General features: G+C 69.1%; 43 protein-coding genes and 1 pseudogene (2 of these 44 cut by a window edge). 28 read left to right on the top strand and 16 right to left on the bottom strand.

Annotation, left to right across the window (positions count from 1 at the left end):
- A protein-coding gene (locus tag BA895_RS02770) for an MDR family MFS transporter (protein ID WP_070190367.1) crosses the window boundary here: on the bottom strand, positions 1-1,010 show its 5' end (the start). 1,144 nt of this gene lie to the left of the window's left edge; the window shows 1,010 of its 2,154 coding nt (coding positions 1-1,010); it begins with the start codon at positions 1,008-1,010; the stop codon falls past the left edge of the window.
- 73 nt (positions 1,011-1,083) lie between these two features.
- Here BA895_RS02770 and BA895_RS02765 point away from each other — a divergent pair, with 73 nt between their 5' ends.
- Both BA895_RS02765 and pgi read left to right on the top strand, forming a co-directional pair.
- On the top strand, positions 1,084-1,692 hold the full coding sequence (locus BA895_RS02765) for a TetR/AcrR family transcriptional regulator (RefSeq protein WP_070190366.1): 609 nt from the start codon (positions 1,084-1,086) through the stop codon (positions 1,690-1,692).
- Between the two features lie 224 nt (positions 1,693-1,916).
- Entirely contained in the window at positions 1,917-3,590 is a 1,674-nt protein-coding gene (gene pgi, locus BA895_RS02760) for a glucose-6-phosphate isomerase (RefSeq protein WP_070190419.1), read from the top strand.
- A 77-nt stretch (positions 3,591-3,667) separates the two neighbouring features.
- On the opposite strand, the gene BA895_RS02755 is transcribed toward pgi, so the two are convergent.
- The 3 genes from BA895_RS02755 to BA895_RS02745 all read right to left on the bottom strand — a co-directional run bounded on the left by BA895_RS02755 (position 3,668) and on the right by BA895_RS02745 (position 5,960).
- Positions 3,668-3,991, bottom strand: a complete 324-nt coding sequence (locus BA895_RS02755; protein ID WP_070190365.1) for a hypothetical protein — start codon at positions 3,989-3,991, stop codon at positions 3,668-3,670.
- Positions 3,992-4,116: 125 nt separating this feature from the next.
- Entirely contained in the window at positions 4,117-5,208 is a 1,092-nt protein-coding gene (locus tag BA895_RS02750; RefSeq protein ID WP_070190364.1) for an inositol-3-phosphate synthase, read from the bottom strand.
- A complete protein-coding gene (locus tag BA895_RS02745; RefSeq protein WP_070190363.1) occupies positions 5,208-5,960 on the bottom strand; it encodes a PadR family transcriptional regulator in 753 nt (250 codons plus the stop codon). Before BA895_RS02745 ends, BA895_RS02750 begins: the two co-directional genes overlap by 1 nt.
- A 382-nt stretch (positions 5,961-6,342) precedes the next feature.
- On the opposite strand from BA895_RS02745, the gene BA895_RS02740 reads away from it, so the two are divergent.
- The 9 genes from BA895_RS02740 (at position 6,343) to BA895_RS02700 (ending at position 17,658) form a co-directional block, all read left to right on the top strand.
- Positions 6,343-8,577, top strand: coding sequence for a transglycosylase domain-containing protein (locus BA895_RS02740; RefSeq protein ID WP_083282911.1), 2,235 nt, complete (start codon positions 6,343-6,345; stop codon positions 8,575-8,577).
- Positions 8,577-9,983 carry a glycosyltransferase 87 family protein gene (locus BA895_RS02735; RefSeq protein ID WP_070190362.1) on the top strand — a complete coding sequence of 469 codons (1,407 nt, stop codon included), beginning with the start codon at positions 8,577-8,579 and terminating at the stop codon, positions 9,981-9,983. The genes BA895_RS02740 and BA895_RS02735 overlap by 1 nt, the downstream gene beginning before the upstream one ends.
- Positions 9,984-10,181: 198 nt before the next feature.
- Positions 10,182-13,658, top strand: a complete 3,477-nt coding sequence (locus BA895_RS02730) for an ExeM/NucH family extracellular endonuclease (RefSeq protein ID WP_070190361.1) — start codon at positions 10,182-10,184, stop codon at positions 13,656-13,658.
- 297 nt (positions 13,659-13,955) lie between these two features.
- On the top strand, positions 13,956-14,243 hold the full coding sequence (gene rpsF / locus BA895_RS02725) for a 30S ribosomal protein S6 (protein WP_070190360.1): 288 nt from the start codon (positions 13,956-13,958) through the stop codon (positions 14,241-14,243).
- A 58-nt stretch (positions 14,244-14,301) separates the two neighbouring features.
- Positions 14,302-14,982, top strand: coding sequence for a single-stranded DNA-binding protein (locus BA895_RS02720; RefSeq protein ID WP_070190359.1), 681 nt, complete (start codon positions 14,302-14,304; stop codon positions 14,980-14,982).
- 123 nt (positions 14,983-15,105) lie between these two features.
- Positions 15,106-15,342, top strand: a complete 237-nt coding sequence (gene rpsR, locus BA895_RS02715) for a 30S ribosomal protein S18 (protein ID WP_056779614.1) — start codon at positions 15,106-15,108, stop codon at positions 15,340-15,342.
- A gap of 26 nt (positions 15,343-15,368) precedes the next feature.
- Positions 15,369-15,815, top strand: a complete 447-nt coding sequence (rplI, locus tag BA895_RS02710) for a 50S ribosomal protein L9 (protein ID WP_070190358.1) — start codon at positions 15,369-15,371, stop codon at positions 15,813-15,815.
- Between the two features lie 293 nt (positions 15,816-16,108).
- Positions 16,109-16,645 (top strand): DUF4262 domain-containing protein, encoded by a 537-nt coding sequence (locus BA895_RS02705; RefSeq protein ID WP_070190357.1) that lies wholly within the window; start codon positions 16,109-16,111, stop codon positions 16,643-16,645.
- Positions 16,618-17,658: a hypothetical protein gene (locus tag BA895_RS02700; RefSeq protein WP_254666289.1), complete on the top strand. Its 1,041-nt coding sequence runs from the start codon at positions 16,618-16,620 to the stop codon at positions 17,656-17,658. Before BA895_RS02705 ends, BA895_RS02700 begins: the two co-directional genes overlap by 28 nt.
- A gap of 74 nt (positions 17,659-17,732) precedes the next feature.
- Here the strand turns inward: BA895_RS02700 and BA895_RS02695 are convergent, their stop codons facing one another.
- The 11 genes from BA895_RS02695 to BA895_RS02645 form a co-directional block, all read right to left on the bottom strand.
- A complete protein-coding gene (locus BA895_RS02695) occupies positions 17,733-18,773 on the bottom strand; it encodes a LacI family DNA-binding transcriptional regulator (protein WP_254666288.1) in 1,041 nt (346 codons plus the stop codon).
- 16 nt (positions 18,774-18,789) lie between these two features.
- Positions 18,790-20,283, bottom strand: a complete 1,494-nt coding sequence (locus BA895_RS02690) for a GH1 family beta-glucosidase (protein WP_070190356.1) — start codon at positions 20,281-20,283, stop codon at positions 18,790-18,792.
- Complete coding sequence (locus BA895_RS02685; RefSeq protein WP_070190355.1) at positions 20,280-21,176, bottom strand: carbohydrate ABC transporter permease; 897 nt, start codon at positions 21,174-21,176, stop codon at positions 20,280-20,282. The genes BA895_RS02690 and BA895_RS02685 overlap by 4 nt, the downstream gene beginning before the upstream one ends.
- A complete protein-coding gene (locus BA895_RS02680; RefSeq protein WP_371327684.1) occupies positions 21,173-22,180 on the bottom strand; it encodes a carbohydrate ABC transporter permease in 1,008 nt (335 codons plus the stop codon). Before BA895_RS02680 ends, BA895_RS02685 begins: the two co-directional genes overlap by 4 nt.
- A gap of 107 nt (positions 22,181-22,287) precedes the next feature.
- Entirely contained in the window at positions 22,288-23,610 is a 1,323-nt protein-coding gene (locus tag BA895_RS02675) for an ABC transporter substrate-binding protein (RefSeq protein WP_070190354.1), read from the bottom strand.
- 523 nt (positions 23,611-24,133) lie between these two features.
- Positions 24,134-25,549 carry an MATE family efflux transporter gene (locus BA895_RS02670; protein ID WP_083282909.1) on the bottom strand — a complete coding sequence of 472 codons (1,416 nt, stop codon included), beginning with the start codon at positions 25,547-25,549 and terminating at the stop codon, positions 24,134-24,136.
- A gap of 99 nt (positions 25,550-25,648) precedes the next feature.
- Entirely contained in the window at positions 25,649-26,272 is a 624-nt protein-coding gene (locus tag BA895_RS02665) for a class I SAM-dependent methyltransferase (protein WP_070190353.1), read from the bottom strand.
- A gap of 17 nt (positions 26,273-26,289) precedes the next feature.
- Positions 26,290-27,420 carry a metallophosphoesterase gene (locus BA895_RS02660; RefSeq protein ID WP_070190352.1) on the bottom strand — a complete coding sequence of 377 codons (1,131 nt, stop codon included), beginning with the start codon at positions 27,418-27,420 and terminating at the stop codon, positions 26,290-26,292.
- Positions 27,421-27,427: 7 nt separating this feature from the next.
- Entirely contained in the window at positions 27,428-27,703 is a 276-nt protein-coding gene (locus BA895_RS02655; RefSeq protein WP_070190351.1) for a DUF2277 domain-containing protein, read from the bottom strand.
- A gap of 96 nt (positions 27,704-27,799) precedes the next feature.
- On the bottom strand, positions 27,800-28,702 hold the full coding sequence (locus BA895_RS02650; RefSeq protein WP_175442240.1) for an MBL fold metallo-hydrolase: 903 nt from the start codon (positions 28,700-28,702) through the stop codon (positions 27,800-27,802).
- A complete protein-coding gene (locus tag BA895_RS02645; RefSeq protein ID WP_070190350.1) occupies positions 28,699-30,897 on the bottom strand; it encodes an alkaline phosphatase family protein in 2,199 nt (732 codons plus the stop codon). The genes BA895_RS02650 and BA895_RS02645 overlap by 4 nt, the downstream gene beginning before the upstream one ends.
- Before the next feature lie 128 nt (positions 30,898-31,025).
- Here BA895_RS02645 and BA895_RS02640 point away from each other — a divergent pair, with 128 nt between their 5' ends.
- On the top strand, positions 31,026-32,504 hold the full coding sequence (locus BA895_RS02640) for an MFS transporter (protein WP_083282908.1): 1,479 nt from the start codon (positions 31,026-31,028) through the stop codon (positions 32,502-32,504).
- A 194-nt stretch (positions 32,505-32,698) separates the two neighbouring features.
- On the top strand, positions 32,699-34,744 hold the full coding sequence (locus tag BA895_RS02635) for an alpha/beta hydrolase-fold protein (RefSeq protein WP_070190348.1): 2,046 nt from the start codon (positions 32,699-32,701) through the stop codon (positions 34,742-34,744).
- Positions 34,745-34,819: 75 nt separating this feature from the next.
- Here BA895_RS02635 and arsM read toward each other — a convergent pair whose 3' ends face one another.
- Positions 34,820-35,677 carry an arsenite methyltransferase gene (gene arsM / locus BA895_RS02630; RefSeq protein ID WP_070190347.1) on the bottom strand — a complete coding sequence of 286 codons (858 nt, stop codon included), beginning with the start codon at positions 35,675-35,677 and terminating at the stop codon, positions 34,820-34,822.
- 239 nt (positions 35,678-35,916) lie between these two features.
- Between arsM and BA895_RS02625 the strand changes: the two genes are divergently transcribed.
- The 15 genes and pseudogenes from BA895_RS02625 to BA895_RS02555 form a co-directional block, all read left to right on the top strand.
- On the top strand, positions 35,917-37,374 hold the full coding sequence (locus BA895_RS02625; RefSeq protein WP_070190346.1) for a glycoside hydrolase family 3 protein: 1,458 nt from the start codon (positions 35,917-35,919) through the stop codon (positions 37,372-37,374).
- Between the two features lie 192 nt (positions 37,375-37,566).
- Positions 37,567-38,487, top strand: coding sequence for a cellulase N-terminal Ig-like domain-containing protein (locus BA895_RS24285; RefSeq protein ID WP_254666287.1), 921 nt, complete (start codon positions 37,567-37,569; stop codon positions 38,485-38,487).
- A 15-nt stretch (positions 38,488-38,502) separates the two neighbouring features.
- A pseudogene (locus BA895_RS24280) lies at positions 38,503-39,939 on the top strand (glycoside hydrolase family 9 protein); the annotation flags it as partial.
- A gap of 53 nt (positions 39,940-39,992) precedes the next feature.
- Positions 39,993-41,018 (top strand): LacI family DNA-binding transcriptional regulator, encoded by a 1,026-nt coding sequence (locus BA895_RS02615; protein ID WP_070190413.1) that lies wholly within the window; start codon positions 39,993-39,995, stop codon positions 41,016-41,018.
- Positions 41,019-41,069: 51 nt separating this feature from the next.
- Positions 41,070-41,870: a glucosamine-6-phosphate deaminase gene (locus BA895_RS02610; RefSeq protein ID WP_070190345.1), complete on the top strand. Its 801-nt coding sequence runs from the start codon at positions 41,070-41,072 to the stop codon at positions 41,868-41,870.
- 507 nt (positions 41,871-42,377) lie between these two features.
- On the top strand, positions 42,378-44,207 hold the full coding sequence (gene dnaB / locus BA895_RS02605; RefSeq protein ID WP_070190344.1) for a replicative DNA helicase: 1,830 nt from the start codon (positions 42,378-42,380) through the stop codon (positions 44,205-44,207).
- Between the two features lie 234 nt (positions 44,208-44,441).
- Positions 44,442-45,188, top strand: coding sequence for a TnsA-like heteromeric transposase endonuclease subunit (locus tag BA895_RS02600; RefSeq protein WP_070190412.1), 747 nt, complete (start codon positions 44,442-44,444; stop codon positions 45,186-45,188).
- Between the two features lie 77 nt (positions 45,189-45,265).
- Positions 45,266-47,476, top strand: coding sequence for a DDE-type integrase/transposase/recombinase (locus BA895_RS02595; protein ID WP_175442239.1), 2,211 nt, complete (start codon positions 45,266-45,268; stop codon positions 47,474-47,476).
- A gap of 74 nt (positions 47,477-47,550) precedes the next feature.
- Complete coding sequence (locus BA895_RS02590; protein WP_070190342.1) at positions 47,551-48,576, top strand: TniB family NTP-binding protein; 1,026 nt, start codon at positions 47,551-47,553, stop codon at positions 48,574-48,576.
- On the top strand, positions 48,573-50,015 hold the full coding sequence (locus BA895_RS02585; protein WP_070190341.1) for a TniQ family protein: 1,443 nt from the start codon (positions 48,573-48,575) through the stop codon (positions 50,013-50,015). The genes BA895_RS02590 and BA895_RS02585 overlap by 4 nt, the downstream gene beginning before the upstream one ends.
- Entirely contained in the window at positions 50,005-51,090 is a 1,086-nt protein-coding gene (locus BA895_RS02580) for a TniQ family protein (protein WP_070190340.1), read from the top strand. The genes BA895_RS02585 and BA895_RS02580 overlap by 11 nt, the downstream gene beginning before the upstream one ends.
- Positions 51,087-51,695, top strand: coding sequence for a hypothetical protein (locus tag BA895_RS02575; RefSeq protein ID WP_070190339.1), 609 nt, complete (start codon positions 51,087-51,089; stop codon positions 51,693-51,695). Before BA895_RS02580 ends, BA895_RS02575 begins: the two co-directional genes overlap by 4 nt.
- Before the next feature lie 2,135 nt (positions 51,696-53,830).
- Positions 53,831-54,679 carry a slipin family protein gene (locus BA895_RS02565; protein WP_070190337.1) on the top strand — a complete coding sequence of 283 codons (849 nt, stop codon included), beginning with the start codon at positions 53,831-53,833 and terminating at the stop codon, positions 54,677-54,679.
- Positions 54,680-54,752: 73 nt separating this feature from the next.
- A complete protein-coding gene (locus tag BA895_RS02560; RefSeq protein WP_070190336.1) occupies positions 54,753-57,164 on the top strand; it encodes a phosphoketolase in 2,412 nt (803 codons plus the stop codon).
- On the top strand, positions 57,161-57,671 hold the beginning of the coding sequence (locus BA895_RS02555) for a class I fructose-bisphosphate aldolase (RefSeq protein WP_070190335.1). It continues 638 nt past the right edge of the window; only the first 511 of its 1,149 coding nucleotides appear in the window; the start codon lies at positions 57,161-57,163; the stop codon falls past the right edge of the window. The genes BA895_RS02560 and BA895_RS02555 overlap by 4 nt, the downstream gene beginning before the upstream one ends.

The following is a 57,671-nucleotide window of genomic DNA, read 5'->3' as shown; positions in this document are numbered from 1 at the left end:
AGGATGAGGCCGGAGTTCGTCGCTGACACTCCGAGCACCCCCTGGGCGTAGATCGGCAGGTAGATCATCGCGCCGAACATCATGACCGAGACCATGAAGGCGGCGATGTTGCTCAGGGTGAACAGGCGGCTGCGGAAGAGGCGCAGCGGCAGCACCGGCTCGACGGCTCGGCGTTCGACCATGATGAAGGCGACCAACCCGATGATGCCGGCGGCGAACATGCTGATGATCACGGGGGAGCCCCAGGCCAGCGTGGTGCCACCGAGGGAGGTGGGCACGAGCAGCAGGATCAAGGTCAGCGACAGCAGGGTGATGCCGGCCTTGTCGATGACGGCTTCGCGCCGGGTGTGTTCGAGATGGAGGAACTTGCTGATCAAGAAGAAGGCAGCCACGCCGACGGGCAGGGGGATGAAGAACAGGTAGCGCCAGCCCCAGTTGTCGGTGACGAAGCCTCCGGCCAGCGGGCCCAGGATCGCCGAGATGCCGAACACGCCGCCCATCAGGCCCTGGTACTTGCCGCGCTGACGCGGGGAGATGATGTCGCCGATGATGGTCTGCGACAGCGGCATCAGGGTGCCCATGCCGATTCCCTGCACAGCGCGGGCGGCGATGAGCCACCAGAAGTTCTGGGCCGTGCCCGACAGGATCGAGCCGATCATGAACACCACGAGGCCACCGAGGTAGAAGCTGCGGCGGCCGTAGAGGTCGCTCATCTTGCCGACGATCGGCACGGTGATGGCGCTGGCGAGCATGGCGGCGGTGGCAAGCCACGAGTAGTGGTCGATGCCTCCTAGCTCGGCAACGATGCGTGGCATCGCCGGCCCGACGATGGTCTGGCTGACCGAGGCGACCAGCATGCCGAGCATCAGGGCGATGAAGATGTTGCGGCTGGCGCGGCTCAACCCTGCCGTCGGCGCACTGCTGTCGTTCGTGGCCGCCTCGAGCGGCGCGGTAGGGGTCGGCACTGCGGTCGCGGTGGCGACGGCGCTCCCCTTCATCGTTTCTGGCATGGAGTTCACCCTACAACCATTGTGCAGTCACTGCAAAATTGCAGAGCATGCACCAACGTGTCACCATGGAGGCATGCCGACGCAGCCAGCTTCTGACGACACCTGCGGTCTGCGCGAACGCAAGAAGCGTGAGACCCGCCGTGCCCTGCACCACGCGGCGCTCGACCTCGTCGATGCCTTGGGGTACGCCGCCGTCACCACCGAGGCGATCGCCGAGCGGGCGGGCGTCAGCGCCCGCACGTTCTTCAACTACTTCGGCTCGAAGGAGTCGGCGGTGCTGGGCGTCACCGGCGACCAGCTCGCCGAGACGACGGCCGCCATCGAGGCCCGACCCGAGGGGGAGCCGCCCCTGGCGTCGCTGCGCCTCGTGCTGGGTGAGCTGCTCGCCCCGGCCTCCGCCGACCGCGACCTGCGGGCCAAGCGACGCCGCATCCTGCTGGCGGAACCAGCGCTGGCCCCCGCGCTGGTCGGCAACAACATCCGCTTCGAGAACGCCGTGACCGAGGCGCTGGAGCGACGCCTCGGCGTTCGCCCGGGATCGTCGGTCGAGGCCAGGGTCACCGTGGCCGCAGCCATCGGCGCCGTGCGGGCCTGCATCGAGCACCAGCAGAACGGCGGATCGGGCCGGCTGGAGCGCAACATCGAGCTGGCCTTCGAGCAGCTGGCTGCCGGCCTGCGCTGAGCCTCTCGCCTGCTCAACCGCGTGACTGCGGTTCGGTCCCCTGAAATTTCACGAGAACGAACCGTTCTTGCGGTGCTGAGCACCTTTCCTGGGCCGCTGCCTCGTTCCGATCGGCACCGAGCCCCCTGCGCGGCGCCCCCGGCCGTCGTTAGGCTGCACCGGGGGTGGGTATGGCCCCCGGCGCGGCTGCGGTCGCGCGGGAGACGGACACGACGGAGGAACTCATGAGCACACCGACCGACCCGACGAGCACCGCAGCCTGGGCGCGCCTGAGCGAGCTGAAAGAGCGCGCCATCGACCTGCGCCAAGCCTTCGCCGACGACCCCGGCCGCGTCGAGCGGATGACGCACAGCGCGGCCGACCTGTACGTCGACCTATCGAAGAACCTCGTCGACGACGACGTGCTGGCCGCTCTCGTCGACCTGGCCGGTGAGGTCGGTCTGACCGAGCGGCGTGACGCCATGTTCGCGGGCGAGCGGATCAACGTCACCGAGAACCGGGCGGTGCTGCACACCGCGCTGCGGGCGCCGGAGGGGTCTCACGTCGAGGTCGACGGCGAGGACGTCGTCCCCCTCGTGCACGAAGAGCTGGCCAAGGTCTACGCGTTCGCCGAGAAGGTGCGCAGTGGCGAATGGCGCGGCGTGACCGGCAAACCCATCGAGACCATCGTCAACATCGGCATCGGCGGCTCCGACCTGGGGCCGGTCATGGTCTACGAGGCGCTCAAGGCCTACGTCAAGCCGGGTCTGAGTGCCCGGTTCATCTCCAACATCGACCCGACCGACGTGGCGCAGAAGACCGCCGGCCTCGACCCCGAGACGACCCTGTTCATCGTCGCCTCCAAGACCTTCACCACCCTCGAGACGCTCACCAATGCGCGGCTCTGCCGGGCCTGGCTGCTCGAGAACCTCGAGCGCAACGGTGCGGTCGACGGCGGCGACGAAGCGGCATCCGACGCGATCGCCAAGCACTTCGTGGCCGTCTCGACCGCCCTCGACAAGGTGGCCGACTTCGGCATCGACCCCGAGAACGCCTTCGGGTTCTGGGACTGGGTCGGCGGGCGCTACTCCGTCGGTTCGGCGATCGGCGCGGCCGTGGTGGTGACGGTGGGGCCCGAGAACTTCGCCGACTTCCTGGCCGGCATGCACGCGGTCGACCGCCACTTCGTCGAGACGGACCTCGCCGAGAACGTCCCGGCGCTGATGGGCCTGCTCAACGTCTGGTACGACAACTTCCACGGCTCCGCCAGTCACGCCGTGCTGCCCTACGCGCAGTACCTGCATCGCTTCCCGGCCTACCTCCAGCAGCTCACGATGGAGAGCAACGGCAAGAGCGTGCGCTACGACGGGTCGCCGGTCACGACCGACACCGGCGAGGTGTTCTGGGGCGAGCCGGGCACCAACGGGCAGCACGCGTTCTACCAGCTGATCCACCAGGGCACCCGGCTCATCCCGGCCGACTTCATCGCCGTCGCCACGCCGCACAACGCGCTGGTCGACGGCGACAGCGACGTGCACGAGCTGTTCCTGGCGAACTTCTTCGCCCAGACCGCGGCGCTCGCGTTCGGCAAGACGGCCGACGAGGTGCGGGCGGAAGGAACCGACGAGTCCGTCGTGCCGGCCAGGGTGTTCAGCGGCAACCGGCCCACCACCTCGATCATGGCGCCGGCTCTCACCCCGTCGGTGCTGGGGCAGCTCATCGCCCTCTACGAGCACATCACCTTCACCCAGGGTGTGGTGTGGGGCATCGACAGCTTCGACCAGTGGGGTGTCGAGCTCGGCAAGCAGCTGGCCAAGCAGGTCACCCCGGCCGTGGGCGGCGACGAGAGTGCGCTCGCCGAGCAGGACGCCTCGACCCAGTCGCTCGTGCGCTACTACCTGTCCCACCGAGAGCGGTAAGTCCGGGCAGGCCAGCGGGAGAACGCAGCACGCCGCTGGGGTGAACCACCCCAGCGGCGTGCTTTGCTCCCTCTGGCCTACGGGAGTGAGCCCTGGGGCCCGGTGTCCTTCTGGTGCTGCACGCGCTCGGCGATCCGGTCGTTGTCGTCGTCGGCGGAGTCGGACCACTCAGACGAGGTCACCTTGTCGGTCGCGGCCCGAGCGGCATCCGAGAGCTTTTCGGCGACCACGGGTGCCTGCGCCTTCGCGAACTCGGCTCCCTGCTGCGCCTTCTCCCGCACGCGAGGATCGTTCTTGACCTTCCCGAGCACCTGCATGACCTGTTCGTACGGCTCGCGTCCGGCCCGTGAGCCGAGAACGAAGCCGACCGCGCAGACCGTCAGGATGAGCAGCTTCTTCATGGGTTGAGCCTCCGAGATGGTAGGGGTGCAGGCTGAGTGACGCCAGGGTCGTACCCGGTCGGCCGTTCGAGGTATTCCGCGGTCACCGATGATCGCGGAACACCTCGAACCAGAGGATGGAGGTCTCAGCGAGCCTCGGTGCCGGCGATGAAGGCCTCGAGCTTGATGCGGCCCTCGGTGTCTTCACGCTGCTCGGGCGGGCTCTTCATCAGGTATGACGAGGCCGACAGCAGGGCGCCGCCGATGCCGCGGTCCTTGGCGATCTTCGCGGCGCGGATGGCGTCGATGATGATGCCGGCCGAGTTGGGCGAGTCCCACACCTCGAGCTTGTACTCGAGGTTCAGCGGAACGTCACCGAAGGCGCGTCCCTCGAGCCGCACGTAGGCCCACTTGCGGTCGTCGAGCCACTGCACGTAGTCGGACGGGCCGATGTGCACGTTCTTGTCGGCGATCTTGCCGCCGAGGGGGCCGGTGAGGTTCGAGGTGACGGCCTGGGTCTTGCTGACCTTCTTGCTCTCGAGGCGGTCGCGCTCGAGCATGTTCTTGAAGTCCATGTTGCCGCCGACGTTGAGCTGGAACGTGCGGTCGAGCACGACCCCGCGGTCTTCGAAGAGCTTGGCCATGACGCGGTGGGTGATGGTGGCCCCGACCTGGCTCTTGATGTCGTCACCGATCACGGGCACGCCGGCCTCGGCGAACTTCGCGGCCCACTCGGGGTCACTGGCGATGAACACCGGCAGGGCGTTGACGAAGGCGACCTTTGCGTCGATGGCGCACTGGGCGTAGAACTTGTCGGCCGCCTCGGAGCCCACCGGGAGGTAGGAGACGAGCACGTCGACCTGGCGCTCCTTGAGCACCTTGACGATGTCGACGGGCTCGGCGCCGGACTCCTCGATGGTGAGGCGGTAGTACTTGCCGAGGCCGTCGAGGGTGTGGCCACGCTGCACCTCGACGCCCGAGGTGGGCACGTCGGCGATCTTGATGGTGTTGTTCTCGGAGGCGTTGATGGCCTCGGCGAGGTCCTTGCCGACCTTCTTGTCGTCGACGTCGAACGCGGCGACGAACTCCACGTCGTTGACGTGGTACTCCCCGAACTTGACGTGCATCAGGCCGGGCACGGTGGCGGTGGCGTCGGCGTCCTTGTAGAACTCGACCCCCTGCACGAGCGAGCTGGCGCAGTTGCCGACGCCGACGATGGCGACGCGAATGGATCCCATTAGTTCTCCTGGTTGTCTGGGGTGATGGCGGGCTGGGTGGTGCTGGGCTGGGTGGTGCTGGTCGTGCTGGTCTCTGGGCCGACGGCATCGAGGTGCTCGGATGCCGCTGGGCTGGGGCGGTCGCCCGGGCCTGGCGGCGGCGGGCCAGGGTCTTGAGCCGCGCGCCGTTCGAGGGTGATCAGCTCCTCGAGCCAGCGCACCTCCCGCTCGGCGCCCTCTTCACCGTGCGCCTGCAGGGCGAGGGTGTAGCCGTCCATCCGCTCCCGGTTGCGGGCCGAGGCCTCTCGCACGTTGGCCAGACGCTCCTCGAGACGCGAGCGGCGACCCTCGAGGATGCGCAGACGCACCTGGGCCTCCGTGCGCGAGAAGAAGGCGAAGCGCACGTCGAAGTCGTCGTCGTCCCACGCGTCGGGGCCGGCCGCGGCGACCAGCGACTGGAAGCGCTCCTTGCCCTCCGCGGTCAGCTCGTAGGTGATGCGGGGCCGCCGGCTGACCGGCGCGCTTGTGGCCTGGGGAGCGCCGTCGGTGCTCTCGTGGATGAGCCCGGCGTCGAGCAGCGCACGCAGGCACGGGTAGAGCGAGCCGTACGACAGGGCCCGGAAGATGCCCAGCGCCGACCCGAGACGCTTGCGCAGCTCGTACCCGTGCAGCGGGGTGTCGTGCAGCAGGCCGAGCACGGCGAACTCGAGCAGGGCGGCCCGCCGAGTGGGTGGACGGCCGGCGCTGCGTGCACTCAGAGCACGGTGCGGCATGGAGCCATCCTTCCGGTGGGGCGGGTCGGGCTGCGGCCCTGCTGAACAACTGAACTGAACAGTGAACAACGAGCGGCTGACGGGCGGGCCGAACCGATTCGTTCGGTTCGGCCTGATGCGATTACTCTACCTCTAGATATATCGCACCGATACATCGCGGTCATCGGAACGCCTCTGCCGCGCCGTTCGTTTCGGTGTGCACAGGCACAGCGGTCCATACTTGGGCGCACCTGTTGCAGGCCCACCGCAGCTCGGGCCGCACCCCACGCGGCAGCGTGAACCCGCCGTGAGCGGCATCCTGACCTGGCCCGATGGGCCCCTCGAACCGGCATACGGAAGTAGCAGACGCACATGGTGGAGAAGTGAGCAGGGTGGAGCAGTAGTGAGCCAGAGCAAGCCCGAGAGTCGTGCTGCCTCGAACGCCGGCAAGGCCAGGAAGGTCAAGCCGAAGCGCACCGGCGCCAAGCGCTGGGTGGTGGGCGTGCTCAAGTGGGGTTCGATCACTGCAGCGGTGCTGTTCGTGGTGGCCGCGGTGGGGGTCTTCGTGGCCTACCAGCGCACCGAGATCCCCGCCGCGAACCAGCTGGCCAACGCCCAGGTCTCGATCGTCTACTACGCCGACGGAAAGACCGAGCTCGACCGCATCGTCGCGGCGAACGCGAACCGCGAGTCGGTGCCGCTTTCGAAGGTGCCGAAGTCGGTGCAGCAGGCTCACCTCGCGGCCGAGGACCGCGGCTTCTACGAGAACAACGGCATCTCGCTGAGCGGCATCCTGCGGGCGGTCAAGACGAGCGTCACGGGCGAGCCCCAGGTGGGTGGGTCGACGATCACCCAGCAGTACGTCAAGAACTACTTCCTGAGCCAGGACCGCACCCTCTCGCGCAAGGCCCGCGAGATCCTGATCTCGGTCAAGATCGACAGCCAGCGCAGCAAGGACCAGATTCTCGAGGACTACCTCAACACGATCTACTACGGTCGCGGTGCCTACGGCATCCAGAGCGCGGCCAAGACCTTCTTCAACAAGGACGTCTCGGCGCTCACCGTGCCCGAGGGCGCCGTGCTGGCCTCGATCATCAACGCGCCCAGCCTCTACGACCCGGCGAACGGGGCTGACGCCAAGCAGCGGCTCGAGAACCGGTTCGCCTACGTGCTCGACGGCATGGTCGACGAAGGCTGGCTGACGGCCGCCGAGCGGGCCACCTACACGGCGCTGCCCACGATCGCGCCCGTTCGTGCCAACCGGTTCTCGGCCGGGCCGAAGGGCTACATCACCGCCATGGTCAAGAAGGAGCTGACCAAGACGGGCCTCACCGATGCCGAGATCGACCAGGGGGGCCTGCGCATCGTCACCACCATCGACAAGACGTCCCAGGATGCCGCAGTGGCCGCGATGAAGGGCAACCTGCCCGACCAGGTCACCGGCGGGCTCGTGGCGATGAAGCCGGGCGACGGCGCGGTCGTGGCGATGTACGGCGGCGCCGACTACGCGAAGAACCAGCTCAACACCTCGACCCAGGCGATCCTGCAGGGGGCCTCCAACTTCAAGCCGTTCGCGGTGCTTGCCGCGGTGCGCGACGGCATCTCGATCAAGACCCGCTTCGACGGCAACCAGCCGCAGACGATCGACGGCACCCGCATCGTCAACTACGGCGGTCGCTCGTACGGCTACGTCGACATGACGCGGATGATCGGCCGCTCGATCAACACTGCCTTCGTCAACCTCAACAAGGAGGTCGGCCCGGCCAAGACCCGCCAGGCCGCCATCGACGCCGGCATCCCGGCCAAGACGCCCGGGCTCGACGACTCGCTCACCAACGTGCTGGGCAGCGCCTCACCGCACGTCATCGACATGGCGACGGCCTACTCGACGATCGCCGGCCAGGGCATCAAGGTCACCCCGTACCTGGTCAAGAAGGTCACCTCGACCACCGACGCCGGTTTCGGCTACGCGTCGAAGCCCCAGGCGGTGCGGGCCTTCGACAAGAACGTGACAGCTGACGTGACCAACGCCATGACCTACACCGTCAAACCCGGCGGGTCGGCCACCAAGCTGCAGGCGCTGGGTCGTCCGATCGCCGGCAAGACCGGCACGTCGTCGGCCTCGAAGTCGATCTGGTTCACCGGGTTCGTACCGCAGCTGACCGTGTCGATCGGGATGTACAAGCCCGACGCCAACGGCAACGCGCTGACGCTCACCGACTCGGAGGACACGAACCTCACGGGGGGTACCATCCCGGCCGACGTCTTCTACGACTTCATGGAGGTCGCCCTGAAGAACCTGCCGGTCGAGCAGTTCCCCGACGCCGTCGGCGTGGGCGACGAAAAGGTGGCGCCCACCGCCACCTACGTCCCGCCTCCGCAGACGTCGTCGCAGGCCCCGACCAGCACGCCGCCGACCACCACGGAGCCGCCGACCCCGACCACCACGGCGCCGCCGTCGACGACTCAGGCCCCGACGACCACGAGGCCGCCTGAGCCGACGACGACACGCCCGACGGCCACCGGCCGGCCCACCAAGACGCGACGTCCGCCGATCCAGACCGGTGGTGGGGCGCCGCAGCCGTCGGCGACCAACCAGGGCCAGCCGCAGGTGACGGCCACGGCAGGCGGCGGCTGATGGTCGACCCCGTCGTGCAGGCGGCCTCCGAGGTCATCGGAGGCCCCCGGGGTCGCTACGCGAGCACGCGTGAGCTGCCGTGGGTGAAGGTGGCCGCCGTGCTGTCGCTGCTGACAGCAGTGCCGGTCGGGCTCGGCATCCTGCTGCGGGTGCCCTGCCTGCGTACCGGCTTCGCGGGCGACGGGCAGTTCTGGAGCGCCTGCTACTCCGATCTGCCCAACACCTTCCGTGACTCCACGGTCAAGCGCGGGTTGTCCGCGTTCCTGCAGGGCGGCGACGGTGCGCCCACCACGGGGCAGCCACCGCTCACCGGGCTGTTGCAGACGGCTGTGGCCAGCCTCGTGCCCGGCGATGGTCTGGCCAACGGGCTCAGCACGCAGGTGGCCTGGTACTTCGCCATCTGGTCGGTGGTGCTCACTCTGCTGCTGCTGGGGGTGGTGTGGCTGGTGGCCTCGAGCGCCCGGATGCCGTTCTCGGCAGCGCACGTCGCGCTCTCTCCGGTCGTGGCGCTGGCCGGGTTTCTCTCGGCCGATCTGCTCGGGGTGCTGCTGGCCAGCGCCGGTATGTGGGCCTGGGGTCGACGCCGGCCGGCCCTCGCGGGAGTGCTGTTCGGCCTGGCCATCAGCGCCCGCTCGTACCCGGTGCTGATCCTGCTCGCGATCGGCCTGCTCGCCCTGCGGTCGGGGCACCTGCGAACGTTCGCGCACACCGCCGTTCGAGCCCTGGCCACCTTCGGGGTCGTCGTGGCCGGCCTGTGGGTGCTCAACCCGGAGGCCGCTGTCTCGTCGTACCAGGCGTGGGCCTCGACCGGAGCGGGCTACGGCTCGCCCTGGTTGCTGCCGCAGCTCGCCGGCCACCCCCTGCCGACCGGGGCGGTCACCGCGCTCGCCGTCGCGGGATGGCTGATCGCCGTGCTCGTCGGGGCGGTGCTGGCGTTGTCGTCGGCCCGCCGACCGACCGTGGCCGAGGTGTCGCTGGTCATGGTGGCGCTGGTGCTCGTCACCGGTAAGGCGTTCACCGTTCAGAGCTCGCTGTGGCTCGTGCCGCTCGTCGCCTGGTGTGCGCTGCAGTGGCGCGACCATCTCATCTGGGCCGGTGCCGAGGCGCTCAACTTCGTGGCCGTGTGGCTGAACATCGCCGGCATCAACACCCCTGACCGAGGTCTCCCGGCCGCCTGGTACGCCTTCTTCTCCATGCTGCGCGTGGTGGCGGTGCTCTGGCTGGTCGTCGTGGTGTGGCTGAGGGCCCGCGACCGGTGGAGCAGCAGAGACGTGACCGACGTGGATGAGAAGTCAGGAGCGGGCGACGAGGTGGGAGCGCGCGACCCGCTCGAGCTCGAGGATGCCGACGATCTCGCGGGCCCCATGACCGGCGCCGCCGACCGAGTCATCGTCCGCTTCAGCTGACCCGGCCGGCCCCCACCCACCTCCCAGTCGAGTGGCCACTTCCGTACAGGTCGAGTGGCCACTTCCGTACAGGTCGAGTGGCCACTGTCGTGCACCCGACGTTCAGGCGGCGTCGACGTTCTCGCCGCGCGCCCGTCGGTGGTCCGGTCTAGCCTGACGGCAGGTTGCGCGGAAAGCGCGCCAAACGGGAGGAAACCGATGCTTGCTGCTCGCCGTGTTCGCCGTCGTGTCGCGGGTTTCACCGCTGCCGTGTTGGCAATGGGGGTGGTGCCCCTCGTGGCTGCTCCCGCCGCCTCCGCCGCGCCCACCGACCTGTTCTTCAGCGAGTACGTCGAGGGGTCGAGCAACAACAAGGCCCTCGAGATCTACAACGGCACCGGGGCCCCGGTCGACCTGGCCGCTGCCGGGTACGCGGTCCGCCTCTACTTCAACGGTGCATCGACCTCCACCAGCACGATCGCCCTCACCGGCACGGTCGCGAACGGCGACGTGTTCGTGCTGGCGGCCACGGCGGCCGGCCCGGCAGTGCTCGCTGCCGCCGACCAGACGACGGGGGCGAGTCTCTGGAACGGCGACGACGCCATCGCCCTCGTCAAGACCGGCGCGACCGCGCCCCTCGACGTCATCGGGCAGATCGGTGTCGACCCCGGCACGGAATGGGGCACCGGCCTCACGTCGACCGCCGACAACACGTTGCGCCGCAAGCCCTCCGTGCAGGCCGGAGACACTGACGGCAGTGACGCCTTCGACCCGTCGGCGCAGTGGCTCGGCTACCCGGTCGACACCTTCGACGGGCTCGGCTCGCACACCATCGACAACGTCCCCACGCCGGATGCCGCTCCCACCGTGACGGGGTCTGTGCCCGCCGACGGCGCTAACGGCGTCGCGCTGACCGCCGACCTCTCGGTCACCTTCAGTGAGCCGGTCGTGGCCGCGGCCGGAGCCTTCAGCCTGACCTGCACCGTGAGCGGGGCGCATCCCGTCGCGGTCACCGGCGGTCCCACGACGTTCGCGCTCGACCCGGCATCCGACCTCGCCCCCGACGACACCTGCACCCTCACCGTCGCTGCCGCCTCGGTCACTGACGTCGACGCCGACGACCCGCCAGACGCGATGGCGACCGACGTCGTGGTGCGCTTCAACACCCTGGCGGCTGATGTCTGCACTGCGGCAGTCACGCCGATCCCGGCCATCCAGGGCAGCGGCGACACGGTAGCGGTCTCTGGTTCCGTCACCACGCGGGGCGTCGTCGTGGGCGACTACGAGGGCCCCTCGCCCGCCCTGCGCGGGTTCTACCTGCAAGACGCCGCCGGCGACGGCGACCCGGCGACCTCCGACGGCATCTTCGTCTTCGAGGGCAGCAACGCGGATGCCGTCACGCTCGGTGACGTCGTCACCGTCACGGGCACGTCCGGTGAGAACCAGGGCCAGTCGCAGATCAGCCTGACGAGTGCGCCGACGGTGTGCGGCACCGGTACTGTCGCGCCGACCGACGTGAGCTTCCCGGTGGCCTCGTCGACCGCGCTGGAGCCCTATGAGGGGATGCTCGTGCGGCTGCCGCAGGCGATGTCGGTCACCGAGCACTTCCAGCTCGGCCGGTTCGGGCAGGTCACGCTGAGCCAGGGCGGTCGCCTCGAGCAGCCCACCAATGTGGTGGCGCCCGGCGCCCCCGCCGCGGCGCTGCAGGCCGAGAACGACCTGCGCAAGATCATCCTCGACGACGCGACCCAGGCGCAGAACCCCGACCCCATCCCGTTCGCCCGGGGCGGGCAGCCGCTCTCAGCGAGCAACACCCTCCGAGGCGGCGACACGGCATCCGGCATCGTCGGGGTGCTGGGCTACACGTGGGGCGGCAACGCGGCCAGCCCGAACGCCTACCGCATCCGTCCGGTCGGCGCGCTCGACGGGCAGGTCGACTTCGTGGCCGCGAACCCGCGGCCGGTCGACCCGCCGAACGTCGGCGGCGACCTGCGGGTGACGGGCATGAACCTGCTCAACTTCTTCACCACGCTCGACACGTCGGGCAACAACTGCCGTGGTGGGGTGAGCGGTGCTGTGCTCGACTGCCGGGGCGCTAACACGGCAACCGAGTTCGAGCGGCAGGTGGCCAAGACGGTCGCCGCCGTGAGCGGCACCGACGCCGACGTCGTGGCCTTCATGGAGATGGAGAACAACGGCTACGGGCCTGACAGCGCCGAACAGGTGCTCGTCGACCGGCTCAACACGGTCGACGGAGCAGGAACCTGGTCGTTCATCGACGCCGACGCGCGCACCGGCCAGGTCGACGCCCTCGGCAACGACGCGATCAAGGTGGGCATGCTCTACCGCTCGGCAGCCGTGACCCCGGTCGGGGTGACCGCCGCGCTCAACACGCAGGCCTTCGTCGGGGGCGGCGACGCCGACCCGCGCAACCGGCCCTCGCTGGCCCAGGCCTTCCGTGACAACGCCACCGGCGGCACGTTCGTCGCGGTGGCGAACCACCTGAAGAGCAAAGGCAGCGCCTGCACCGTGCCCGACGCCGGTGACGGCCAGGCCAACTGCAACGCGGTTCGGGTGAGGGCGGCCCAGCTGCTGGCGAGCTGGCTCGCGACCGACCCGACCACGACCGGCGACCCCGACGTGCTCATCCTCGGCGACCTCAACTCCTACGCGAAGGAAGACCCGATCACCACGCTCGAGGGGGCGGGCTTCACCAACCTCATCGCCGCCCGCAACGGGCGTGAGGCGTACTCCTACGTGTTCGACGGGCAGTGGGGCTACCTCGACCACGCCCTCGGATCGGCCTCGATCAGCTCACAGGTGACCGGGGTCGCCGACTGGCACATCAACTCCGACGAGCCCGCGGTGCTCGACTACAACACCGAGTTCAAGTCGCCCGCGCAGGTGGCGAGCCTCTACGCACCCGATGAGTTCCGCATCTCCGACCACGATCCCGTGGTCGTCGGGTTGTCGCTGACCAACGCGGCTCCGGTCGTCGGAGCGGTCATGGTGCCCAGCAGACCGGTATCGGTCGGCGTGCCCGTCACGGTCAGCGCGCCCTTCACGGACGCTGACCGGCTCGACACGCACACCGCGGTGGTCGACTGGGGCGACGGCACCACCTCGGCGGGCAGCGTCACCGAGGCGTCTGCTGGGGTGGCCGGCTCGGTCAGTGGGTCGCACACGTACCGGGCGGCAGGGTTCTACGTCGTCACGGTCACGGTGACCGACGGGTTCGGCCACTCCGGCTCGAACACGTCGAGCACCACCGGCCCGGTGGTGGTCTACGACCGAAGCGCCGGGCAGGCCACCGGGGCGGGATCGATCGCCTCGCCGAAGGGGGCCTGGGTATTCAAGCCTGCAGTCTCGGGCAAGGGGCACCTCGCCTTCGCGGTCGGCTACCGGTCGACCGGCGAGACGCCTTTCGGGGTGTTCGGCTACGTGCTGGGCGGGTCGCCCCGCAACCGGCTCGCCGTCTCAGCGAGCTCCTACGACTATTTGGTGGTCGAAGGCACCACGGCCCGGTTCGCCGGGACTGCACAGGTCAACGGAGAGGCGGGGTTCCGCTACGAGGTGACGGTCGCTGACGTGCGTCGGGCCGACACGTTCCGGCTCGTCGTTCGCAGCGCGAGCGGCGCCCTGGTCTACGACACTGCCACCCAGAAGGTGAAGGGCGAGGTCGCGATCGTCCCCTGACCGCCGGCCCATGGCCACTCGACCCGCTGGCCCGGTCGAGTGGCCAGCGAGCCTGTCGAAAGGCCGACCGGGTCGCGCGAGGGGCCCGTGCAGCATCCCGCTGCCTCGCTCGATTTCTGTTGAGATCGCGAGGGCCGGTAGTCTGACCGCAGCACCGCGTGCCGCTACGGCCCTGTGGATGACCCGAGACCCGTGTCGGAGGTGTCTGCCAGGCTGGTGCGCAGTGGAAACGAATGCAACCCTCCTGTCACGGGAGAGACTCGTGACCGTCAAGACCAGAGGAGGTGGGTTAGAAGCATGCGTCAGTACGAACTTATGGTCATCCTCGACCCGGAGACCGAAGAGCGAACCGTCGACAAGACGATGGACAAGTTCCTCACCGTCGTGAAGAACGATGGCGGCACCGTCGACAACGTCGACATCTGGGGCCGTCGTCGCTTGGCCTACGACATCCAGAAGAAGTCCGAGGGCATCTACGTCGTCGTCACGATGACGGCAGAGCCCGCCACGGCTCAAGAGCTCGACCGCCAGTTGGGTCTCAGCGAGTCGGTCATGCGCACGAAGCTGTTGCGTCCCGGCGCCTGAGGCGTCCGTCAGATCCGATCACCCCTGATCACCCCCCTGGACCCAAGGAAGCGATCCAATGGCAGGCGACACCGTCATCACGATCATCGGCAACCTGACCGCCGACCCCGAACTCCGGTTCACCCCCTCGGGGGCCGCGGTCGCGAACTTCACCGTGGCCTCAACCCCGCGGATGTTCGATCGCCAGAGCAACGAGTGGAAAGACGGCGAAACGCTGTTCATGCGCTGCTCGGTGTGGCGTGACGCGGCCGAGAACGTGGCCGAGTCGCTCCAGCGGGGCATGCGGGTGATCGCTTCCGGCCGACTGAAGTCTCGATCGTACGAGACGAAGGAAGGCGAGAAGCGCACCGTCACCGAGATGGACGTCGACGAGATCGGCCCATCGCTGCGCAGCGCCACCGCCAAGGTCAACAAGACCCAGCGTGGCACTGGCGGCGGCGGCGGTTTCGGCGGGTCCTCCGGCGGCGGCCAAGGCGGCGGCTGGAGCGGCGGCGGACAGGGTGGCCAAGGCGGTCAGGGTGGCCAGCAAGGTGGCCAGCAGGGCGGCGAGGACCCCTGGGCGACCGGCGGTGGCTCAGGTGGCTCCGGCGGTTCAGGTGGCTCCGGTGGTCAGCAGGGCGGAGGCTGGGGAGCCCCGGCCCAGGCTCCCGCTGGCGGCCAGGCCGCGCCGTCGGGTGGTCAGGGCGGCCAAGGCGGTGGCTGGGGCGCAGCCCCGAGCTACGACGAGCCTCCGTTCTGACCGAGCACGGCCGGGTCAGAACGCGGCATCCGCCGCTCAGCGAGCTGAGCGGCATCCAATCACAGTTGAAGAACCCCATCCCGGGGCGAGAAACCCCGGGCTTTCCCGAAGGAGAGCACCACGATGGCAAAGCCCGTTGTGCGCAAGCCCAAGAAGAAGGCCAACCCGCTGAAGGCGGCGAAGGTCGAGAACATCGACTACAAGGACACTGCGCTGCTGCGCAAGTTCATCTCCGACCGCGGCAAGATCCGCGCGCGTCGTGTGACCGGTGTGTCCACCCAGGAGCAGCGCCTCATCGCCACGGCCGTCAAGAACGCCCGTGAGATGGCCCTGCTGCCCTACTCGAGCTCGGCTCGCTGAGCCCGTTCGGGAACTAGGAGAACACCATGAAGCTCATTCTCACGCACGAGGTCACCGGCCTCGGAGCAGCCGGTGACATCGTCGAGGTCAAAGACGGCTACGGCCGCAACTACCTGATGCCGCGCGGCCTGGCGACCCCGTGGACCAAAGGTGGCCAGAAGCAGGTCGACGCCCTGACCAAGGGCCGTGAGGTCCGCGAGATCAAGGACCTCGACTCCGCCAAGGGTGTCAAGGGACGGCTCGAGGCCACCTCGGTCAAGGTTGCGGCCAAGACCGGTAAGTCCGGTCGGCTGTTCGGCGCGGTCAGCAACGCCGACATCGCTGCCGCGGTGAAGGCTGCCGGCGGTCCCGAGATCGACAAGCGCAAGATCGAGGTCAAGACGCACATCAAGAGCGTGGGTGCCTACGAGGCAACCGTGCGTCTGCACGCCGACGTCTCGGCAAACCTGAAGTTCGAGGTCGTGTCCTCCTGACCGAGGAGTGACCTCCGCGAAGGGGTCGGGTTCCGCTTCAGGCGGAGCCCGGCCCCTTTCGGCGTCCCCGCCCACTCACCACCTGGTCGAGTGGCCACTTTCGTACGGCCCGCCCTGAATCCACCCGTACAAAACTGGCCACTCGACCGGCAGACCCAGTCGAGTGGCCACTTTCGTACGACGTTGTCCACACCCCCACGCGCTTGCCTGCCCCGTCCACAGGCGTCGACCGGCCTGCTTCCCGGATGTCGGCCTCCCTCCTACCGTCGTGCCAACGACAGCAGGAGGAACCCGTGGACGAGATCGTGAAGAACCAGTGGCTGGACCAGGACGACCGCAGGGTCAGCGAGTCCATCCGTCGTCACGGCTGTTGCCTGGAGTACGTCGTGCCGTGCGACGGCGACCAGTTCCGCACGCCGTTCTGCTACACGATCGGCCTGTTCGGCCTCGGCCATCCAGAGCTGCTCGTCTACGGGCTCGACCAGGGGAGCGCTGCCGGTCTGCTGAACCATCTCTATGGAACTGTTCGAGATGGGCGCGACCTGGTGCCGGGCGAACTGCTCGAGTTCGCCGGCCATGACGAGGGCTATCTCGTGGAGCAGGTGCCCAACCCCGGCGAGATTCTCTTCCGGGCGAACCGGCACTACGAGCGCCCGATGGAGGCCTCGGTCGACGCCTTCCAGCTGACGTGGTCGGTGAGCGGCTTCTTTCCCTGGGATGCCGGCTACCCGTACGGGCCGTCGTCGCAACCGCGGCCGGGCATGTTCTCTGCGCTGCTCGATGACGAGGGTGACACCGGTCCGTGTTCGTGCCCGCGCTGCCTGATGTGAGCGACCGGCCCGATGAGGGGGTGGTCGAACCCGAGGGGCCCTTCAGTGTGAGGGTGGGGCTGGCGTCGGGTTTGACGGTTCGCGTGCTGAACTCCGACCGGTATGTGCGACCGACGCGAGGTGTTCGCAGTGCTGCGCCGCCGGCCTCACTCGTCGGAAGAGCCGAGGCCTTCATGCGGGTGTTCCCGACGATGGCCTCCTTCTCCCACCTCACGGCCGCCCGGTTGCACGGGCTTCCACTCTCGTACGCCATGGAGGCCGACGAACGCCTGCACGTCGTCCGTCCGATCACTCAGAGCCGCATCAGGCGCGCCGACGTTGTGGGCCACCGAGCGTTCCACCCCAGGTGCATCACCTCGGTCGAGGGCTTGGCGGTGGTCGACCTCGCCGACACGTGGGTCGACCTGGGTGAGCTCGTCGCGCGCGGAAAACCCGTGGGGCTCGACGATCTCATCGTGGTCGGTGACGCCGTTGGCACCCGGCTGCACGGCATCCAGCCACTGCACGACGCGCTCGCCAGGCGGGTCAGGCCTCGCGGCAAGGTGACCCTGCTGGAAGCCCTTGAGGAGATCAGGGTCGGTTCGGCTTCGCCGCGCGAGACACTGGCGCGGTTGATGCTGGTGCGTTGCGGGCTACCCGAGCCGGCTCTGAACATGCCGATCCACGGCCCGGACGGATCACTCCTAGGGATCGGAGACCTCGTCTGGAAGAAGCCGAAGGTGATCGGCGAGTACCAGGGGTCGGAGTTTCACGACGGCGAGAACGATCGTGCGCGCGACGGGGTACGACGGCGCGGCCTCGAAGCTGACGGCTGGATCGTGGAGGAGATCTGGAACGCGGACATGATCACAACGACCGCCCGGCACGACTGCGTGCGCCGGTTCGCCAGTGCGGTGGGCGTGGAGGAGTCCGGCTTGACCCTCGCCAGCTGCGAGCCCCAGTTCTTCTCGCGGCACGCGATGGAGCTGGCCCTCGTGCGGGAGGACCGCCGGCCGAGCAGGTGGAACCGGTGAGGCGACTGTGTACGGAACTGGCCACTCGACTGGGTGGGGTGTACGGAAGTGGCCACTCGACTGGGTGGGGTGGGTCAGGCCGACTCACGGATGACGAGATGGGTCTCCATCATGGTGACCCGGGGGGCGGTCTCGCCGGCCAGCAGCCGCAGCAGGGTGTCGGCCATGACGCGGCCCATCTCCTGCGCGGGCTGGGCCACCGTGGTCAGACCCACCCGGCCTCGGGTGGCGTAACGACTGTTGTCGAACCCGACGATCGCGACGTCGGTCGGTACGCGCAGGCCGCGTTCGGCCAGGGCCAGCATCACCCCGCTCGCCATCAGGTCGCTGGCCACGAAGATGGCGTCGAGGTCGGGGTGCTCGTCGATCAGCCGGAGAGCGGCCCGGATGCCGCCGGCCTCGGTGAAGTCGCCTCGCGCCAGGCGTGCATCGCTGAGGCCCGCGGCCAGCACCGTCTCGCGCCAGCCGGCTTCACGGTCGACCGATGCCGGCATGTCGGACGGCCCGGTGATGGTGGCGATGGCCTTTCGGCCGACGTCGATCAGGTGCTGGGTGCCCTGGCGGGCGCCCCGCTGGTTGTCGACGTCGATGTAGTAGTCACCGGGGTGGGCCAGGTCGCCCAGTGGTCGACCGCCGAACACGACGGGCAGCGAGCGTCCGAGCGAGGCGAGAAAGTGGTCGCCCGAGTGGTGCGAGACCACCAGCGCCCCGTCGACGTTGCCGCCGAGCAGGTAGCGCCGGGTCTTCTCCGACGGCGAGTCGGGATGGGTCAGCTGGAGGTTGAGCACGTAGTCGCTGTCGCTCAGCCGGTTGCTGATCCCCTGTACGACGTCGGCGAAGTAGGGGTCACCGAAGAAGCGGTGGGCGTCTTCGGGAACGACGAGGGCGATCGACATGGTGGCCCGGGCGACGAGGGAGCGCGCTGCCCGGTTGGGAACGTAGTTGAGCTCGGCGATGGCCGCGCCCACCACCTCGAGCACGTCGGCGCTGACGCGGGGCGAGCCGTTGATGACGCGCGACACGGTGGCTCGTGAGACGCCCGCCACCTTGGCGACCTCCTCGAGGGTGGGTCGCGCGGGCAGGGGTGCGCCGAACGAGCGCACCTGCCCGTTCACGGCCACCGTGCCTCACTCATTGCGGACTCACTCCTACGGGTAGCGCCCTGGTGGCGATGATGTCGGCGTAGTCGAGGGCACTGGCCTTCGGCGTGCGAACCTGCGTGTCGTAGTCGACTCGCACGATACCGAACCGCTTGGCGTACCCCCAGGCCCACTCGTAGTTGTCGAGCAACGACCAGTAGAAGTAGCCCCGCACGGGCACGCCGGAGTCGATGGCGTCGAGCACGGCGCCCACGTGGGCACGCAGGTAGGCGGTGCGACCGCGGTCGTCGACGAAACCGTCGGCGTCGGGCTCGTCGTCGAAGGCGGCGCCGTTCTCGGTGACGTAGAGCTCGACATCGTGCGGACCGGCATACTCGCGTTGGAGGCGCACGAGCAGCCGGGTGAGGCCGTCGGGCTGGATCTCCCAGTCCATCGCGGTCACGGGCAGGCCGCGCGGATGCCGGAACGAGGCGGGAGCAGCGGGAAAGGCTGAGCGGGTGTAGCGGCCCCCGTTCACGCTGTCGGCCAGGGCGGTGGCCGGTGGCTCGTGCCCGATCGCCTCGCCGTTGTAGTAGTTGACGCCCAGCACGTCGATCGGTGTGCTGATCACGTCGAGGTCGCCGTCCATGATGTGGGTCTCCAGTCCCAGCCCGCGCACGTCGTCGAGCAGGTCAGCCGGGTACTCACCGCGGAAGATGGGGTCGAGGAAGATGCGGTTCATCTGGGCGTCGATGCGGCGCGCGCCATCGACGTCACGCGGGTCGTCGGGGTCGAGGGGGTCGGGCACGGTGAAGTTCAGCGTCAGCCCCAGCTTCAGCGAGGCGTCGCGTGCTCGCAGAGCCGCAACGGCCTTGCCGTGCGCCAGCATCAGGTGGTGCGCGGCAGCCAGCCCGTCCTCCGGCGAGGTACGACCTGGGGCGTGGATGCCGGCGGTGTAGCCGAGAAAGGCGGCACAGAAGGGCTCGTTGAGGGTGGTCCAGGTCGAGACCCGGTCGCCGAGCCGGTCGTGCACGGCCAGGGCGTAGTCGACGAAGCGGTCGGTCGTCTCCCGGGCGGTCCAGCCGCCACGGTCCTCGAGGGCCTGCGGGAGATCCCAGTGGTAAAGCGTCAGCCATGGCGCGATGCCCGCGCCGAGCAGCGAGTCGACCAGTCGCTCGTAGAAGTCGAGCCCCTTGCCGTTGACGGGCCCGCCGTCGGGACAGACCCGGGCCCAAGAGGTGGAGAAGCGGTAGGTCTGCAGTCCGAGCGCTTTCATCATCGCGACGTCGTCGGCGAACCGGTGGTAGTGGTCGCAGGCGATGTCGCCGGTGTCGCCGTCGACCACGGCTCCGGGCACCCGCGAGAAGGTGTCCCAGATCGAGGCGGTGCGACCGTCGAGGTCATGCGCGCCCTCGATCTGGTAGGCCGCGGTGGCGGCGCCGAGCACGAACCCGTCAGGCAGCGGCCGACGCTCGACACCAGATGGCGTCGAACCGAGAGGGGTGGCGGCGGAAAGGGAGTTCGGCGTGATGGGGGCGGGGGTCATCCCTTGACTGCTCCTTGCATGATGCCGGACACGAGCTGACGTCCGGCGACGGCGAACACGATGATGAGCGGCAGAGCGGCGAGCACCACTCCCGCGAGTACGAGCGAGTAGTCCACGTAGTAGCGTGCCTGAAGTTGCTGGAGGGCGACTGGGAGGGTCGGGTTTCCTGGGTCGAGCACGATGAAGGGCCAGAAGAAGTTGGTCCAGGTCGCGATGAAGGTGAACAGTCCCAGCATGGCAGCACCCGGCCGTGCCGCGGGCAGGGCGATGTTCCAGAAGATCCGGAAGATCGACGCCCCGTCGACGCGGGCCGCCTCGATCAGCTCGTCGGGCAGCGCCTCCTTGAGGTACTGCGTCATCCAGAACACCCCGAACGCGTTGACGAGCGAGGGCACGATGACGGCGCCGAGGCTGCCGATCCAGCCGAGCTTGCTCATCACGATGAACAGCGGCACGATCCCGAGCTGTGTCGGCACCGCCATCGTGGCGATGACGAACACGAGCAGCACCCCCTTGCCGCGGAACCGCAGCTTGGCGAACGCGAACCCGGCCATCGTCGAGAGCAGCACCACCGCGACGCCCACAGCGGTCGAGACGATGATGCTGTTGGCCAGCGCCTTCCAGAACGGCAGGGTGTCGACGACGGTGCGGGCGTTGACGAGGAAGTTGCCGCCCGGGATGAGCGAGACGTCGCCGCTGTTGATCGCGGTGGCGTCCTTGCTGCCGATGACGAACGACCACCAGAGCGGGAAGACCGACGCCAGGAGCACGATGATGAGAAACGTGTACGCGACCGGGCTGGCTTGGCTGCGGCGAATCGCGTTGCGAGTCAGGCGTCGTCGAGCCGGAGTGGGCTCGGGGGCGCGCACGGGCACCAGGGTCGGGGCGGTCATCGGGACTCCCTGGAGGCGATTCGCTGCGTGACGACGAAGTTGACGAGTGCGAAGACGATGATGATGAGGAACAGCAGCCACGCGATCGCGGCGGCCCGACCGAAGTTCTTCTGGGTCCAGCCGATGTTGTAGAGGTAGATCGTCAGGGTCTGCCACTGCCGGTCGGCGCCGCCTTGGCCGTACTGGTCGAACATCCGGGGCTCGTCGAAGATCTGCAGGCCGCCGATGGTCGAGGTGATGACGACGAAGATGATGGTCGCTCGCAGCTGCGGGATGGTGATGGAGAAGAAGGTGCGGACCCGTCCGGCCCCGTCGATCAGGGCCGCCTCGTAGTAGTCGCGCGGAACCGTCTGCATCGCGGCGAGGAAGATCAGCGCGTTGTAGCCGGTCCAGCGGAAGTTGACCATCGTCGCAATGGCGACGTGGCTCGAGAGGGTGTCCTTGTGCCACTGGACCGGGTCGATGCCGACGTAGCCGAGCACCTGGTTGATGAGGCCGAACTTGTCGCCGAACAGGTCGTTGAAGATCAGCACGACCGCCACCGGGGCGATGACGTACGGCAGCAGCACGCTCATCCGCCAGAAGGCCTTGGCGCGCAGGCCGCTGTCGAGCGCGGCCGCGATGAGCAGGGCGAAGATCACCTGCGGCACGCTCGAGAGCACGAAGATGCTGAGGGTGTTGCGTAGGGCCTTCCAGAAGAAGGGCTGGCCGAGCACGTCGGTGAAGTTCTTCAGCCCGACGTAGTCGCCCTGCCCACCGATGAGGTTCCACTGGTGCAGCGAGACCCAGAGCGTGTAGAGCAGCGGGAAGAGCCCCACGATGGCGAAGAGGATGAAGAACGGCGAGATGTAGGCGTAGGGCGAGACCGCCCCGTCCAGTCGGCTGAGTCGTTGGCGCAGCTTCGACCGGGGTCGGATGCCGCTGGGCCGGGTGGGCAGCCGGTCGCCACCGCCAGGCCCGGCCGGGCCGGACGAGTCCGGCGGCCGCTTGGTCGTTACGGTCACTGCCGCTCCTTGGGGTGAGGGCCTACGGGGGTGACGACAGCGGCATCCCGGCCGGTGAGGGGGCCGAGCCTGGATGCCGCTGCCGGTTCAGTCGCTGACGCAGGAGGTCAGCCGAGGGCCTGCACGTCGGCGGTGAACTTGTCCCACGACGCGGCGGGGGTCGAGGTGCCGTCCTCGATGCGGGTCAGTGCCTTCTGCATGGCGTCGTTGATGGCGAAGTACTTCGGGCCCTTGAACGGCGAGACCGAGATGCCCTTGAACCGGTCGGAGAAGATCTGGCCGGTGGGGGCGTTGTTGAACGACGCCACCTTGACGGCCGCGAGCTCGGGGCTGCTCTGGGCGGCGACCTGGCTCGGGAACGCTCCGACCTTCTGGAAGGCCTTGATCTGCTGCTCGGGAGCGGTCAGCCAGTCGGCGAGCTCACGGGCCTCCGCGGGGTGCGCGCTCTGCTTCGGCACGACCAGGTAGGAGCCGCCCCAGTTGCCGCCGCCGCCGGGGAAGGTGTTGGCGATGTCCCAACCCTTGACCCCCTTGGCGTTGCCTTCGATGACGCCGACCATCCAGCCGGGGCAGAGCATGGTGGCGAAGCCGTTCTTCTGGTAGCTCGCGGTCCAGTCGTCACTCCACTGCTGCAGCTTGGCCGAGAGCTTGTTGTCGATGCCGGCCTTGACGACCTCGTCGTAGACCTTGCGAACCGCGGGGTTGGTGGTGGCGATGACGGTGCCGTCGGTGTCTTCGTAGGTCTTCTCGACCTGGTTGATCATGCCCTGGTAGGTGGCGCCGAGGGAGTCGAAGAACGGGGTCTTGCTCTTGGCGGCGAACTGTTGCCCCGCGGCGAAGTAGCTCTCCCACGAGGTGCCCAGCCATTTCGCGACCGACTCGCGGTCGCTCGGGAAGCCGGCGGCCTTGAGCAGGTCGCCGCGGTAGCAGATCGCCTCGGGGCCGGCGTCGGTGCCGTACCCGACCAGGGCGCCGTTGGCGTCGGTGGCGGCCTTGGTCTTCCACTCGGGCCAGCGGCCGTCGACGGAGGGGTTCTCGAGGTCGGTGAACTTCGCGCTGTACTGCAGGATCTCGGGTAGCCAGTCGACCTCGACAGCCTCGACGTCGGCCATGCCGCTGCCGGCGGCGAGCCGGGTGTTGAAGTTGTCGCGGGCCTCGTTGGAGGTGGCGGCCTTCTTGTGGGTGACCTTGATGTTCGGGTGGCTCTTCTCGAACTCGGGGAGGAGGTCTTCGTAGCCGAACTGGTTGAAGGTGGCGAGGGTCAGGGTGACCTGTCCGCCACCGGCGGCGCCGGCCGGGGTGCTGCCGGCGCCCGGTTCGGTCGTGCTCGAGCTGCTGCAGGCCGACAGGGCCAGCAGCCCGATCGAGACGGTGGCCACGGCTTTGTAGCGCGTGCCGGTCCGGGTGGTGCGGGTGGCGCGTGTGGTCATGAGAGAGCTCCTTCGGTCTCAGGCCCGATATGGGTGTGGGAGCGCTCTCCGTGCGGGACGCGAGGCGTGAGAGCGCTCTCACGACAGAGAATGGATGGTGGGACGAAGAGCGGTCAAGGGTTGTTACTGATCCGTGACCTGCAGGCGCGGGTGAGAGCGGGACGACAGGTGCCGAAAGGGCACAAAAAACCCGCCCCCGCTGGTCGCGTCGCCGAACTAGACCAGTGGGGGCGGGTGCCCTTGACTCGGCGATCTGACAGGGGAGGAGATCACCGAGTCGCACAGGAGCAACTCACAAGAAGAAGGATGCGCGACCAATCTTAAAGAAGCCTGAGAACTACCCTTCAGTTCACCGGCAGAGTGGCAGGAGCCGACACCCGGGTGTCGCCCAGGGAGGGGTCGAGGGGTTTGCCGGGCAGCGAGCGACAGGTGGTGCCGGGCCTGAGGGGTGCCGGGCCTGAGGGGTGCCGGTGCCGAGCGCTCCGGCTGACCACCTGGGTGAGGGGTGTGCAGGGTGGCGAGCTCAGCGCACGCCGAGCACCATCCACTCATCGGTGCGCGATCGCCAACCGAGGATCGCGCCCCTGATCACCATGAAGGCGGTGAAGGCGACCCACAGCCCGACGACATCGTGGCTGGGGGAGTCGCTCGGCCCGATCGCCTTGACCCAGAGGATGATCGGCAGGTAGAGCACCAGGCCGGCCACTGCGCCCCAAGCCAGCCAGCGCCCGTCGCCTGCGCCGATCAGTACCCCGTCGAGCACGAAGACGTAGCCCGCGATGGCCTGCCCCAGCCCGACGACGACCAGGGCCGCGCCGAGCGCGTCGCGCACGACGGGGTCGGTGGTGAACAGGGGCGGCACGATGCGGTGCACGGCGACGAGCAGCAGACCGACGGCCAGCCCACCGAAGACGCCCCAGCGCACCATGGTGTCCATCGTCTGGCGAACGCCGCCGCGATCGCCCGAGCCGAGCGACTTGCCGGTCATGGCCTGAGCAGCAATGGCCAGGGCATCAAGGGCAAAGGCGAGGAACGACCAGATGGTCAGAGCCACCTGGTGCGCGGCCAGCGACGCGTCGCCGAGCGCCGCCGCCACCCACGTGGTCAACAGCATGGTTGCGCGCAGCGCCACCGTTCGAACGAGCAGGGGGATGCCGGTGAGGCCGGCCGCGAGAACGCGCCCGGGGTGGGCCCGGGGCGAGGCGCCCAGAGCCCGCGCCTGACGCAGCAGCACCACGACGAGGGCAGTCGCCATGCCGGTCTGGGCGATGACCGTGCCCCACGCGGAACCGGCTATGCCCCAGTGCAACCCGTAGACGAACACGACGTTCAGCACGACGTTGGTTCCGAACCCCGCGACCGAGGCGATGAGAGGTGTCTTCGTGTCCTGGAGCCCCCGCAGCACCCCGGTGACCGCCAGCACGATGAGCATGGCCGGCAACCCGAACGCCGAGATGCGCAGGTAGATCGTGGCCTGCTCGTGGGCGGCGTCAGAGGCGCCGAACAGGGCGCTGATCGGGCCGGCCGCCACCGCCGTCACCGCTGCGATGACGACGCCGAGACCGAGGGCCAACCACAGTCCGTCGATACCGGCGGCCACGGCCGCGCGCTGGTCACCGGCGCCCAGATGTCGGGCCACGACACTCGTGGTGCCGTAGGCGAGGAAGACGAAGATGCCCGACGCGGTGAGAAGAGCGGCGCTCGCCACGCCGAGCCCGGCGAGCTCGGCCGTTCCGAGGTGCCCGACGATCGCCGAGTCGGCGAGCAGAAAAAGGGGCTCGGCGATGAGGGCGAGGAACGCCGGGCCGGCCAGGCGCAGGATCTCGCGGCGGTAGCCGACGGACGGTCCTTTCCGCTGTAGGTCTTCCGGCTCGCGGTCGTGCGGCTCGCCGTCCGGGTCCGGGTCACCGGCGGGGCGGCGCACACCGGCATCGGACATGGGAACACGGTAACCGCGGCTGTGGGCCGTGACGTGGCCTGTCTCAGGGGCAACAGCGCCGCCCAGGCGCCGGAAGCGCCAACCGACCGCGGCGGGTGGTCAGAGCTTTCGAGCGCGACCGAGGTAGACGAAGCCCCAGGGCCGCATCGGTGCCGGCACGGGCCCGTAGGCGCGCTCGATGGACTCGATGGTCAGGCCCGAGGCCTCGATGAGCTCGTCGATGGGTCGCATCAGGTGGCAGCCGTCAAAGACTTTCTTCTGCAGCGGCTCGAGCCGACGTTGCCAACGGCGCACCCCGGCATCCGGTGCGATGCCGTGCTCGAGAAAGTGGAGGGTGCCGCCGGGTCGCAGCACGCGGCACGCTTCGCGAAGGGCCTGGGCCGGGTCAGGGATGGTGCAGAGGGTGAGGCAGGTGAGCACGGCGTCGACGTGGTGGTCGGGCAGGTCGAGCCGCTGCCCGTCGAGGCCGCCGCGGCGCACCGGTGTCTGACCGAGTGAGCGCCGTCGCTCTGAGCGCCGCCAGGCGAGGTCGGAGGGCTCGATCGCGATCACGTCGATGACGTCGGCCGGGTAGATCGGCACGTTGACGCCGCTGCCGAAGCCGAGCTCGAGCACCCGGCCGTGCAGGCCGGTGCACGCTCGAGCACGCAGGCTGAGCATGGCGGGCTCGTCGGCGCCGAGCTCGACGAGCCGCGGCGTCACCTGGCGTGCCCACCAACCCATCGCCTCAGGCTAGGCGGTCAGCCGCGTCGGAGGGTGATGATCGGTATCTCCGGTGGGGCGAGCACCCGCACCGGCGGCCCCCAGGCGCCGGCGCCGCGGGTGGTGAAGACCGGCACGTCGCCCACCAGGGCCAGCCCGTCGAGGGTCGGCTGCTGGAGGGTGACGGCGTAGCGGAACGGCCAGAGCTGCCCGCCGTGGGTGTGGCCTGACACCTGCAGGTCGACGCCACGCCCACCAGCCGACTCGGCGGCCTTGGGCTGGTGGGTCACCAGCAGGGTGAAGGCGTCGGGGTCGACCCCGGCCAGGGTCGTGCCGATGTTCGGGGCGTCATCGCCGCCGGCCGTCTCGTCGTTGCTGCCGGCCACCGCGATGGTCGCGCCACCACGCGTCAGCTCGATGTTGGAGTTGCGCAGCACGGTGATGCCCAGCGAGGCGTAGTGGTCGAGCCATGCGTCGGGTTCCTGAGAGATCACCTCGTGGTTGCCGCTCACCGCGACCACACCGAGCGGGGCACGAAGGTCGCGGAGCGGGTCTGTGGCATCGCCCACCTGCTCCACGCGGCCATCGATGAGGTCGCCGGCGAGCACGACGAGATCCGGGTGGGCAGCATTGACCTCGTTGACGACCCGGCGGGTGAAGCTCTCCTCGCGCACGGGGCCGACGTGCAGGTCGGAGATGAGTGCCACCCGTAGTCCCTCGAACTGCGCGGGGAGCTGCCGGCTCGAGAACGACGCAGTGGTGATCTGCGGTTGGGCGGCCTCGTGGAGCCCGTAGCCCGTCGTGGCCAGGGCAGCCACGACGACGAGCGGGGTGCCCACGCGAAGCACCCGTCGCCGGGCCGGGCGACCTCCGATGAGGCGGGCCAGCAGGCCGAGCACCGCAAGGGCCAGCACCCCGAGCAGCAGGTACCAGCCCACGGCGAGCCAGGTCATGCCGGCCCAGGCCGCCCATCGGGCCCGGTGCGGGTCGATGAGCCCGGCCTGCATGGCGAAGGCCACCATCGTGGCCAGACCCGTGAGCCCGAGCCCGGTGGCGATCACCCGGCGAACGGCGGCCGGCCACTCGGGCGCAACGGCGAGACGACGGTGGAGCAGCAGGCTGAACAGGGCGAGAACCACCGCCACGCCGACGACGAAGAACGACAACATGATCCGATCAGGCGGGTGTTCCGAAGCGGACCGCGTTGCGGGCCAGGGCCTTCTCGCGTTCGGCCTCTCGGTCTTTGGGCGGAGCGTTGGTGGTGAGGTGTTCCAGCAGATGGGCGGTGGCCTGCGCGACCGCCTCGACGGCCTCGTCGAAGGCCTGCTGGTTGACCTGGCTCGGCTTGCTCGCCCCGCTCACCTTACGGACGTACTGCAGAGCCGCCGCGCGCACCTCGTCGCTGGTGGCGGGCGGCTCGAAGTTGTGGAGCTGTCTGATGTTGCGGCACATGGCCCGAGCGTAGGCGACGGGGCCTGTCTGAGGGCGACCCGGCAGGGTGACGACAGGGTGTGCCGACAGGGTGTGCCGACAGCGTCGGGCCGGCCGTCAGTCGCCGTCAGCCGGATGCCGTCGAGGAACCGTGGTCGGGTGCCCCGGGGGAGGGGCGAGGAGCATCACGTCGGGCGCTCGGTAATGCAGCGCTCGGGCGAAGCCGGTGAGCGGATCCTGCATCCAGCCGCGCAGCCGGCGGGGCCACCCCCACGGGTGCAGGGTGCCGTAGTGCACCGGCATCACGGCCCGGGCGCCCAGACGCAGCGCCGCCTCGGCGGCGGCTTCGGGGTCGAGGTGTCCTTCGGACAGTCGCGGGCCCCAGCCTCCGATGGGCAGCAGCGCCACGTCGATCGCCCCACCGGCCAGCACCGCCAGGTCGCCCATGTCGTCGTGAAGAGCCGTGTCGCCGGCGAAGTAGACGATGCTGTCGGCGCTGCGCACCAGAAAGCCGTTGGCCGCGTTGGGACGGTGTGGCATCGGCCGGCTCTCGTGCACCGCCGGCACGAGTCGCACGCTGACCGGCCGGTCGCCGGCCTGGTGCGGCACGGTCCACCACGCGTCGTCAGAGCGGTCGAGGTGGTCACGGCTGCCGAGGGTGCCGGAGTTGGTGGGCCGCGCCACCGTGAGACCGCATCGCACAGCCCAGGCGCGGTTGACCTCACCGGTCACCACCGGAGCGCCTCGCACCCGGCGCAGCGAAGCGAGGTCGGCGTGGTCGTGGTGCAGGTGCGAGAGCAGCACGGCGTCGGGGTGGTGCCACACCCGCGGGTCGGGAACGGCGCCCGATCGCACGAGGGGCCCGGCCCTGCGGCCCAGCAGCGGGTCGGTCAGCAGCCGCACCCCACCGAGCTCGATGACCACGGTGGAATGCCCCAGCCACGTCAGGCGGATGCCGTGTTCGCCATGCTCGTCGTGCTCGCCGGGCCCTTCACCGTGGTCGGGGCGTTCGTGGGTCACGGTTGCGCTCCGAGCGTTCCCTGGGCGCGTCGCCACCTTTGGATCTGGTCGTGGATGGCGACCGGGCTGGTGAAGAGGGGAACCGGCCCGTGGTCGCAGAGCAGGTCGTCGGAGATCTCGAGGTGCGTGGGGTGCAGGAGCAGCCCGTTGTTCTGGGGCCCGCCCACCCCGCCGTGCGAGCCCACCTGCTCCTCGAAGGCGTGCACCATGCCGTTCGCGTCGACGGTGGAGAGCAGGACGAGGTCGCCACAGTGTTCCGTCGTGCTGAGCCGCGCGAGATCGCCCGCCGTGCGCGGGCCGTAGGGAACGAGGGGGTCGACCCCGGTGACGCGGCCGCTGCCGAGGTGATGGATGCCGTGCGGTCCCACGACGACTGCCCCGCCGTGGCCGGCGGCGGCACTCCCCTCAGGCCCTGGTCGGCCAGTCGGTTGGCTCATGCTGCCTGGCCCGCGGTGCACATCGCTGCCCAGGCCGCCGCGGAGGTCTGCGGCCAGCGCCGCAGCAACCTGCCCGACTGCGTCATCGGCCAGGTCACCGGCGACCATGACGGCGCCGACCCCGTCGGTCAGGGCCAGCCCCGGCACCAGGCCCGGCCAGCGCGCCGTGACCTGTTCGAGCGTGGGCCGGGTCGGCAGTCCTGGAAACCACACCATGCCGAGGTTGCCGCCGCCGACGACCACCACGTCGGGGGTCTCGTCGCCGACCGCCCTGGTGCTGCCGCGGTCGGGCCCGACCACGAGTGGCCGCGACGATCTCGATGCGCGCGTGAAGGTGGAGGACAACAGGGCGTTGAGCGGCCCCCAGTCGTCACCGTTGGCGCTCTCGAGGGTGCTCACGGCATCCCCCTCCATGAGCGCTTCGACCCGTTCGGCGAGCGTGGCGCCGGTCAGCTGCTCGAACGTCGGCCCGAGACTCTGGCCGTGGTCTGACCACACGACGAAGTCGTAGTCGGTCGCGACCGCTGCGGCGGCGCGGGCCAACTCACCGAGCACGGTGTCGAGCCCCTCGAGGGCCCGCATGGCCTCGGGCCGCTCGGGCCCGGCGTGGTGGGCGATCTCGTCGTAGTCGACGAAATCGACGAACACGATGGCGGCTCCGCGGCTCATCGCATCGGTGACGAGCACGAGGTTGAGGGTGCGCAGAAACACGTTGGTGATGCCCCGCAGGGCGACGTACGACAGCTTGCGGTGGATCCGCGGCTGCACGTCGCGCACTCTCTGGCGGCGCGCCTGGTAGAGCTCTTTGACCATCTCGCCGAGGGTCAGCAGCAGTGTGCGCGGGAGCAGGAACGGGCTCGCGAAGAGCGGGATGTAGGAGGCGCCCGAACCCAGGCCGCCTCGCGTTCCTGCTCGGCTGAACACGAGGAAGGCGTGGTCGGCCTCACCCGTGAACGCCGTGCTGATCGCGACACCGCCCTCGCGCAACAGCCCGTGGCCCGGGGGGAACCGGGACTCCACCACGGCGGCGTCGGCCGACCGGTTCGAGACCATCAGGCGCCCCAGCTCGCGGTCCCACCAGCGGAACCCGGGCACCTGCGTGTCGTCTCCGTGCAGGATGCCGGCCTGGCTCGCCGGGGTGGTCGACGGCACTGGCACCCACCACTCGCGCAGCTGGTGGGTGCCCTGGGTGAGCCAGCGCGAGACGGTCGGGGCCTGACCCGAGGCCATCGCCCGCTGCATCACGCCGGCCGAGACCCCGTCGAACTGCAGCACGACCAGGCCCTTCGCCCGAGGGCCGCTCGGCTGGGCGCCACCCCGGCGGTGCAGGGCGTGACCCACGACGTAGGCCGTGTCGCTCGCCCCGACGAGCCACCGGCCGATCGCGGTGACCACCGCCATCACTCCCAGCACCACGGCGACCACGTACCAGTGTCGGAGCCGCACCCCGAGAAACGCGTAGGCCACCAGCCCCGAGATGGCCAGCTGGCCGACCAGACCGATCGCCAGGGCGAGCAGCGCGCTGCCCCGGCCGGCCAGAGCTCGCAGGAACGGCCGCGCGACCAGCTCGGCGACCAGCAGTGCGAGGGAGGTGGCGACGAGCTCGGCGACAGTGACCTGGCCGGCGCGGCCCACGACCGCGAGGCCGGCCCAGAGCCCCAGGGCCGCCACGCCCACCGACACCACCGTGGAGACCACCCGACCCGTCAGGGTCTGCTCGGGGGGCCCGTTCGGCTGAGCGCGAGGCGCCGTGGACATCGTTCTCCTGTGACGTTGCGGCCGTGTGAAGACCCCAACCTATGCCGGGGGTCAGACATCGAGGTGCGAGCCGCGACGCAGTCGCTTGACGGTGGTGCCCGCAGCGTTCGTGGGTGGAGCATGGGGTCATGACCACCACTGCGGAAGGCCCGTGGGGCGAGTGCCGGCCTGAGAATGTCGGGCAGTGCGCCCCCGACGAGCTGTTGGCAATGGGCTCCTCCCGGGCGCGGCTCGTGCTCACCACGACGATCCTCGGCAGCGGGGTGGCCATGCTCGACGGCAGCATCGTCAACGTGGCGCTGCCGCGCATCGGGGCCGACCTCGGGGCCGATCTCGCTGGGCTGCAGTGGGTCATCAACGCCTACGCCCTGACGCTGGCTGGGCTGATCCTGCTCGGCGGTTCACTCGGTGACCGCTTCGGCCGGGCCCGGGTCTACGTCATCGGCGTCGGTGGTTTCGGGGTCGCCTCCATCGCCTGCGGCATCGCCCCCACGATCGAGGTGCTGATCGCCGCCAGGGCGGTGCAGGGGGTCGCGGCGGCCATGCTCGTGCCCGGCAGCCTCGCGATCCTGCAGGCCTCGTTCCGTCGAGTCGACCGGATGGCGGCCATCGGCGCCTGGACCGGCCTGCTCGGTGTCGCCACGGCTTCTGGTCCGGTGGTCGGCGGGTGGCTGGTCGACTTCGACTGGCGCTGGGCCTTCTGGCTCAACGTGCCGCTGACCGCGGTGGTGGTCGTGCTCACCCTGAGGGTCGTGCCCGAGTCGCGTAACGCCACCGCGAGCCGCCGGTTCGATGTCACCGGGGTGCTGCTCGCCGTCGTCGGTCTCGGCGCCCTGACCTACGCGCTCACCATCGGGCCTGACCGCCCCGGTCTGGTGCCGTGGGCGATCGGGGCGGTGGGGGTGTTCGCGCTGGTCGGCTTCGTCGTCACCGAGCGCCGCTCAGGTCACCCCATGGTGCCGCCACGGCTCTTCGCCGACCGGGTGTTCACCGCCATCAACATCGTGACGCTCCTCGTCTACGCAGGGCTCGCCGCGGCACTGCTCTTCCTGGTGCTCTTCCTGCAGGTGTCGGCCGGTTGGTCGGCGCTCGCCGCCGGAGCATCGACCTTGCCCCTCAGCCTGATCATGCTGGCGCTGGCGAGCCGGTTCGGTGCGCTGGCCACGGCTCACGGCCCGCGCCGGTACATGATCGCCGGAACCCTGGCGGCCGCCGTCGGGTTCGGGTGGCTCGGGTTCGCGCCGAGTGACCCGTCGTACGCCGCGCATATCCTGCCGGGCATCACCTTGGTCGGCCTCGGCCTGGCGATGCTCGTCGCTCCGCTGACCGGAACGGTGCTGGCTGCTGCCCCCGACGAGCTGTCAGGCACGGCGAGTGGGGTCAACAACGCCGTCTCGCGAACGGCTGGGCTGCTGGCCGTGGCCGCCCTGCCGCCGCTCGTCGGTCTGTCGGGAGCGGCCTACTCCGACCCCGTGGCGATGGCGTCCGGCTACCGGGGGGCGATGTGGATCAGCGCCGGCCTCGTGGCCGCCGGGGCGGTGGTCACTGCCATCGGTCTGAGACCCGAGGCAGGCAAGCCGGCCCTCTCTGCGCAACACACCGAGTAGTCGTCAGGCACCAGCGGTTGCAGTCACTGGTGTTTGACGACTGCTCGGAGTGTTGCGGGTCTGGCGGGTCGGTGACTGCCGAACTTCCGCCGGCTCGCGGCCCGATCGGTGGCGGGTGAGCCCTAGGGTGTGAACCCTCACAAAGCCCCCTGAACCGCCGCACGCCGCGCTCCACAACGACGTAGGAGAAGCTCATGCACGAGACCCCCAGCCGACGCCTCTGGCGCCGGGTCGCCCTGGTCGCAGCGGTCGTCATGACCGCTTCGGTGGTGACCACCGCGCCCTTCGCCGCCGCAGTCGGCGCCCGTCCCGACAGCGCACGCCTCGTGGCGGCCGCCCCCCGCGCGGTCCCGCCCGTGACGACCGCGACCCCCTCAGGTGCCGGCACGGTGTCGGTCGACCTCGAGGGCGACCGCTGGAAGTTTCAGCTCGGCGACGACCCCGCCTACGCCGACCCCGGCTTCGACGACTCGGGCTGGACACCGTCGAGCGTGCCCAACGACGGTGCTGCCTTCGCGAACTACGACGGGTTCGGCTGGTACCGATCGAAGTTCGACCTTCCGGCGGGCGCCCAGGGCGCCAACCTCGTCGCCTCCCTCGGTTTCATCGACGACGTTGACGAGGCCTACCTCAACGGCAAGCGCATCGGCGGCTCGGGCGTCATGCCGCCGAATCCGAGCAGCCAGTGGTTTGAGAAGCGCCTCTACCCGGTGCCGGCCGACGCACCCGTCTTCGGCGGCGAGAACGTGCTGGCTGTGCGCGTCTACGACATGAACGGCGGCGGAGGCTGGTACGCCGGGCCGGTCGGCATCTTCTCCAAGGATGCCGTGCGCCAGACGGTCTACGGCATCACCGGCGACCTCGCCAACGCGAAGCAGACGCGCCGTGCGCTCTCGGTGCTGGCCCGCCAGAAGAAGGCGCTGGCCGCCGGCAACGCCAATGCCTACGTCGCCACTCTCGACGCGTCCTACTTCCACGACGGCCGCGCCAAGGAGCGGCGGGCTCGGGAGATCCGTTCGTGGCTGGCCGAGTCGGGCACACTGACCCTCACCGACAGCGAGGTCGAGGTCGTCGTGGGAGGCGACGGCACCCTCGTGGTCGACACCAACCGCACGATCACCGGCACCCGCAACGGCCAGCCCTTCGACTTCGAGCCGAAGACCCAGGAGTTCCTCCGGGTGTCCGCCAAGACGTCGAAAGAGACGGGCGACCACTCGCGCTTCTTCCGCGACCACGTCGACTCCGCCCTCGAGGGGGCGCGCCGCGAGTTCGTCACCTACCTGCCGCCGAGCTATTTCACCGAGCCCAACCGCCGCTACCCCGTCGTGTACCTGCTGCACGGCATCAACGGCGGCAGCCGAGAGTGGGAACCGCGCAAGATGGATGCCGTGCTCGACGACCTGACCGCTCGCGGCCTCGCCGAGTCGATCGTGATCATGCCCGATGGCGAGTCGCTCTGGTATCTCGACCAGCCCGGTGGGGTGCCGTGGCGCAGCATGTTCCTGACCGAGATGGTGCCGCTCGTCGACAGGGAGTACCGCACCCTGGCCCAGCGCGACTTCCGCGCGTTGTCAGGCGTCTCGATGGGCGGGTTCGGTGCCTTCTCGATCGGGTTGTCAAACCCCGAGATGTTCTCGTCGCTGGCCTCGCACATCGGTTCACTCGGGTACACCCCCTCGGGGCCGACCCCGATCACCCAGGCCGGGGCGATGACGACCGAGCAGCTGAGCCGCTTCGACTTCTACTTCGACGCCTGCGAAGACGACGACTACGGCTTCGACAACGGGGTTCGGCAGCTCGATGCGATCCTGACCCAGAAGGGGGTCGAGCACACGTCGGAGGTCTACCCCACGGGGCGACACAACGACGAGTGCTGGCTGCCGCACGTCGACCGTTCGTTCGGGTTGCACTCCGAGCACTTCCGCGCGGCTGGCTTGCGTGAGGACTACGTCGCCCCGAAGCTCACGGTCTCGGCCGACCGCCCCGTGATCTGGTTGGCGAACCGGCGACTGCGTCCGGTCAGCATCACGGTGAAGGCAACCGACGAGTCGGGAGCGGTCAAGGTCAAGCTCGTCGACGTGCGAGTCACCGGCGCGAAACAGTCAGACGTCGTGCGTCGCACCGACCGGAAGTTCCTCGTGCGAGCGGTGCCCGGGGCGAGCTACACCTTCGTCTACCGGGCGACGGATGCCGCCGGCAACGCCACGAGCCGACGCACCACGGTAGCCGTTCGGCGTTGACGTTCGGGGCTGGCAGATCGGGGCGGCACGTGATGGAGCTCATCGCGTGCCGCCCCGATCTGTGACGGGGGCTGGTCAGCCGGTGGGCTTGGTCGCGCGCACGGTCGCGGAGTGCATCCCGGGAGCGGCCTCGTGGGTGAACTCGACGCTGGCCCCGGTGAAGCCGGCTCGCTCGAGACCGGTGAGGTACTCGTCGCGCGACAGCGCACCGGCGATGCACCCGACGTAGGTGCCGCGCTCGGCCCGGTCGGCCGGGGTCAGGTGGTCTTCGGCGACGACGTCCGAGACACCGATTCGCCCGCCCGGCCTCAGCACCCGGAACATCTCGGCGAGCACGGCCGGCTTGTCGGTCGAGAGGTTGATGACACAGTTGGAGATCACGACGTCGACGGTGGCGTCGGGCAGGGGCACGGCCTCGATCGTGCCCTTGAGGAACTCCACATTGCTGACGCCGGCGACAGCACGGTTGGACTCGGCCAGCGCCAGCATCTCGTCGGTCATGTCGACGCCGTAGGCGCGGCCGGTAGGGCCGACCCGGCGCGCCGACAGGAGCACGTCGATGCCGCCACCCGAGCCGAGGTCGAGCACGGTCTCACCCTCGCGCAGATCGGCTACTGCAGTCGGGTTGCCGCAGCCCAGGCTGGCCAAGAGCGCCTCCTCGGGAAGCTCGTTCTGCTCCCGCTCGCCGTAGAGCGTCGCCCCGAAGGTCTCGCCGACCTGGGTGTTGTTGCCACCGCAGCACGACGAGTTCTGCTCGGTCAGCGACGTCGGTGAGGTCGGTGAGTCCGTGGTCACTGACGTCGGGCTGCAGCATCCGGCGGGAGCGGCGGCGTCGACGAGCTCGAGCGGGTTGGCCGCCCGGCTCGTGACGGCTCGGGCGGCAGCGGCGTAGCGCTCACGGACCTCGTCCTGCACCTGACGGTCGGCGCTCATGTCCCACTCCTTGCATCGATGATATTCAATATGTTCGAGAATGACTCAGGCATAGATGTCTGTCAATACGTGGTCGGTGCGAGAAGAAACAACCACCTGGGCCCTCGCGTTGCCGATCACCGGCCAACACACCGAGCAATCGCGAACTCACCGGGCAGTTGGTCGGTGAGTTGCGGATTGCTCGGTGTGTTGCGGGTCGGTCGCTGCCGAACGGGATCCGCCGCGTCTAGGGTCGGCTGGTGACCACAGATGAGGAGGCGCTGCGTCGCCTGGTTGTCCGCACGCTGATGCCGGGGTTCCCCGGTACCACCGTTCCGGCCTGGATCGAGCACGCGTATGCCGCTGGGCTGGCTGCGGTGTGTCTCTACGGCGCGAACGTCGTTGACGATGAACAGTTCTCGACTCTGTGTCACGACCTGCATGCTGCCGCTCCCGACCTCGTGCTCGCCGTCGACGAGGAGGGCGGCGACGTGACCCGGGTGCACCTCGCGACCGGCTCGCCGCACCCGGGCAACGCCGTGCTCGGCCGGCTCGACGACCTCGAACTGACGCGGGCCTCGGCGCAGGCCATCGGCCGCGAGCTGATGGCCCACGGCATCACGCTCGACCTGGCCCCGGTCGTCGACGTCAACTCGGCCGACGACAACCCGGTCATCGGCGTGCGCAGCTTCGGGCGCGACCCGATGCTGGTCGCTCGACACTCGACCGCCTTCGTCGATGGCTTGCAGTCGGTCGGGGTGGCGGCCTGCGCGAAGCACTTCCCGGGTCATGGCGACACGGCCATCGACTCGCACCTCGCGCTGCCGCGCATCGACGTGCCTCGAGAAGTGCTGGCCGAGCGCGAGCTCGCACCGTTCCGAGCCGCGGTCGCGGCGGGTGCCGCGTGCATTATGACCTCGCACATCGTGGTCGCGGCTATCGACCCGGAGCAGCCGGCGACGTTCTCGCCGCTGCTGCTTCACGGCGTCTTGCGTGACGAGCTCGGCTACGACGGGGTGGTCGTCACTGACGCCCTCGACATGGCTGGGGCCAGCGCCGAGACGGGGATCCCTGAGGCCGCCGTGCGAGCCCTTGTCGCCGGGTGCGATCTGCTGTGCGTCGGGTCGGAGACGAGCGAGGAGGAGTTTCTCGAGGTCGTCGACGCGGTGGTGACCGCCGTCGGGGTCGGTCGACTCGACCGGGCGAGGCTGGAGCAGGCGGTGAGCCGAGTCGACCGGCTCGTAGCCACCTTCCCGCCCGGGCCGGTTCGGGCAGCCACGTCGTATGCAGGCGAGCCGGCCCCGACGCTGCCGGTGTCTGACACCGCGATCGCCCGAGCCTTCGAGGTCGGCCCGGCGGTGGCCGACTGGTGCTCGGCTCCCGAGCGCGCCGTCGTCGTGCAGCTGGCTTCGGCCACCAACCTGGCCGTCGGGGATGTGCGGTGGGGTCCGGCCGCAGTGGGTCGTGCCATCGAGGTGGACGAGGTCGGAGCGGGCGACAAGGTGGCGGTCGTGGGTCGCGGGCTGAGTGCACGGCATCCGGCCTGGGCTCTGACCGAAAGCCTGCGCTCGCAGGGCCACTTCGTCATCGTCGTCGAGTGCGGGTGGCCCCGCCCGGGTGGGCCTGCGGCTCCTGACGTCGTCACCTTCGGTGGCTCGCCCGCGGTGGGCCGAGCGCTGGCCGACCTCTTGGGGGTCGTCGGGCGGCCCGGCCACTGAGCCGCTCGACCTTTCGACCTTCGGCCGGGGTCGGCCGTGGGCTGTCGGCCCGTCGCACCTCGGGGCCGCCAGTGGCCCGCAGACCGGGCTGTTCTCACCATTGACAGCACAGCGGGCATCTCGGACACTCGTGGGAGCGCTCCCACCTCAGCCCAGGAGGTGGGGATCCGATCGCGACAAAGGAGTCCGACCGTGGATCGTTCGACCCGAGCCACCCGCCCTGCCCACCCGATCCACCGACGTCACCGTCTCGCGCCGACGAAGCTGACGGCGCTGGCCACCTGCTTCGGCCTGACCGTCACGACGGCGATGCTGGCGCCGGCCACCATCGCGGGGGCCGACCCCGGCCCCGAGCAGATCACGAACGGCACGTTCGACACCGATCTCCTCGGCTGGAACGCCTTCCCGTCGGCCTCGGTGGTCGACGGCCGAGGGTGTGTCGACGTGCCGGCGGGTACGGCGCCTTACCAGGCGGGCCTGCTGCAGGAGGTGCCGATGGTGGCGGGGGAGATCTACGCCTTTCACTACGAGGCGCTCACCGTGCCGGCCACCACGGCCGAGGTGCGCGTTCTCATCCAGGGCGGCCCCGACATCAACTACGCGGAGTTCCTGCCGTCGCAGAAGCACCCGCTGACGCCCGATGCGCAGGCCTTCGACTCCACCTTCACGGCCGACCGCGACTACCCCAACGCGACCGTCGCCTTCCAGCAGGACATCACCAACGCCGCCGCCTACCGGCTGTGCCTCGACAATGTGTCACTAACCGGTGGCGCCGCCCCGGCGACCTACGTGCCCGACACGGGGCCCGCCGTGCGCGTCAACCAGGTGGGCTACCTGACGGGCGGGCCGAAAGAGGCCACCGTCGTCACCGACGCCAAGGGTCCTCAGCAGTGGCTGCTGCGCGACGCCCGGGGAGTGGTGGTGCGCCGCGGCCTGACCCACCCCGAGGGGATGGTGAGCAGCGCCGGGGTGAAGGCCCAGACGATCAGCTTCGACTCCTTCCGCCGGGCGGGCGCCGGGTACACCCTCACCGTCGGCGACCAGACGAGCTACCCGTTCGCGATCGGCAGCAACCTGTACGAGAAGCTGCGCACCCAGAGCAAGACCTTCTAATACACCAACCGCAGCGGCATCGCGATCGACGACGAGCTCGCGCCGGGATACGGCCGCACGGCTGGCCACGTCGGCGTGGCGCCCAACCAGGGCGACATTGCCGTGCCCTGCCAGGCTCTGGACGACCCGTCGCAAGGCCTCTATGACCAGCCGTTCACCTGTGACGGCACCCGTGACGTGAGCGGCGGCTGGTACGACGCCGGCGACCAGGGCAAGTACGTCGTCAACGCCGGAGTCTCGGTGGCGCAGCTGATGATGGAGTACGAACGCACGAAGACCGGTCACGCGAAACCCGCTGCCTACCGTGACGGTTCGCTCGCCATCCCCGAGGCCGGCAACGGCGCGCCCGACCTGCTCGACGAGGTGCGCTGGGAGCTGGCGTGGATGATGCGCATGCAGGTTCCGGCTGGCCAGCCCTACGCGGGTATGGCCAACCACAAGGTCGCCGACGTCGACTGGACCGGTCTGCCCATGCTGCCCGCCAACGACCCGCAGCCGCGGGTGCTCTACCGCCCCTCGACGGCTGCCACCCTCAACCTCGCGGCCGCTGCAGCGCAGGGTGCCCGGCTCTTCGCCCACGTCGACCGGGCGTTCTCGAAGCAGCTGCTGAGGTCGTCACGCACCTCCTACGCCGCGGCGAAGAAGACTCCGGCCCTCTACGCGCCGGCCGCCGACGCCACCATCGACCTCAACCCGGGCAGCGGCCCCTATGAGGACGATGACGTCAGCGACGAGTTCTACTGGGCCGCAGCCGAGCTCTACCTCACCACCGGCGAGAAGGCCTTCCGCGGGGCTGTGCTCGCCTCACCGCACCACACCGGTGTGGTCTTCGGTGACGGCGCCTTCGACTGGCAGCAGGTGGCGGGGCTCGCTCGGCTCGACCTGGCCACGGTGCCCAGCCGGCTGCCCGACGCCTGGAAGGTTCGCCGTTCGGTCGTGAAGGCGGCCGACGCCTACCTGCGTGACGCGAAGCGGGAGGCCTTCGGGCAGGCGTACCACCCGAAGGACGGCATCTGGGTCTGGGGCTCGAACTCGGCGATCCTCAACAACCTGCAGGTGGTCGGTACGGCCTACGACCTCACCGGCCAGAAGCGGTACGCCGACGGCGTGCTGAGCAGCCTCGACTACGTCTTCGGCCGCAACGCGCTCAACCATTCGTACGTGACCGGGTGGGGAACGGTGTACTCGCAGAACCAGCACAGTCGCTGGTACGCGGCCTCGCTCGACCCGACCCTGCCGCATCCGCCGACGGGAACCGTTGCAGGAGGGCCGAACTCGACCGCGACCGCGACCGGTGACCCGGTGGCTGCGAACAAGCTCACCGGCTGTATCGACCAGTTCTGCTACCTCGACGAGATCGGTTCGTGGTCGACGAACGAGATCACCATCAACTGGAACGCACCGCTGTCGTGGGTGTCGGGCTTCGTCACGAGCCTGCCGAAGCGGTACTGACGCGAGGTCTGTCGGGCGACGAGGTGGGCGGCACGCTCTGCGATACTGCAAGCGTGCCGCCTGCGCCTCGCCCCACCCTCGAAGACGTGGCGGCCCGGGCCGGGGTGGGCCGTGGAACGGCATCCCGGGCCTTGTCGGGCTCGACCGGAGTGCGCGAGAGCACCCGCACGACGGTGCTCGCCGCCGCCCGTGACCTCGGGTACCGGCCCAACGCCGCCGCCCGTTCGCTGGTGACGCGGCGCACCGGGATGGTCACCCTGGCGCTCTGGGAGCCCATCGACCGCATGTTCGCAGACCCCTTCCTCGCAGCCACCGTGCGCGGCCTCGGGCGGGTACTGCGCCAGCACGACCACCGGCTCGTGCTGCTGCCGCTCGAGGCCGACGACGACCCCACCGACGCTCTCGACTACCTGCGCGACGGCCACACCGACGGGGTCGTGGTGGTGTCGTCGCACGGGCCGCACGACCTCGGCACCGCGCTCGCAGGGCGCGACGTGCCGGTGGTGCGCATCGGCCGAGCCCTGCACGACGACGGACTGCCCTGGGTCGACGTCGACAACCTCACCGGGGGAAGGCTCGCCGCCGAGCACCTGCTCGATCGCGGATGCCGGTCGCCGGCACACGTCACGGGGGCCCTGGAGACGCACGCCGGCTGGGTCCGTCGGCAGGGCTACCGGGTCGCGCTCGCTGCGGCGGCCGAGAACGTTGCTCCTCGCGAGGTCGAGGGCGACTTCAGCTGGGAGTCGGGCCGGGCGGGCGCCCTGGTGATCATGAGCAGCTGGCCCGACACCGACGGCATCTTCGCGGCCTCTGACGCCGCTGCGACGGGGGTGCTGGCCGCGTTGGCTGACCTCGGGGTGTCCGTTCCGGGGCGGGTGCGGGTGGTCGGGTTTGACGACTCACCCCTCAGCTGGGCCAGCAGCCCGCGCCTGAGCACCATCCACCAGCCGATCGCCGAGCTCGGGGAGCGTGCGGGGCGAAGGCTGCTCGAGGTGCTCGGCATCGCGGGCGTGACGACGAGTGGGTCGGATGCTGCTCAGCTGCTGCCGGTGCGCCTCGTCGAGCGGGCCAGCACCTGACGCCGTGACGATGTGGCCTCGAAGGCTCGTCGGCACGGCTAGGTTGGGCCGATGCAGGTCTTCGTGGAACCCGACGTCGGCGCTGTGGCAAAGAGAGCCGCGACCGAGGTGATCGAGGGACTGACCGGTGGTGCGCACCGAGCCAACGGAGCGGTGAGCCACGGCATCGTGGTCGGCCTCGCGACCGGGTCGTCGCCGCTCGGCCTCTACCGAGAGCTGGCGCTGGCCCAGACGGCCGGCCTCATCGACTTCAGCTCGGCGCACGGGTTCGCCCTCGACGAGTACGTCGGGCTGCCGGCCCGGCATCCGCAGTCGTACCGGGAGGTGCTGCTGCGGGAGGTCTGCGGGCCGCTGGGCCTGGCTCCCGAGCGGTTGCACGTGCCCGACGGGTCGGCGACCGACGAGGAGTCGCTCATCGCCGCGGCTTCCGACTACGAACGGGCGATCGCAGCGGTCGGCGGGGTCGACGTGCAGATTCTCGGCATCGGCGTCAACGGCCACCTCGGCTTCAACGAGCCCGGGTCGTCGCTCGCCTCGCGCACCCGCGTCAAGCGGCTGACCGCCCGCACCCGAAGCGACAACGCCCGGTTCTTCGACTCGATCGACGATGTGCCGACCCACTGCGTCACCCAGGGTCTCGGCACCGTGCTGGACGCCCGGCGGCTCGTGCTGGTGGCGACAGGGCCCTCCAAGGCCGACGCGGTGGCCGCGGCGCTGGAAGGCCCGCTGACGGCATCCTGTCCCGGCTCGGTGCTCCAGTGGCACCCGGATGCCGTCGCCGTGCTCGACGAGGCGGCCGCGGTCGGCCTGCGCAACCGGCACTACTACGACGACTCGGCTGCCGGGCTCTGACCGGGCGCGGGCGGGACGTACATACCGCTCTTCTCGGGCGTTGCCGCCTCTTCGCCAGCATCTGGACGATTGCCCCCTGTGGACGGTGCACAGGGGTCAACTCCTTTTTCTCCACAAGACGCGGATTGGTGTTTTCGCAGGTCGCCAAGCACGAAACTCTCCGCGTGATTGTGGTGGCGCACAGTTGTACACACACCTTGTCCACAGCTGTGCACGGCGTGTCGGCCTCCTCTGTCCACCGGTTGTCCACAGCCCATCCGTCACAAAGGGCGTCTCGTGTTGTGATCGAGCCACGGCGTACCTAGGTTGGGGCCCGCCCCCACCCGAGACGCCGGACCGGTGGCTGCTTGACTGCCGAGGTCGTTTCGATCGCAGGTCGTCGGGCTGCCCCACCGGCCTTGGCCCCGGTGGCGGGTCGGCTGTCGGTGGGGCGTGGTGAAGTGGTGGAACTGGTGTTCGAGCAGGCGTTTTTCTGGATCAGTGGTCCACCGTCGGAAGGGGTAGCGCGTGTCGCTCGATGAGCTGAGCACGAGCGCGTTCTCGTCGTCGACCCGTGAGGGCGGGCCGCCCGACGACCGTCTGCCGCCGCAAGACGTCGGCGCCGAGCAGTCGGTGCTCGGCGGCATGCTGCTGAGCAAAGACGCCATCGCCGACTGCGTCGAGCAGCTCAAGGGCACCGACTTCTACCGCCCGGCGCACGAGCTGATCTACGACGCGGTGCTCGACCTCTACGGTCGCGGCGAGCCGGCCGACGCGATCACGGTCAGCGACGAGCTGACCAAGCGCGGCGACCTGACCCGCATCGGCGGGCAGGCCTACCTGCACCAGCTGATCGCCTCGGTGCCGACCGCAGCCAACGCCGGCTACTACGCCGAGATCGTCGCCGAGCGGGCAGTGCTGCGCCGCCTCGTCGAGGCGGGTACGCGCATCGTGCAGCTCGGCTACGCCCAGGGTGGCGGCGACGTCGAAGACATCGTCAACGCCGCCCAGGCCGAGGTCTACTCCGTGGCCGACAAGCGCGGTGGCGACGACTACCACCGGCTCGGCGACATCATCGAGGCCACCGTCGATGAGATCGAGGTGGCATCGGGCCGCTCCGGCGAGATGACCGGGGTGCCGACCGGCTTCACCGACCTCGACGCCCTGACCAACGGCCTGCACCCCGGCCAGATGATCGTCATCGCCGCCCGACCGGCCATGGGAAAGGCGCTGGCCCTCGACACACCGCTGCCCACCCCTGACGGCTGGACGACCATGGGCCAGGTCGCGGTGGGTGACCTCGTGTTCGGGGCTGACGGACGTCCGACGCGCGTCGTCGCCGCCACCGACGTGATGACGGGCCGGCCCTGCTACGAGGTGACGTTCTCCGACGGTTCGGTGATCGTGGCCGACGAGCAGCACCAGTGGTCGCTCGCCATCGACGGGGCCCCTGCGCGTGTGGTCACGACCGGTCAGGCGGCGGATGCCGTTCGGCTGGGTCGACTGGTCACGGCCGAGCGCGCGGCGGTCTCATCCGCTGGGCTGGGGTCGGCGGTGCAGTGGAAGGTCGAGCGGGTAGAGCCCGTGTCGAGCGTCGCGGTGCGCTGTATCGAGGTCGCGGCCGACGACCATCTGTACCTGGCCGGTGAGTCGATGATTCCGACGCACAACTCCACCATCGGGCTCGACATCGCCCGGTCGGCGGCGATCAAGCACAAGATGGCCAGCGTCGTGTTCTCGCTCGAGATGAGCCGCACCGAGATCACCATGCGACTGCTCTCGGCTGAGGCCGGCATCCAGCTGCAGCACATGCGCAAGGGCACGATGCGCGAGGAAGACTGGATGCGCCTCGCCTCGACGATGGGCAAGGTGTCTGACGCACCTCTCTTCATTGACGACTCGCCGAACATGTCGCTGATGGAGATCCGGGCCAAGTGCCGGCGCCTGAAGCAGCGCGACAACCTCAAGCTCGTGGTCATCGACTACCTGCAGCTGATGAGCTCGGGCAAACGCGTCGAGTCCCGCCAACAGGAGGTCTCGGAGTTCTCGCGTGCCCTGAAGCTGCTGGCCAAAGAGCTCGAGGTGCCGGTCATCGCGATCTCGCAGCTGAACCGTGGTGCCGAGCAGCGCACCGACAAGAAGCCGGCCATGAGCGACCTTCGCGAGTCGGGCTCCATCGAGCAGGACGCCGACATGGTGATCCTGCTGCACCGTGAGGCTGCCTACGAGAAGGACTCCCCGCGTGAGGGCGAGGCCGACCTGATCGTGGCCAAGCACCGAAACGGCCCGACCGACACGATCGTGGTCGCCTTCCAGGGCCACTTCAGTCGCTTCCAGAACATGGCCACCAACTTCTGAGGTTGGTGTCGAGATGGCTCCTACTTTTCCGAAACCGCCACCTATGTTTCATACACGCTTGTTCGGCGTGTCTGCTGGTCAAGAACGCAAACGTGCCTGATACTTCCTCGCTCTCCTTACGGGAGGGGGTTTAGGCTCGTTTTCGGCTCAACATACGTTGAGGGCGCCCCGGTGCAACGGGACGCCCTCATGAAGAAAAGACCTGATCCGATGCGAGGAGACAGGAGTTTCGTCATGGTCAGTGTAGGGCTGACGGCTGTCGGTTCCCAAGTGGGTGCGGCGACGTGGACCTTTAGCTACGCCGGGGACCGTTACCCGGCGTGGGCATGGTCAGAGGGTGACCCGCCGGTGCGGCATCTGGAGCCGATGCGGCGCACGAAGTCGGGGAGGTTGTCGAAGAACATCCCCGTTCAGGCGGCGTGCATGACAACGGGCGGCTGGCTGTTCCTCGAGTCCGGGCTGGAGCATGAGCTCGCCACCTGGCTCGACCGTAAGCCTGAGGTGGTCTGGTTGCTTGGTCAGCCGGCTCTGCTGGAGTGGGAAGACGGCCTATCGCACTTCCCCGACTTGTTGAGCATGGACCGCGACGGCGAGGTGACGATCTGGGATGCTCGGCCCCCGTCGCGGCGGGATGAAACCTACCTCGTGAAGTCAGTCAGGACACAAGCAGCGTGCCAGGGCGTGGGGTGGAAGTACGAGCAGTTCGGCGGCCTCAGCGAGGTGGAGTCCCTAAACCTGCGGTGGATCGCCGGCGCCCGGCGCCCGCCAGAATGGCTCGATCCCGCCAGGAACGTCCTGCACGATCGATTGGCTGACGGGCCCCTCACGATCGGTGAGGTGATGGCGGCCGACGATGGTCGCGGCTTTTTGGTCTCTGCCATGTGGCACCTGGTGTGGAGTGGCCAGTTGTCGATCAACTTGGCCGTGCCGTGGGGACGCCCGACCCCAATCGCTTGGGCGCATCAGGGGGCGGGCTCATGAGCGCCCGCGTGGAACTCTACGAGGGGGCTCTCATCTTGTTCCCGGATGGGCCGCGCACGGTCGTAGGCGTGACACCCATGGGTTATACGACTCGCGACATTGCTGGACGGACCAGGGACGTCTCCTGGACCGAAGTGCAACCGGCTCGCGCCATCATCGCCGGCCGTGTCGAGGCGGTGGCTGAGTCCCTGGTCTCTGTCCTTGCCGGGCTGAGCGACGCAGCCGTGCAGGAATCACTGGACAAGCAAGAGGTCGCGCTGACGCTCAGGACCGGGTACGCCCGTGGCCACGCTGCGCTGGCCCGGCCCGGCGAGCCGTACACCGCCTTCGACCCGGCCAACCACCTCTCAGATACCCAGAAGTGCGACCTGATGGCCAAGATCCTGGCTCACGAGAACGCCCAGGACCGTCGCCGGCAACGCGACAAGGAGGAGGGACACCACTCGGCGCGTACCCGGGTGGGGGCAGTGTCCGCGCGTCAACTGATGAACTGGTTGGCGGCCTACGACCGGCCCATCAACGGCGGCCTGCTGGCCATGGTGGACAAGCGGCGCCTGCGCCGTCACACCAAGTACGCGAACCTGGACCCGGAGGTAGCGCGCGTGGCCGAAGAGGTCGCCGGCCGGATGGATGGGACATGGTCCGTGCGGTCCGTCGACGAGCTGTACCGCCGCACCATCTTGGCATTGAAGGCTGAAGGTCTCGAGGCGACCGAGGTCCCCACAGCCACCCTGCGGGCCTTTCTTAGCCAGCTCAAGCAGGCCGTCGGCGCCACCACGAGGTCGCACACCACCAAGAAGCTTCGCGGTGTCTTGGCACTGTCGGCTTACCCCGCGCTGCGACCTGGACAGGTCGTCGCGATCGACGTCACACGCGCCGACGCGTTCTGCGTCGATCCTTGGTCCGGCAAGGTGATCTCGGTCGAGATCATTACGGCACTGGACGTCTGCACGCGCGTGGTCCTGGCCTTGCGGGTTGTCCCGCGAAGCGCGAACTCACTCGAGGCAGGTTTGATCCTCTACGACGTACTGCGCCCCTTCAGCCAGGTCTTCGAACCAGGGCGAGTTCATGACTGGCGCTGGGCGGGAGTCCCCGAGGCCATCGGTTCGATCGAGGAAGCCGTGGCTGAGGCTGAGCGGCTCTCCGGGCGACCGCTCGTCGGTGAGCACGCGATCCCTGGTGTGCTGCCAGATGCGATCCGGGCAGACAAGGGGAGCATCTTCACCAGCCGCTACTTCCGAGACGTGTGCCAGAGCCTGGGCATCCACCTGTTGCTCTCTCGCGGGAAGAAGCCCACCGACAACTCGTTCGTCGAACGCTGGCACGAGACCCTTCAACGATGCCTGCAACAACTGGCTGGGCACAAAGGGCGCAACGTTGCCCAGCGCGGAAGCGATGCCGGCGCGATCGTCTACGACAAGAAAGGCCGCGCGACCTTCAAGGGAGATGGCCCCGGACTGACACCCCGCGAGCTTGAACTTCGGCTTCGCGAGTTCATCGCCACCGACTACCACCGCACCCGACACGGCGGCCTCAGCGTCACCGATCGTGTCATTGAGGATCGTTCACCAGCTGTTGGTCTGACTCCGCTGGAGGTTTTCGACGCGCTCCTACCCGCGGTCGGACGGATCCACGTCATGCAACGTCCCGACCTGCTCTACGACCTGCTCCCGGTCCGGTGGCTCACCATCCGCCACGACGGGGTCGAGTACAAGGACCTCACGTTCGACTGCGCCGAACTCGATGAGTTCAGACACGTGCCCAAGGGCTTCTTCCGAAGCCAAGACCGCGCAGCACCCTTCCTCTACGACCGCCGCGACCTGTCCCGACTCTGGTTCAGACACCCCGACACCGGCGCCATCATCGAGGTGCCCTGGCGCCGAGCCTTCCAGCTGACCGCACCGATGACCGATGTCGTTCTGAAGGCAGCCACCACAGCGTTCCAGCGCCGAGGAGGCACCAACAAGACCATCAACAAGGACGCCATCCAGGACGAGATCCTCGCCGCAGTCAACGACATCGCCGATATCGATCGTCTGCGAGCAGACCCGGACCTGGTCGACTGGAAGCCGAACAAGCTGACTGCCGCCTATCTGCGCAGCTCGCGCTCCCAGTTCGACCACGACGAAACCGCCACCGCGGGAGCCAGGCGCCACCGGCAGGCCCACGCAGCCACGAAGGGGCCACCAGAGGGGTCACAGTCAGAGCCTCGGGCGGGTGACGCCGGTCTGTCTTTTGACCCCACCCAGATAGCGTGGCCGTCGCTGGAGTCCCGGGAGGAGCTGTGAAGGCTGCCCTGCTTCATCGTCAGGCGTACACCCCGCCCCCGCCGGACCCGGTCACCTCCCCCGAAGCGAGGGCCATGTCGCTACCGGCGCGCGCGCGGTACGCCCGGGACGTGCGGCGCTGGCTCAACGGCCACTACTTCGACTCCGAACGCGACCGCAACATCCGTGACTTCCTCGGGAGGCTGATCGAAGACAACGCAGAGACGCTGACCGGGACACGCGAGGTCGCGATCATCGGCGGGCCGAACGTGGCAGGCAAGTCGACGCTGCTCTACCAGGTCGCCATGGCCGTGCATCGCACCCACATCGGACTAGACGGCGACCCGGCCGAAATGGCCCGGCGCACCACGACCCGACGGATCGCCGGACACGACCAGAGCGTCCACCCCACCCATGCTCCGGTGCTGTTTCTGTCACTGGAGGCCGCGACCACCGTTGGGAAGTTCAACGAGCTCATCGTCGAAGCCCTCGACTACGACAAGGCCGTGGCCAAGAAGGTCAGCGCCCTCGATCTGCTCCTGCAGCACGGGGTCCGGCTGCTGATCATCGACGACCTGCACCAGCTGATCCTGACCGAGAAACTGGGCCGGCAGGCATTGGATCACCTCAAGGCTGTCGTCACCGCCCTGGGTGAGTACGGCATCACCGTCATCTTCGCCGGCGCCAACCTGCACACCCACCCCGTGATGGACGACCCTCAGGTCACCGGCCGCGCCTACGAGCTCACCATGAATCCCTATCACGCCGATACCCAGGACGCCGTACGGGCCTGGCAGCGCTTTCTCAAAGAGTCCGGTGACCTCCTCATCCCGCACCTGCCGTTGGCAGGCCCGGGGATGTTACACAACGACCTACCCGGGCTCATCCTCGCCCGCACCGGCGGACGGATGCAGGCCATGGTCAACCTGCTGCGCCGAGCAACCGTCGCGGCGATCGAGGACGGAACCTGGACCGTGACCGAGGACCACGTCCGCGCCGTCCCGACGGCCAAGCTCACCGCGGACGAGGTCACCAACAAGACTGCACGCACCCGGCAGGCGCCCAGGGCGCTACACCCCGCCGTGACCGTCAGGCCACCCCTGAAGGACGGTGCCGGATGAGCCCGGGCCTGAAGGGGCAGCTGCCGGTCACCCTTGACATCAACCCCGACGAGGACCTCGCCGGGTACGCGGCCAGGCTGGCGGAAGCCAACTTCATGACCCTGCAGGATCTCACCGGGCACCGGCGCGACGCCCGAATCTGGGAGGCGCCGCCACCGCAGCTGCTGACCCGGCTCAGTCTTGCGGCCGGGCTGCCCGTCGAGCGGGCCCGCGCCGGGACGCTGCGGGCCGCGTTCCCCCGCGTGGTGATCGAGCGGGCCCGCACCGGACGACGCTACGCCGGCCAACCCGCGCGCTGCCCACAGTGCGGGCTCGACAGCGTCGCCGCGCGCCTGAACCTCGTCGTCCTCTGCCCGGCCTGCCGAATCCTGCTGGTCGACCACAGTGAACCAGCCCCAGCGCCCCCGCCGATCGCGGTGGCCGGGGTCCAGGATCAGGTCATGATGACCCTGGCCGCGGCCCGCAGGTCGAAACTGGCCCGCGCCCGTCTTGGGCGCCTCGAGTCGCTGATGGCCGAACTCGAGCCCGCCCTGTGGACGAACTGGCCCTCACTGCTCGACGGGGAGAGCCTGACGTGGCGCGAACGAGTCGTTTCATGGGAAGCCGCCGCCACTGCCTCTCAAGACATTTATGCCCGTCCGCCATGGGTCAGCGCCACCCTGCTCGCGCTCACCTGGGACGTCTCGGGCGACCCCGCCGCCACCCTGACGTTCCTCGACCACTGCGCTTCCATGGCCGACATCTGGGCCAACACCACCGACCTGCCCGCCTGGGCCAGCCGGGCACAAGCCGTGAACGTCACGCTGTCGCTGCTGCCCCGACTGGGGATCGAGGCCCGCCACGTCCCCAGCATCCTGCGCCACCCCGTCGACGGGATCGTGCTCCCGGAGTGCATGCGCACCGCCCGCACCGCCGACGCGCTGGCCCTGACGGTCCTCGCCGCCCGCGCCCACCATGAGACCCTCACCGTGGGCCAGGCCGAACAGTTCCACGGCGCGCACGTTTCATCCCGGGTCAGGCGCCTGGCACGCACCACCTTGGCGACAGCGCGGGGGGTGGCCCGGGTCGCAGCGCACGCCCGGATCCTGCACGACCAGGGCCTGATCGACCGCGCCGCTGCTCGTGCCGAGCTGCGAACCCTCGATCACGTTGCGACCGCCTTGACCAGCCAACTACACCCACCCGCCAGGGATGACCCGGACGTGCGTCGCCTCGCCGCGGCATGGATCTGGTTGGACGCCACCGGGGGACGACTGGCCGGCGGGCCTCATGTACTGCTTGCTCCGAGCCGGATCCTCGACTTCGACCAGACCCTCGACCCCGAAAACAAGCTGGTCCTGCGAACGTGGTGGCAACAGCACCTGACCTTGACCGGTGACCTGATCGACCAGGCCACCTCCGTACCGGCCGAAGGTAAGGCTCGCCGCGATGTGGGCTGACATTGCGAACAGCCCGTGTCTGCCCACCACGATCGACCTGAGACCAGGGGAGGCCCTCGATGGTTACCTCGAACGGGTCGCCGACGTCAACTACCTCACCACCGCCCACCTGCTCACCCAGGTCCGCGCCCGCGCCGACACCACCCGGTTCCTCATGCTCGCCCCGTCCCCCGCCACCCTGCGGACCCTCGCAGCCATCACTGGCGAGACCGTCGAGCACCTGCAGGAGGCGACGCTGGCCCGTTACGACGGGAACGCGCTCGATCTGACCGGGCTGGACCCCCAACGCCAGTCCAGCTTCCGAACTGTCGCCGCCCGCGGGTGGCTCCCCGGGCACGGCACTCAGATCTGCCCCGCCTGCCTCGCCGAGACCGGCACCTGGGCCATCGCCTGGCGCCTGCCCACCAGCACCGTCTGCGATCGCCACGGCACCTACCTGCTCGCCGCCTGCCCCGGCTGCCACCGGCCGTTCCGCGACCAACGCCACTCCCACCTGCGCGCCGTCGGCGCCACCACCCGGTGCGGCAACCCCCTCGGCGAAGGTCCCCGAGCCCAGTGCCAGCTCGCACTCACCACACTGAAGGCGCCGCCGGCGGACCCCGAATGCCTAGCCCGGCACCAACGCCAAGTCCTCGCCGGCTCGGGATTGCCCGTGACCGTCTTCGGCGAGCCAGCCCGGCCGCTGGAGTATGCCGCCACCCTGCAGGCCCTGACCGTCCTGCTGCTCCACGTCGCCAGCGCAACCACCACTCCTCACGATCTGCCGGCCTGGACCGCCCACCTCGCCGCCGACGGTGACACCCGGCCCCACCGGTGGGCGCTGCACCCGCCAGCCGACCCCGCAGTTCGATCCCGCGCCCTGACCACCGCCGACACCCTCCTCTCGACCCCCGACATCGACACCGCTGCGGCCGTGTTCACGACCTGGTGCGAGAAGGTGCCCGTCACCCCCGACGGGCGCCTCGGGTGGCTCGCCGACCACACCCGGATGACCCCGACCCTGACCCGGCTGGTGATGGCCACCCACGCCCCCGCCGCCGCACCTCCCGGATCCTGGAGGATCATCCGCCGATGACCGCGTCTGTTCGCCAGATCCCCCACGTTCTGCCCGACCGCATCTTCGAAGAGTACCTCACCGGGCTGTTCACCTCACGGCCTGACACGGTCCGCCTCTTCGCGTCCCTCGCCATCGCCAGAACCCACCCTGGCATCGCAACCTGGGCCGGCTCCGCGATCGCCCTCGGTCTGCCGCCTGACCTCGGAACCAGCACCGCACGGGCCTGCTCATCGAGCCAGACCGCGACCCCGAGTCACGTCATCGCCGCGATCGCCGTCGCCGCCCGGGCGTTGGACGGACGCGACTACCGCCACCTGGAGAACCAGGTCCGTCGACTCGCGACCACTCAACTGTGGTTCACCCAATGGGCGCGCGCCCACCGCCCCGGCACCCTGGCCGCCAGCCAGAACCACGCCGTCGCATGGATCTGGACCCATGTCGCTCAAGGTCACGCCAACGCCGCTCCGTCCTCACCCGAGGCACACCAGTACCCCGCTGCCGCCCGCCAGTTCGCAGCCACCCTCACCACTGACCAGCGTCAGTCCCTCGCTTGGTGCATCAAACCCCACGTCAGCCAGACCACGCGGCCCCGAAGCAATGTCCGCGGCGAGACGTCACCATAAGCGCATCCGCATCAAGACCGATCGTGGCGCCCTTGATCGGCTTTGGCCAGGTCGAGCAGGATCTTTATTACCTTGGGTTCCCGGCGCCGTTAGGCCCCAGGAAACCTGTGACACGCCCGGGCTGCACGATGAACGTGAGCAAGTCGACGACGGCCTGGTGCCCGTAGCTCTTGGTGACGTTCTTGAAGTCAAGCGTGTACATGGACGAGGCTTCATTCAGTGGCCGTGCGGCTGGGGCGGGGGCGCGTCGGCAGTGACAGCCCATGCCGACGAAGGCGAGATCTCGAACGCCGGCGCAGAGCATCTGGACCGAAGCCGTGAGCACGGGCGCCAGCGCCACCAGGACCTGCCCGGTCCACCGGGGCAGCGCCCCGGCCCGTCCGTGCGCGATCACGACCGCGCCCACGACGCGTCGTACGGCGCTCCGACCGCGCTGCGGTACCCTCATTAGCCCGTCCCGGGCGGCTCCTCGGCCGGGTAGTTGGCTGTGCCCGAGCGAAGGGATGGACAGCTCGAGCGCACCCAGTCGTCCCGGATCCAGTCGTCGTAGCTGAGCGAGTCCGAGGCCGGAGCGGGGGTAGCCCTCGGGTCCCGCGGGGAGGCTGGGGGCGCGGTCGATTTGAGGAGTTGGGCGACGGGCCTGGGGTACATAGGTGATCCTGACGGACGGTGATCACCGAGCCGTCCGAAAGGGAGCGGTTGCTCCTGAGACCGGCAGCGGACGGCCAGCCCCGTTTCGGACCTGCTGGGAACCCAGCCTTACGATTCTAACGGCGTTTGCGCACCTGTGACGAGTGTAGGGATCGGTGATGTGGTGGTCGGTGCCTGGCAACGGGGAGAAGCCGACGCGAGGCGGTGCACAGGTAACGCGAGGTGCCTTGGTTAACGGCGCGACCGCAGTGAACGACGCCTGTGGCGCTGATTCGAATCCTGGGAGAAGGGCATCCGGAGGGGACTCACCCCGAAGCAGGCCGGCCGGGTCTACGACGTGGTCGGGCGCGTGTCTAGGGTGGCGTCGAGGCGAGGGCCAGGCGTCCTGGGGATGCCACCGGTGGGTGCTGCTATGGGCAGCAGCACGTACGAGGACCTGCTGTAGGCGGAGCGGTGTATCACCATCAGAAAGACCTCGTCCCGCCTTACGTCTTGTCGACCAATAAGGTTGCCAGGTCCAGGCAACACCACCAGAGCCTGCGGCTTACCTGGCAGGCTGTCACCGCCCAACAGGGGATGTCAATACGCCGGGTTCGCCCGCTTCATTGGGGTCGGCGCTCTTGGACGTGTCCGGCAGGCACGTCCCGATCGTTGGGCAGAAGCCTGCAAGCGTCGTGCTGACGAACGCGTCCGGTGGGGCGCCCGCAGCGACGGCTCGAACTTTGGGAACAAGTATCGGCGCCCATCCGTCGCCGCCGGGTGCCTCGCTTGCCTTCCTAGACGTCGCGGCGCATCTCCACGCAGCGACGCATAGCATCGGGGCCGCCCCCGCATGGCGCTGTCTGGCCAGTCACGGAGTACCGTCAGAGGTGTTGAGCCAATCAACCAGCTTGGAATGAGGACGGCCGTCCGCTGCCGAACTTGATGAGCATTCGCTCACGCCGAGCACTCGGGTGATCGCACCCTCAGGGTCAGCCCATGAATCCTTCCCCTCCCGTGCACGCGGGTTCCCGCAGCGCTTCTGAGCTGAAGCCCGCTCTGCCCGCATGCCTCCTCGACCTCGGGCACCTCCGTCGCGGCACCTGTCAGACCGCGGCCAGGTCCCTGCGACTCGGTTTGCGTGTCGGAGTCGGCATGACCAAGACCAGCAGGCGCCATTTCCCCACGCGACCCGGCGATGACGGTGCCCGGTCCGGGCTGTCGCAGTCCCCCGCACTGGTCACGGTCAACGTCACCGGGTTCCGCATTTTCAGACTCCCGTCTGCCATGGCGGCCGATCGGCCGATCGGCCTGTCGACGACGGCGTTTGCGACCGGAGGCGCCGCCGCGCCGACGCTGAGGTTCTGCCGGCCCGCCCGGCCTACCCCGGCCCAGGTTCTGGGTTTCCAGGGCCACCCCGCCCACCCGGCCCGGCTTACCTACGGCCAGCGTGCCCGTCCTTCGTGTTCCGTTCGATCTTGCCTTACCCCCGTCTGGAGAACGCCATGAATGCTCTTGTTTCCGTCGTGATCGTCGTCGTGGTTGTCCTGCTCGGGATGGCGTGGCTCGGCGTCAAGATCGTCAAACAGTACGAGCAGGGTGTGCTGTTCCGGTTCGGGAAGGTGATCGGCACCCGCGAGCCCGGCCTGCGGGTCATCGTCCCGTTCGTCGACGTGCTGCACCGGGTCTCGATGCGGATCGTCACGATGCCGATCCAGTCTCAGGGCATCATCACCCGCGACAACGTCAGCGTCGACGTGTCCGCGGTGGCCTACTTCAAGGTCGTCGACGCGGAAAAATCGGTCATCGCGATCGAGGACGTCACCGCGGCGATCGACCAGATCGCCCAGACCACGCTGCGCAAGGTCGTGGGTCAACACACCCTCGACGAGACCCTGTCAGAGACCGACCGGATCAACCTCGACATCCGCGAGATCCTCGACGTCAACACGATCGACTGGGGCGTGGAGGTGACCCTGGTCGAGCTGAAGGACATCCAGCTGCCTGAGAGCATGAAGCGCGCCATGGCCCGTCAGGCCGAGGCCGAGCGGGAGAAGCGCGCCAAGATCATCAACGCCGAAGGTGAATCCCTGGCCGCCGCCGCTCTCGGCGAGGCGTCCGACACGATGATGGCGCACCCGCTGGCGCTGCAGCTGCGCAACCTGCAGTCGCTGGTGGAGATCGGCGTCGACAAGAACACCACCGTCGTGTTCCCCGCCCCGATCATGACCACGATCGCCGAGCTCGGCGCCTTCATCGCCCGCGAACAAGCCGCCGCGACCCCCGTCCCATCCCCTGCCACCACCCCAGCCGCCGAAGCCAACGGCAGCAAGCCCCACGCGGTTCCGGTATGAGGTCCGGCCCGACGGCGCCCTGCGCCTGACCGCACCACCGAACCCGCACCCTCCATTGACAAGGACCCCCACCATGACTGACACCCTCGCTCCGCAGCAGCCCACCACGAGCCCGGGACGCGGCCCGACGTTGAACCCGGAGCTGCTGGTCGCGATCAACGCGTACTGGCGGGCCGCGAACTATCTCTCGGTCGGGCAGATCTACCTCTACGACAACCCGCTGCTCAAGCGCCCGCTGGCGCTGACCGACGTCAAGCCGCTGGTGGTAGGGCACTGGGGCACCACGCCCGGCCAGAACTTCATCTACGTCCACCTCAACCGGGTCATCACCAAGTACGACCTGAACATGTTCTACATCGCCGGGCCGGGCCACGGCGGCCCGGCGCTGGTGGCCAACACCTACCTCGAGGGCAGCTACACGCAGATCTACCCCGACGTCAGCCAGGACGAGGCCGGCATGAAGAAGCTGTTCACGCAGTTCTCCTTCCCCGGCGGCATCTCCAGCCACGTCGCCCCGACGACGCCGGGCTCGATCCATGAGGGCGGTGAGCTCGGGTACTCCCTCAGTCACGCCTTCGGGGCGGCGTTCGACAACCCCGACCTCATCGTGGCCTGCGTCATCGGCGACGGCGAGGCCGAGACCGGGCCGCTGGCCACGGCCTGGCACTCCACGAAGTTCCTCAGCCCGATCACCGACGGGGCCGTGCTGCCGATCCTGCACCTGAACGGGTACAAGATCAGCAACCCCACCGTGCTGGCCCGGATCGAACCCGAGGAGCTAGACCAGTTCCTACGGGGTTGCGGCTGGGAACCGCGCTACGTCGAGGGTGACGACCCGAACACGATGCACGAGCTGATGGCTTCCGTGCTCGATGAGTCCATCGAGGCCATCCACGCCATCCGGGACTGGGCCCGTACCAATGGCAGCACGGCCAGGCCACGGTGGCCGATGATCGTGCTCCGCTCCCCGAAGGGATGGACCGGCCCCAAGGTGGTCGACGGCCTGCAGATCGAGGGCACCTTCCGCGCGCACCAGGTGCCCCTACTCGTGGACGCCGACCATCCCGGACACGTCGAGCAGCTCGACGCCTGGATGCGCAGCTACAAACCGGAGGAGCTCTTCGAACCCGACGGTGCCCTGCGCCCCGAACTGGCCGCCCTGGCCCCAAGGGGGGACCGGCGGATGGGGGCCAACCCTCACACCAACGGGGGGCTGCTGCTGCGCGACCTGCGGATGCCCGACTTCCGAGCCCACGCCGTGACCGTGCCCGCTCCCGGCGCCGTGACCGCGCAGGACACCCGCGTGCTCGGCGGGTTCCTGCGCGACGTGGTGGCCGCCAACCAGGACCAAGCCAACTTCCGCATCTTCGGGCCCGACGAGACCGTGTCGAACATGCTCGACGCCGTCTTCGAGGTGACCGACCGGCAGTGGGAGGCCCGCACCGTGCCCGGTGACGAGTCGCTCGCACCCGAGGGGCGGGTGCTCGACTCGATGCTCTCCGAGCACCAGGCCGAAGGCTGGTTGGAGGGGTACCTGCTGACCGGTCGGCACGGCCTGTTCAACTGCTACGAGGCGTTCATCCACATCGTCGACTCGATGTTCAACCAGCACGCCAAGTGGCTCAAGATCACCAAGGCGCTGCCGTGGCGGCGCGACATCTCCTCGCTGAACTACCTGCTCGCCTCCCACGTCTGGCAGCAGGACCACAACGGCTTCACCCACCAGGACCCCGGCTTCCTTGACCACGTCGTGAACAAGAAGGCCGACATCGTTCGGGTCTACCTCCCGCCCGACGCCAACTGTCTCCTCTCGGTCGCCGACCACTGCCTGCGCAGCCGCCACTACGTCAACGTCATCGTCGCCGGCAAGCACGCCATGCCGCAATGGCTGACCATGGCCCAAGCAGAAATCCACTGCACCAAGGGAATCGGGATCTGGGAATGGGCCGGCAACGACCGCGGCGCCGAACCCGACGTCGTCCTCGCGTGCTGCGGCGACACCCCCACCCTGGAGGTGCTCGGAGCGGTGTCGATCCTGCGCGAGCACCTGCCCCAGCTGAAGGTCCGGGTCGTCAACGTCGTCGACCTGATGAAGCTGCAGTCCGCCAGCGAACACCCCCACGGACTGTCCGACCTCGACTACGACAGCCTGTTCACCACCGACAAGCACATCGTGTTCGCCTTCCACGGCTACCCGACCTTGATCCACCGCCTCACCTACCGGCGGACCAACCGCAACCTGCACGTCCGCGGCTACAACGAGGAAGGCACCATCACCACACCCTTCGACATGCGCGTCCAGAACCGGCTCGACCGCTTCCACCTCGTCCAGGACGTCATCGACCGCTTACCCCAGCTGGGCGCGACCGGTGACTACCTCAAACAGATGATGGCCGACAAGCTCATCCAACACGACCTCTACATCAACACCCACGGCCAAGACCTCCCAGAGATCCGCGACTGGACCTGGACCCCAGCCCCATGACCGCGACCACCCTGCTCCCGCCGAACACGGATCTGAGCTCGCTGGCCGGCACCGCGCAGCTGCTGGTCGCCGGTGACAAGGGCCTCCTCGCGATCGATGAGTCCATCCCCACCTGCAACCGGCGGTTCGCCCGGCTGGGGATCCCTCAGGACGAACCGGCCCGCCGCGCCTACCGCGAGCTCATCCTGACCGCGCCCGGTCTCGGGGAGAGCATCAGCGGGGTCATCCTCTACGACGAGACGGCCCGTCAGCTCACCAGCGACGGCGTTCCGTTCCTGACCGTGCTGGCGCAGGCCGGGATCGTCGCCGGGATCAAGGTCGACCTCGGCGCGAAACCGATGGCCGGGCACCCCGGGGAGAAGGTGACCGAAGGGTTGGACGGGCTGGAACCCCGGCTACGCGAGTACGCCCGGATGGGAGCCCGCTTCGCGAAATGGCGGGCTGTGTTCAGCATCGGGGAGGCCACCCCGAGCCGAGCCTGCATCGAGGCCAACGCGAACGCGTTGG

The sequence above is a fragment of the Humibacillus sp. DSM 29435 genome (genome assembly GCF_001758225.1).
In the GTDB taxonomy this organism is placed as follows: Bacteria; Actinomycetota; Actinomycetes; order Actinomycetales; family Dermatophilaceae; genus DSM-29435.
Note: the sequence above shows the minus strand (reverse complement) of the source record. Positions and strands in the feature narration are given on the sequence as shown.

What these genes read in the sequence shown, in the direction of transcription:
- BA895_RS02765 (WP_070190366.1), top strand. Translation starts at nt 1,084, where the DNA reads ATGCCGACGCAGCCAGCTTCTGACGACACCTGCGGTCTGCGCGAACGC.
- pgi (WP_070190419.1), top strand. Translation starts at nt 1,917, where the DNA reads ATGAGCACACCGACCGACCCGACGAGCACCGCAGCCTGGGCGCGCCTG.
- BA895_RS02755 (WP_070190365.1), bottom strand. Translation starts at nt 3,991, where the DNA reads ATGAAGAAGCTGCTCATCCTGACGGTCTGCGCGGTCGGCTTCGTTCTC.
- BA895_RS02750 (WP_070190364.1), bottom strand. Translation starts at nt 5,208, where the DNA reads ATGGGATCCATTCGCGTCGCCATCGTCGGCGTCGGCAACTGCGCCAGC.
- BA895_RS02745 (WP_070190363.1), bottom strand. Translation starts at nt 5,960, where the DNA reads ATGCCGCACCGTGCTCTGAGTGCACGCAGCGCCGGCCGTCCACCCACT.
- BA895_RS02735 (WP_070190362.1), top strand. Translation starts at nt 8,577, where the DNA reads ATGGTCGACCCCGTCGTGCAGGCGGCCTCCGAGGTCATCGGAGGCCCC.
- BA895_RS02730 (WP_070190361.1), top strand. Translation starts at nt 10,182, where the DNA reads ATGCTTGCTGCTCGCCGTGTTCGCCGTCGTGTCGCGGGTTTCACCGCT.
- rpsF (WP_070190360.1), top strand. Translation starts at nt 13,956, where the DNA reads ATGCGTCAGTACGAACTTATGGTCATCCTCGACCCGGAGACCGAAGAG.
- BA895_RS02720 (WP_070190359.1), top strand. Translation starts at nt 14,302, where the DNA reads ATGGCAGGCGACACCGTCATCACGATCATCGGCAACCTGACCGCCGAC.
- rpsR (WP_056779614.1), top strand. Translation starts at nt 15,106, where the DNA reads ATGGCAAAGCCCGTTGTGCGCAAGCCCAAGAAGAAGGCCAACCCGCTG.
- rplI (WP_070190358.1), top strand. Translation starts at nt 15,369, where the DNA reads ATGAAGCTCATTCTCACGCACGAGGTCACCGGCCTCGGAGCAGCCGGT.
- BA895_RS02690 (WP_070190356.1), bottom strand. Translation starts at nt 20,283, where the DNA reads ATGACCCCCGCCCCCATCACGCCGAACTCCCTTTCCGCCGCCACCCCT.
- BA895_RS02685 (WP_070190355.1), bottom strand. Translation starts at nt 21,176, where the DNA reads ATGACCGCCCCGACCCTGGTGCCCGTGCGCGCCCCCGAGCCCACTCCG.
- BA895_RS02675 (WP_070190354.1), bottom strand. Translation starts at nt 23,610, where the DNA reads ATGACCACACGCGCCACCCGCACCACCCGGACCGGCACGCGCTACAAA.
- BA895_RS02670 (WP_083282909.1), bottom strand. Translation starts at nt 25,549, where the DNA reads ATGTCCGATGCCGGTGTGCGCCGCCCCGCCGGTGACCCGGACCCGGAC.
- BA895_RS02665 (WP_070190353.1), bottom strand. Translation starts at nt 26,272, where the DNA reads ATGGGTTGGTGGGCACGCCAGGTGACGCCGCGGCTCGTCGAGCTCGGC.
- BA895_RS02660 (WP_070190352.1), bottom strand. Translation starts at nt 27,420, where the DNA reads ATGTTGTCGTTCTTCGTCGTCGGCGTGGCGGTGGTTCTCGCCCTGTTC.
- BA895_RS02655 (WP_070190351.1), bottom strand. Translation starts at nt 27,703, where the DNA reads ATGTGCCGCAACATCAGACAGCTCCACAACTTCGAGCCGCCCGCCACC.
- BA895_RS02645 (WP_070190350.1), bottom strand. Translation starts at nt 30,897, where the DNA reads ATGTCCACGGCGCCTCGCGCTCAGCCGAACGGGCCCCCCGAGCAGACC.
- BA895_RS02640 (WP_083282908.1), top strand. Translation starts at nt 31,026, where the DNA reads ATGACCACCACTGCGGAAGGCCCGTGGGGCGAGTGCCGGCCTGAGAAT.
- BA895_RS02635 (WP_070190348.1), top strand. Translation starts at nt 32,699, where the DNA reads ATGCACGAGACCCCCAGCCGACGCCTCTGGCGCCGGGTCGCCCTGGTC.
- arsM (WP_070190347.1), bottom strand. Translation starts at nt 35,677, where the DNA reads ATGAGCGCCGACCGTCAGGTGCAGGACGAGGTCCGTGAGCGCTACGCC.
- BA895_RS02610 (WP_070190345.1), top strand. Translation starts at nt 41,070, where the DNA reads ATGCAGGTCTTCGTGGAACCCGACGTCGGCGCTGTGGCAAAGAGAGCC.
- BA895_RS02600 (WP_070190412.1), top strand. Translation starts at nt 44,442, where the DNA reads ATGGTCAGTGTAGGGCTGACGGCTGTCGGTTCCCAAGTGGGTGCGGCG.
- BA895_RS02595 (WP_175442239.1), top strand. Translation starts at nt 45,266, where the DNA reads ATGGGTTATACGACTCGCGACATTGCTGGACGGACCAGGGACGTCTCC.
- BA895_RS02590 (WP_070190342.1), top strand. Translation starts at nt 47,551, where the DNA reads ATGTCGCTACCGGCGCGCGCGCGGTACGCCCGGGACGTGCGGCGCTGG.
- BA895_RS02585 (WP_070190341.1), top strand. Translation starts at nt 48,573, where the DNA reads ATGAGCCCGGGCCTGAAGGGGCAGCTGCCGGTCACCCTTGACATCAAC.
- BA895_RS02580 (WP_070190340.1), top strand. Translation starts at nt 50,005, where the DNA reads ATGTGGGCTGACATTGCGAACAGCCCGTGTCTGCCCACCACGATCGAC.
- BA895_RS02575 (WP_070190339.1), top strand. Translation starts at nt 51,087, where the DNA reads ATGACCGCGTCTGTTCGCCAGATCCCCCACGTTCTGCCCGACCGCATC.
- BA895_RS02565 (WP_070190337.1), top strand. Translation starts at nt 53,831, where the DNA reads ATGAATGCTCTTGTTTCCGTCGTGATCGTCGTCGTGGTTGTCCTGCTC.
- BA895_RS02560 (WP_070190336.1), top strand. Translation starts at nt 54,753, where the DNA reads ATGACTGACACCCTCGCTCCGCAGCAGCCCACCACGAGCCCGGGACGC.